We start from the raw sequence: 47,802 nt of genomic DNA on the forward strand, positions 1-47,802 counted from the left end.
TAGGCAAGCAACAATCGAAGATCGCGGTCATGGTGCCGACCATCAGCTACATGGCCTATGCCAACGAGCATGTGGCCTCTAACGCCGGTGGCGCGGAGCTGTTTGTCTACCGCGTGCCGATCATGCAGCACCAAAACATGTTTCTGGCCGAGCACCGCGAATACGGCGGTTCGATCTACGACACCCATACCGACGGCAGCGGTATTTGTATGTCCTCCCGGCTACGGCCGATCCTCAGCATCCGGCCCAAATATGACCACTTTCTCGCGCAGGCGCCGTGGCAGTACCCCGCCGACCTGCATTTGGTCTACTGGCTGGAAACCATGGGCTACGAGTACGACGTGTTCACCGACGAAGACGTCAGCTATGAAGGCCTGGCCCGGCTGGAGCATTACAACGTAGTGATTACCGGATCGCACCCGGAACACAACACCGGCACCCAACTCGACGCGCTGCACAATTACACCCAGCGGGGTGGCCGCTTGATGTACATGGGCGCCGATGCCTGGTATTGGGTGCATTCCTATCACCCAGGCTACGAAGAGCTGGGGCGCGGCGTGCTGACCGAAATGCGTCGATGCGAATCGGGCATTCGCACCTGGCGCGCCGATCCGGGTGAGTACTACCACCAGGGCACTGGCGAGCTGGGCGGCATGTGGCGCTTCCGTGGTCGTTATCTGCACTCGGTGGCAGGGACCGGGATGTCTTCCGAGGGCTTCGATATTTCTGCCTGGTATTCACGCACCCCAGACAGCAACGACCCGCGCGTCAGTTGGGCGTTTGAAGGGATCGACTACGACGAGAAGCTGGGCAACTTCGGCCTGGTCGGGGGTGGGGCTGCGGGGCTGGAACTGGACATCGTCGACACCATGCTCGGCTCGCCACCGCACACCCTGACAGTGGCGACCTCGGCCGGGCGGCACACCGAAGCGTACCTGTTGGTGATGGAGGATTTCGGTTTCAACCAGCAGGGCACCGATGGCACCTCCCATCCGCGTGTACGCTCGGACATCGCTTTCCATGAGACGCCTAACGGTGGTGCCTGCTTTGCGTTCAGCTCGATTGCATTCTGTGGATCGTTACCCTGGAACAACGGCGACAACAATATTTCCCGGCTGGTGAAAAACGTCCTCGACCGCTTCTCGATGGATGGTCCGCTGCCCGAACCGCCATCCGATGCCATCCACTACCGTGGCCGCGCTGACTACGATGCCCCGGAAGATCGGCATCGCCGCTAAATAAGGTGAACCTGTCCGGGGCACCACGCTGCCCCGGATCGACTGTGCCATTGGGGAGGGATTAATCATGTCTCGTCGACCGGAATTGGGTTATTACGACGATGGGCTGGACCTGCGCTCACCCGCCAGTTATGAGGGTTGCGTGGGCGAGCCGGGGGAGGCGGCGTTCTTACCGCTGGCCGCTTATCGTTCGCTGGATTTCGCATACCTTGAGGATGAACGCATATGGACCCGTGAATGGGTATGCATTGGCACTGCGCAGGACCTGCCACAGGTGGGCGATCTATTGCCCTACACGTTGGGCCATCACGGCATACATGTTCGGCGTCAGGCCGACGGCAGTCTGCTGGGCGCGTTCAATCAGGCGCAGCACGGCGGCTGCCGGGTTGTGCCTGACCAGTGCCAGGGCGGCACCAAGACGCGCTGCTCGTTTACTTCATGCGGTTACAGCCGCGACCGGACACCGCTCCAGGCAGACGAGCTGGGGGAGGGTTCGGCAGCGATGCACCAGTATTTGGGCTTGCGGCCCGAGCGCTTACTGCCGGTGCAAGTTGCCACTTGCGGCGCGTTGGTCTGGGTGAATCTGGACCCTGATGCGCAGCCGCTCAATAACGCAGCGCAGCACCCGTTGCAGGCCTGGCTGGCCGACAGTGAACACTGGGCGCGTATCGGTGTGAGCTGGCGCGAATACGACTGCAACTGGAAACTGCTCGCGCCGCATTTACTTGGGCTGGACAGCCACGATTACCTTACCGCGCACGGTCCGGCATTGCTTGAGGGGCAATCGAGCGACGTTGACGTGGCGTGGTGTTTCCCCGGTTTGTTGTTGCTGCGCAAGGCCGATGTCATGTGCGTGGTGATGCTACAACCCGTGGCGCTTGGCAAAACGCTGTGCCGCGTCCAGTTGTTGAGTGCTCGCCCGCTGCTCGACGCTCAAGACCAGACGCAGTTGCAAGTCTGGATCGACTGGCTCGACGCACGCGGGCGCAACGCCGTCGCCCAGCATCAGGCGTTGCTTCGTCAGTCTCACCCAGAGACTCATCAGACGCCGTTTACCCGCTATCCGCGCCAGAACGACCGGGCCGGATTGTGGGCGCAGCACTGCCTGATCCAGCGCCTGACCCTGCATACCCAGGCGCACAGTGAACTCCAGCTATTCAGCAACGTGAGGAATTACCTGATATGAATATGCCCTCGACTTCCAATCCGGTATTGGAGCCTTGCATCGATGCCGCCGTTGCGCATTACAACGCTGCTGATTACCCGGCAGCCCTGGACATTTTTCACCACTTGGCAGAGCGCGGCGATCCGGTCGCTCCCATGTGGATCGGGGCCTGTCATGCCGCAGGTTCTGGAGTGCCTTACTCAGTCGCCGAGGCGTTTGCCTGGTATCTGAAGGCCGCCGAACGCGGCAATGCCCAGGCGCAGACTAACGTCGGGGCGATGCTCATCATGGGTAACGGCGCCGAGGTCGATGTCCCGCGCGGTCTGTATTGGCTGCAAAGGGCGGCCGACGCCCAGGACTGCGGTGCCCAGTTCAACTTCGCCAGCCTTTACTCGGTCGGTGAGGTCGTCGAGCAGGATCACTCGCGTGCGTTTGAGTGGTATTTAAGCGCTGCAAAACAGGGTCATTACCCTTCCCAGGCACGTTTGGGTTACTGCTATCAGTTGGGCCAAGGGGTAAACAAAGACCTGGTTCAGGCGTTTGTCTGGCTGTCGCTGGCCGCCAGGCATGGGGTTGGCACTGCTCTGATTCAGCTTGAGCAATTGATGGGGCAAATGTCTGGGGATCAAAAACAGCAGGGCGCCGAACTGATCGACAGATGGAACGCTGGCAGTCAGGCAGCCCCTGAGCGCTGGCAGTGCGTGGCGGTGTAACGTGACGGCCTACAGCGTGCAACAGATCAAGTTTGAGTTCCTCAGTTACCTCAAGGAATTCGGCAGCGCGAAAGGCTGGCAGATCGGCGTTTGCGACGATCCGCAAGCGGTGTTGTTCGACAGCCTGGCGGTGGATTGCAGTGCCGACATCTGGCTCTGGAAACCGGCCCTCAATGCCAGCGCGGCAGGCAAGGTCGTGGAGTACTTCCAGCAACGCTTCGGTATTGCCGAGGCTGCGTGCAACCGGGCATCTGAGGCGGCCAATTGCGTGTTTCTCTATCGCAAGGGTGATTGGCGCGAGGCATGACCACAGGGTTTGCTGCCAGGCGCGAGTTCATCGTTTGGCAGCCACACCTAAACGTTCAGGCAACACGTGGCTAACCCCGGTAACCGAGGTCACGGCTGATGTTGGCACTGCATTCCAGCAGTAATGCCTGAAATTGCTCTCGAGCACCGACCGGGTCCATTACGGCGTCGGGTCCTGAAAGATTGATGGCGGCGCTGACCTTGCCCGTGTGGTCTTTCACCGAAGTGGCGATTGCTGTCGAGTAATCCGAGCGATGAAGCACCCAACCCTGTTCCCGATCACCCTCAATCAATGCCTGCAATTGCGGTAAGGTCCGTGGTGCCGGGGTTGGGTAGTCGTCCAGACGAATGTGCTGATACAGCGCGCCCAGTTCGGCATCGCTCAATGCGGTCAGCAACATGCGGCCCATGGCGGTGCAGTGACAAGCGATTCGCGTGCCGATTGGGATATTCACCGACAGCCGTTGCGCCGCGAAAGCCCGGTACAGGTACAAACTGTCGGTCTGTTCGCGAATGCTCAGATGGCAGGACAGTGAGGTGCGGTCGCGCAGTTCGTTGAGGTGCGGCATCGCGACCTCAACGATGTCGCGACTGGCCAGATAGCTGAAACCGGTGCTAATGACCTGAGCCCCCAACTCGTACTGGGTGTTGTGTTTGTTCAGGTAACCCATGTCGGTCAGGGTGAACAGGATGCGGTACACCGCCGAGGTACTGACCCCCAGCCGCTCGGCGATGTCCTGGATGCTCAGGCTGCGCGTCTGGGCGTCGAACATCCCCAACACGCTGAGCCCGCGCGCGAGGGCGGGGACGCTGTAGTCGATGTCTTTGTCAGGGGCTTCGAGCATGCTCATGGAGACTCCATTTGATGGGGACCTGTCGAGCTTGTTTGCCCGCGATACGCCATTAGCCAGTCAATACAACGCTTCAATCCCCAACGCCTGACCATCGAACTCGGCCATGGCATCGAGTACCGCGCCCTTGAAGTACACAAGCGATGCCCGGTCACAGAGCAACTGGAGCGCTGGCTGGGCTTGCAGGCCCAGATTGATCACGATCACGTTGATCCGCGCTGCCGAGGTCTGGGCCACGGCGCCGGGCGGGAATGCCTGGGGCCGCAGGTCCACGCCGCAAAGCTTGGCCATCACCTCGGCCACGTATACGCCACTCAACTGCAACCAGGCGTGGCTGTCTTCACGAGGCAGCAGGTAGTTGGCGCTGTGGTCCAGCTCCCAGCGGGCCTCTTCATCGGCGATGCGTTCGCCACGGTCATTCAAGCTACCGAGAATCAGGTACTCGGTCTGCGACAGGCGGGCGACGTGGCTGCCGTCGGCCTGGGTTACCGCGCGGTTTGGCGCGTCCGGCAGGGTGAAGCCCCGTGCCTGCAAATAGTCGGCGCTTTGCTGGCCGCGAAAGCCGACCCGTGGCAGCTCGGTCAGATCGATCAACGCGCAGTGTTGAAGCGGGCTGAGCCCGATGTGGTTTTCCGTATTGAGGCTGGACATGTCAGAGCTCCTGGCGCTGGTTTTCGGGGTCGAAGAAAGGCAGTTTCACCACTGTTGCCTGGACGATCACGCCGTCCTCGACGCGGATCGGAATCTGCTGGCCCGGTGTGCTTTGGTCAAACGCGGCGTAGGCCAGGCCGATGATCTTGTCCAGCGATTGCGAGTATTCGCAGGAGGTTACGCTGCCGCTGATGTCCGCACCGTTGAGCACCAGATGGCCTTCCAGCGGTTGCGGGCTGGCCTTGGGCAGCGAGAACCCCACCAGTTTGCGTTTTTGTGGCTGGGCTTCGAGGATATCCACCGAGCGGCGCCCGACGAAGAACGGCTTGCTGCGGCTGACAGCCCAGCCCATGTCGATCTCGGCTGGATGGGTCATGCCGTCGGTGTCCTGACTGATGATCACATGGCCTTTTTCCAGACGCAGCAGGCGCTGGCTTTCGACGCCGAAGGGGCGAATGTCAAACGCTTTGCCAGCGTCTATCAGCGCGTCCCATAAGGCCAGCGCATGCCGCGCCGGAACGTGAATCTCATAGCCCAGTTCGCCGACAAAACCGACCCGCAGCAAACGTGCCTTGATCCCGGCCACGGTGCCTTGACGCACGGCCAGATACGGAAAGCCTTCAGCAGACAAATCCACATCCTGGCAGACCTTTTCCAGCACCTTGCGTGCGTCGGGCCCTGCGACGTTGACCGCTGAAATCGCCGCTGTGACGTTGGCGATATCGACATCCAGACGCCACTGGGCATTCCACTTGAGCATCTGCTGATAAATACGATCCACGCCGCTGGTGGTAGCGGTGACGTAGAAGTGGTTTTCGGCGAAACGCGCACAGACGCCGTCATCGATCACCACGCCGTGCTCGTTGGTCATCAGCGCATAACGCGAACGGCCCACGGGCTGTTTGAGAAAGGCGAAGGTGTACATGCGATTGAGCAGTTCGGCGGCATCCGGGCCGCGCACGTCCAGACCGCCAAGGGTCGAAACGTCGATGATGCCGACCTTGTTGCGCACATGCAGTGCTTCGGCCTGCATGCATGCCTCGCGCTCGCTGGCCTTGCCGTAATACGCCGGACGCTGCCAGATGCCCGCAGGCATCATCTTCGCCCCGGCCTCCAGATGGCGACGGTGCATCGGTGTCTGCCGGTACGGGTCGAAAGCACGGCCAGCGACATGCGCGAGTTTTTCCGCTTCGAACGGTGGTCGGGCAGTAGTCACACCGGTTTCGCTGATGCTGCGCTGGGTCGAAGCGGCCACCAACCGTGCGGTTGGCAATGCCGAATGGCGCCCTTGGGACGGGCCCATGCCGACGGTGGAATAGCGTTTGACCAGTTGCACATCGCGGTAGCCGATTTTGGTGGCGTTGATGATGTCGCGCACTTGCAGGTCTTCATCGAAGTCGACGAAATCCTTGCCCTTTGGATGTGGAAAGATCGGCCACGGAAAATTGACCTGATCCTCGGTGCGCAGTGGTAACGGCTTGGCACTGAGCTCCAGATTCAAGGCTGTGACGATTTCAGCGGTGGCGTGGATGGCATCGGCCAACACATTGTCCAGCGCGTGATAACCGTGTGCGGAGCCTGCGACGCTGAGGTTTTTTGGCAGGCCACTGAGGGTGAATTCGGCCAGTTGATCGTCATAGGCCAACTTGCCACCGGCCTGGCACATGAGCTGATAGACCGGCATATACCCGCCAGACATACACAGCAGGTCGCACGCCAGGGACAGGCCGCTGCTGGCGACCTGGCCAAGGCCGGTGATCTTGCGGACATCGGCGCCGCTGACGTGGCGCAGACCTTTTTCGTGCAGCGCCTCATACACCGTGCTGCCCAGGTGGCAGGTGATACCGCGCTTTTCCAGCGCCAGCAGCAGCGCACGGTCGGCCGGGTTGGTGCGCATGTCGACCAATGCCGCGACCTCGACACCTTGATCATGCAGATCCAGCGCGGCGAGGTAGCCGTCATCGTTGCCGGTCAGGACCACTGCGCGTTGGCCTGGCTTTACCGCGTAAAGCTTCATCAAACGTTGCGCGGCACTGGTCAACATCACACCGGGCAGGTCGTTGTTGCGAAACACCACGGGTTGGTCGAACGAGCCGCTGCAAATCAGGCACTGGGTGGCGCGCACCTTGTACATGCGCTTGCCCTGAATCACTGGCAGGTAGTTGTCGGTGAACCAGGCGTTGCAGGTGGCTTTTTTCAGCACCTGAATGTTGGCGTGGCCTTCGACGGCATTGACCAGCTCGCGACGCAGGGTATGCGCCCGTGTGCCTTCGATGTCGAACCGTGCGTAGGTCAGCGAGCCGCCGAGGATCGGCTGTTGTTCGATCAGCAGCACCTTGGCGCCAGCGTTGGCGGCGGTGAGTGCGGCTTGTAGCCCGGCCGGGCCTGCGCCGATTACCGCTAGGTCAGTGAACAAATAAGCCTTGTCGTAATACTCCGGCTGGAACGTCAGGTCGAGCACACCCAGCCCCGCTTTTTTGCGGATGATCGGTTCCCAGACTTTCCACATGCCCTTGGGCTTGTAGAACGAGCGGTAATAGAAACCCACCGGCATGAATTTCGAGAACTTGCCCAGATAGGCGTCTTTGTCGTTGTCCAGCGAGCCATTGAAGTTTTGGCCGCTGACCTGCACGCCGTTTTCCAGGGCATAAGTGTCGGCGAGCACGTTGGGTTCGCTGGGCAACTGCACCAGGGTGTTGGCGTCTTGGCCAGCCATCGTCAGCGGACCGCGCGGGCGGTGGTATTTGAACGAGCGTGAGAGCAAAAAACGACCGTTGGCGAGCAGGGCACTGGCAATGCTGTCGCCCTCGAACCCTTGATACGGCTTGTCGTCGAAACTGAAACTGAGCGGCCGATTGCGGTCGATCAGCAGGCCCATGGGTGCGGGCAGGCGGTTTGGCGTGCTCATCGAGCAGTCTCCCTGGCGATGACGGCGGTGAAGTCGATCCGGCTGTTGAACACTTCTTTGGGGTCGAAGGTGCGCAGGATTTCGTCGCTGGCGGTATGACGCTCGACCAGAAACCAATAGCTGGACGGGTTGTGCATCCACCATTCGCGAACCACCCCCAGGGTGTCTTCGCAGTTAAATACATAGTCGGCCCATTGGGCGTCGGTGCAGGTTTGCGGATCAGGCATCTGCTTGAACTCGCCGCCGTAGGTGAATTCGCTGATGTTGCGCGGCCCGTTGAGCGGGCACGTCATGACTTTCATAGATCGCTCTCCGTCAGTGGCTGGCCGCTGTCGCGCCCATTTCGTTGACTTGCTCGAAGGTGGAAAACCGTTCGAGGCCGAATGGTTTTATCAACGCCGGCACCTGGCCGCCGCTGGCCACCAGCTCGGCCATGGTCTTGCCACAGATCGGCGTGGCCTTGAATCCCCAGGTGCCCCAGCCTGCGTCGAGGTAATAATTTTTGACCGGCGACAGGCCCATGATCGGGCTGTAATCGGGGGTCATGTCGGTGATCCCGGCCCACTGGCGCATCAACTTGGCGTTGGCCAAAAACGGGAACATTTCGATGGCGTGGGCCAGCAGGCTTTCTTTCAGATCCAGCGTGGAGCGGGTGTTGAACAGCGGGTACGGGTCCGAGCCGCCACCGAACACCACTTCGCCACGGCTGGTCTGTTGCACGTAGCAGTGCAGGGCTGAGGAGCTCACCAGCGGGTCGAGGAAGGGCTTGAACGGTTGGGTGACCATGGCTTGCAGCGGGAAGGTCTGGATCGGCGAACGAATCCCGGCTTTCTTCATCAGTTGCGAACTCATGCCCGCCACCGCCTGTACCGCGCATCCGCATTTGATGGTGCCGCGATTGGTTTTGACGGCGGTGATCGCGCCGTTCTCGATGATCAGCTCCTGAACTTCGGTCAGTTGATGGATCTCGACGCCACGCTTGGCTGCCTGCTTGGCGTAACCCCAGGCCACGGCGTCGTGGCGTGCCGTGGCGCCGTCGATGTGCCACAGACCCGCGAGCACCGGCAGATGACCGGGGTCCAGATTGAGGCTGGGTACCAATTCGCGAATCTGCTGGCGGTCGATCATCTCGGTTCGTCCGCCGAAGTGCTTGTTGACCTCGGCTCGCTGGCGGAATGAACGCACGGTGGCGTCGGTGTGGGCCAGGGTCAGTTGGCCGCGCTCCGAATACATGATGTTGAAGTCGAATTCGTTGGACAGGTTCTGGAACATTTTCACCGACTCGGCGTAGAACTTGACGCCTTCGCTGGTGAGGTAATTGGAGCGAATCACGGCGGTGTTGCGTGCTGTATTACCGCCGCCCAGATAGGATTTTTCCAGTACTGCGATATTGGTAATACCGTGGTATTTGGACAGGTAATACGCGGTTGCCAAGCCATGGCCGCCACCGCCGATGATAACCACGTCATAGGAAGGCTTGAGTTCTTTGGGCGCGGGTAGATCGACCTCGACCGGATACTCCGAACTCAGGCCGTACTTCAATAGGTTGAAAGGCATACGGCCTCCGATTGGCTGCGTTGCGCGTGGGCCTGCTGAACGGCAGCGGTCACCGTGTTTTTCATCAGAAAGGCAATGGTCATCGGGCCGACGCCGCCGGGCACCGGGGTGATCGCCGAGACCTGGGGCAGGGCGCTGTCGAAGTCGACGTCACCGACCAGACGGCTGCGGCCGTTTTCTTCGATGCGATTGATGCCGACGTCGATCACCACGGCGCCGGGTTTGAGCCAACTGGCATCGATCATTCGTGGACGCCCCACCGCCGCAACGACGATGTCTGCCAATTGGCACAAGGCTTTGGCGTCGGTGCTGCGTGAATGCACCACGGTAACCGAGCAATGTGCCTGCAACAGCAGGGCAGCCATGGGTTTGCCGACGATGTTGGAGCGGCCGATCACCACCGCATGTTTGCCGCTCAAGTCACCGCAGGCGTCTTCAAGCAACTGCATGCAGCCGCTGGGCGTACAGGGTGTAAGGACGTCACGGCCCTGGCTCAGGCCGCCGACGTTTTCACTGTGAAATCCGTCCACGTCCTTGCGCGGGTCAATGGCCTGCAAGGCGCGGGCCTCTTCGAAATGCGCCGGCAGCGGCAATTGCAACAGAATGCCGTTGACGCTGGCATCGGCATTTAGCGTGGCGATCAGCGCGAGCAATTCGGCTTGAGAGCTGTTGGCGACCAAGCGGTATTCCAGCGACCGAATGCCTGATTCTTCAGCGCGCAGGATCTTGTTGCGCACGTAGACTTCGCTGGCCGGGTCCTGGCCCACCAAAATCACCGCCAGAGCCGGTTCGATACCTTTACGTTTCAGGCGCTGGACATCGGCTTTTACCTGTTTCAGCACGCGGTTGGCGGCGGCCTTGCCGTCGATCAGTTTGGCGGTGTTCATCGAAAGATCACCGTTCTGTCCTTGTTGAGAAAGACCCGGTGTTCCAGGTGATATTTGACCGCCTTGGACAGCGCTACGGTTTCGGTATCGCGGCCCGTGGCGACCAGATCGTCAGGCAGGTACACGTGATCGACTCGCTGTACTTCCTGTTCGATGATCGGCCCTTCGTCCAGGTCGCTGGTGACGTAATGGGCCGTGGCGCCGATCAGTTTCACCCCACGCTCATAGGCCTGGTGATACGGCTTGGCACCCTTGAAACCGGGCAGGAACGAGTGATGGATGTTGATCGCACGGCCTGACAGTTGCTTGCACAGGTCGTCGGAGAGAATTTGCATGTAGCGGGCAAGTACCACCAGGTCGGTGTCGGTTTCATCGACCACCTTCATCAGCGCGGTCTCTTGCTGGGCTTTGGTGTCTTTGGTCACAGGCAAGTAGATAAAGCGAATGCCTTCACGCTCGGCCATCGGGCGCAGGTCCAGGTGGTTGGAGACGATGGCGGTGATGGTCATGTCCATCTCGCCCTTGTGGTAGCGGTAGAGGAGGTCGGTCAGGCAGTGGTCGAACTTGCTGACCATCAACAGCACGCGCATGGGTTTGCGGGTGTCGTGCAACTCCCATTGCATGGCGAAGGTGCTGGCTACCGCTTCAAAGCCCGCTTTGAGTCGGTCGATGTCTCCTTGGTGGCCATCATTGAAACGAAACACGGCCCGCATGAAAAATTTGCCGCTGAATTCATCGTCGAACTGCGCCATTTCACCGATGTAGCAGTGGTTGTCTGCCAGATAGGACGTGACAGCCGCGACGATGCCAGACGTGGCGGGACAACTGATCTTGAGAATGAAATGGTTCTTTTCGTGTTGCATGACAGGTCCTCGGGAAGGTGGCGGCAGCTCGACTCAGGGCAAAAATTGACAGGTAAATGTATTTTTCAGGGATGAATAAAAATTCCTGATAAGAATTTAATATTCACGATTGCAGTTTTATAGGTGAAACGATTCGACGCGTCCAGAGATATCTGGAAACTTTTTTAACTGTGGGGAATTATTTGAGCGGGGAGATAAAGCAGACGTGTGTGGGACCCAAGGCGGTAGGCCCCACTGTCAGGCGTGCGCGACCGTAGCGGTTACTCGTTCTGCGCACCGTAGTTCATGATCGACAGCAAGCGGATCGGCACCTTGACCAGTTGTTCCGGGCCGTGGGGTATTTCGCCGTCGAAGGTCAGGCTATCGCCCGCTTCCATCGGGTACAACTGATTGCCGTGGCGGTAGATCAACTCCCCCTCCAGCAAATGCACGAATTCGGTACCAGGGTGCGAGAACGTCGGAAACTCCTCGCTGGCATCGTCCATGGTCACCATGTAGGCCTCGAAATTCTTCTTCGGTCCGCGTGTGTGGTTGAGCAGGTGGTAGGTATGGCCTTTCTCTGTGCCACGCCGCACGACCTCAAGCCCTTCATCGGCCTTCACCAGTAAGGCACTGCTGCCTTGCTGATCGTATTGGCTGAACAGCTTGGACATCGGCATGCCCAGCACGTCGCAAAGGCGACTGAGGTTGTCCAGGCTGGTGGACACCTGTGCATTCTCGATTTTGCTCAGCATGCCCTGACTGATCCCGGCGATCCGTGCGACATCGGCCAGTTTCAACTCCTGGGCCTGGCGCTGGCGTTTGATCTGGATACCCAGATATTGCTCCAGCTTCAACTTGGGGGTTACGTCGTTAGGCATATTCATCAGCTCTGCACGGTTTACGGTCGTTAATTTTAATTTCGCACCAGGAATGTGCGTTTTGGTTGCCTGCTGTGGGGCGGCACTCGGGATTATTCCCGTAGGGAAAACGAGTTTCCCATATATAGAGCGGTAATTCCCCTTTTACGAAGCTTTCGATCGTTGGCATACCAAACTGGCAAGCAGCTTGCATTCCTGAAGAGAAATTAAGTTTCCTGAATGGAATACTTACCTCGTAATGGCATTGATACTAGTGTCCGTGCCTACAACGTTTGCTTTTTGCCAGGAGTGAATACTCATGTTGCCACCCGAAACACAGCGGCTGATCGAGGCGCACGGAATCAAATACGTGCTGGCTCAATTCGTGGACATTCATGGCTCGGCCAAGACCAAATCGGTGCCCGTGTCCGGCCTGCACATGGTCGCTGAAGACGGCGCCGGATTTGCCGGTTTCGCCATTTGTGGCATGGGCATGGAGCCTCATGGCCCGGACTTCATGGCCAAGGGCGATCTGTCGTCCCTGACGCCGGTGCCATGGCAACCCGGTTATGCCAGGGTCGTGTGCATCGGTCATGTCGATGGCAAACCGTGGCCTTATGACAGTCGCTATGTGCTGCAACAACAGGTCGAGCGTCTGAGCCAGCGTGGCTGGACCCTCAACACCGGGCTGGAGCCCGAGTTCAGCCTGTTCAAACGCAGTGCCGAGGGCAGTTTGCAATTGGTCGACGCCAGCGACAACCTGGACAAGCCTTGCTACGACTACAAAGGCCTGTCGCGGTCCCGCGAGTTTCTTGAGCGCCTGACCGAAGCCTTGCAGCCAGTGGGCTTTGACATCTATCAGATCGACCACGAAGACGCCAACGGCCAGTTCGAAATCAATTACACCTACAGCGATGCGATGGAGTCTGCGGACCGCTTCACCTTCTTTCGCATGGCCGCCGGTGAGATCGCCAACGACATGGGCATGATCTGCTCGTTCATGCCCAAGCCAGACCCCAAGCGTGCTGGCAATGGCATGCACTTCCACTTGTCGATCAGCAGCGCCAGCAACAAGAACATGTTTCACGATGCCAGCGATCCAAGCGGCATGGGCCTGTCGAAAATGGCCTACCACTTCGCCGCCGGTTTGCTGGCTCATGGCCCCGCGCTGTGTGCCTTCGCGGCACCGACTGTCAACTCGTACAAGCGTCTGGTGGTGGGTAACTCGCTGTCCGGTGCGACCTGGGCCCCGGCGTTTATCGCCTTCGGCGCCAATAACCGCTCGGCGATGGTTCGCGTGCCGTATGGCCGTCTGGAGTTCCGCCTGCCGGATGCCGGTTGTAACCCGTATCTGGTCAGTGCCGCGATTATCGCTGCGGGCCTGGACGGTATTGACCGCCAATTGGAAATCGAAAGCGTGTGCAACGAAAACCTCTACAGCCTGAGCCTGGAAGAGATCGCCGCACGCGGGATCAAGACCCTGCCGCAGTCGCTCAAGGAAGCCTGCGACGCACTGGAGGCCGACCCGCTGTTCGCTGAAGTACTAGGCAAGGAGATTGTCGGCGAATTCATCAAGCTCAAGCGCATGGAGTGGGTGGAATACAGCCGCCACGTCAGCGACTGGGAAATCCGGCGTTACACGGAATTCTTCTGATTTGAGCCACAGGCTACCCGCGCCAGGCAACGGCGGTGGGTGGTCAACACAACACGTTTATCAATACGGCCAGCTTGCAACGTGAAGCTCGCCGCTGTGAACAAGTGAGGGTCCTATGTGTGGAATTGTAGGTTTGTACCTGAAAAATCCGAGCCTTGAGTCTCAGCTCGGCAAGCTGTTCGAACCGATGCTGCAAGCGATGACCGACCGTGGGCCGGACAGCGCCGGTTTTGCCATTTATGGCGATGAGGTGGCTGACGGCTGGGTCAAGCTGACCTTGCAGGCAACTGTCGAACATTACGATTTCAAAGCACTGATTGCCGCCGTGGAAGGTCGTCTCGGTGCTCCGCTGGACTGGTTCCAGAACGCCAGTGCCGTGGTGTTGAAGATCAAGGCTGAAGAAGCCGCCGTGCGTGCGGCCCTGGCCGAGCTGGCGCCCAACGTGCGCATCATGAGCGCCGGGCAAAGCATCGAGATCCTCAAGGGCATGGGGTTGCCACGGGAAATTTCCGAGCGCTTTGGCCTGGCGTCAATGAAGGGCAGCCACATCATCGGTCACACCCGCATGGCGACCGAAAGCGCGGTGACCATGGAAGGCAGCCACCCGTTCTCTACCGGAGCGGACCTGTGCCTGGTCCACAACGGCTCGCTGTCCAACCACTTCCGTTTGCGTCAGGAGCTCAAGCGCGAAGGTATCGCCTTCGAAACCGACAACGACACCGAAGTGGCGGCCGGTTACCTGACCTGGCGTTTGCAGCAAGGCGACACGCTCAAGCAAGCGCTGGATCACTCGCTGGAAGACCTGGACGGTTTCTTCACCTTTGCCATCGGTACGCGTAACGGCTTCGCGGTGATTCGCGATCCGATCGCCTGCAAGCCTGCGATCCTTGCCGAAACTGACGATTACGTCGCCATGGCCTCGGAGTATCAGGCGCTGTCGAGCCTGCCGGGCATCGAGAACGCGAAGGTCTGGGAGCCGGCACCGGCAACCATGTACATCTGGGAACGCGAGTCGGCTTAAGGACCACACCACCATGAAAACCATTGATCTGTCTGTTTCTACCGTCCGCGACCTCAACCAGGCGCTGCACGACCAAGTCAACAATGTCGAAGACCGCGAGTGGGTCGTGACGCACTCCAACGGCAAGCACAACCTGGCCGTTGGTGTGAATGAAGCCGTCTCCATCGATATTCAGGGCCACGCCGGGTACTACTGCGCCGGCATGAACCAAAAAGCCTCGATTACCGTACACGGCAACGTGGGCGTGGGCTGCGCCGAGAACATGATGTCCGGCTCGGTGCGGGTCAAGGGCAGCGCGTCCCAGGCGGCGGGCGCCACTGCTCACGGCGGTCTGTTGGTGATCGAAGGCGATGCCGGTGCCCGCTGCGGGATTTCCATGAAAGGCATCGACATTGTGGTTGGTGGCAGCATTGGCCACATGAGTTGCTTCATGGGGCAGGCCGGACGCCTCGTTGTTTGCGGTGATGCGGGCGACGCGCTGGGCGATTCACTGTACGAAACCCACATTTATGTCCGGGGCAGCGTGCAGTCGCTGGGTTCTGACTGCATCGAAAAAGAGATGCGGGTCGAGCACCTCGAAGAGTTGCAGGAGCTCCTCAATCGTGCGGGTTTCAAACACAGCCCGGCCGAATTCAAGCGCTACGGTTCTGCCCGTGAGCTGTACAACTTCAAAGTCGATAACGCCTCCGCGTACTGATTCAGGAGCCACAAAATGAGTGAGAAAACCCCTCCGGTGCTGCGCGAGTCGGCCACCTTCGACCGCTTGGCCATCCAGGAAATTCAGCGTGCCGCCGAAACCGGCATCTACGACATTCGTGGCGGTGGCACCAAGCGCAAGCTGCCGCATTTCGATGACCTACTGCTGCTCGGCGCCAGTGTTTCCCGCTACCCGCTGGAAGGCTATCGCGAGAAGTGCGGCACCGACGTGATTCTCGGCAACCGCTTCGCCAAGAAGCCGCTGCACCTGAAGATTCCGGTGACCATCGCTGGCATGAGCTTCGGTGCGTTGTCGGCCAATGCCAAGGAAGCCCTCGGCCGTGGCGCCACCATCGCCGGCACCAGCACCACCACTGGCGACGGCGGCATGACCCCGGAAGAACGCGGCCAGTCGCAGCATCTGGTCTATCAATATCTGCCGTCACGCTATGGCATGAACCCTGACGACTTGCGCAAGGCCGACGCCATTGAGGTGGTTCTGGGGCAGGGCGCCAAACCCGGCGGTGGCGGCATGCTGCTAGGGATGAAAGTCACCGAGCGGGTGGCCGCCATGCGCACCTTGCCGGTGGGTGTCGACCAGCGCTCTGCGTGCCGCCACCCCGACTGGACCGGCCCGGACGATTTGGCGATCAAGATCGCCGAGATCCGTGAAATCACCGATTGGGAAAAACCGATCTACGTGAAGATCGGCGCCAGCCGTCCGTACTACGACGTCAAACTGGCGGTCAAGGCCGGTGCCGACGTGATCGTGCTCGACGGCATGCAGGGCGGTACCGCAGCGACTCAGGAAGTGTTCATCGAGCATGTCGGCATTCCGATTCTGTCCGCCATCCCCCAAGCCGTTCAGGCCCTGCAAGAGATGGGCATGCACCGCAAGGTTCAGTTGATCGTGTCTGGCGGCATTCGTAACGGAGCCGACGTGGCCAAAGCCATGGCATTGGGCGCGGACGCGGTGGCCATCGGAACGGCGGCGTTGATCGCACTGGGCGACAACCATCCACGTCTGGACGAGGAACTGAAGAAGATCGGTTCGGCTGCCGGTTTCTACGATGACTGGCAGAACGGTCGCGACCCTGCGGGCATCACCACTCAGGACCCGGAACTGTCCAAGCGTTTGGACCCGGTGGAAGGTGGTCGCCGTTTGGCCAACTATTTGCGTGTATTAGTGCTGGAAGCGCAAACCATGGCCCGTGCATGCGGCAAATCGCACCTGCACAACCTCGATCCCGAGGATCTGGTGGCGTTGACGGTTGAGTCTGCCGCGATGGCGCGAGTGCCGTTGGCCGGTACGTCGTGGATTCCGGGGCAACGGTACTAAACGCCGATTGCCTACGCGGCCTGCCTGTCACACCGCGTGCGCAGGTTTACGACGGGTTCCCCGCCGGTCGCGGAACAAGCCCGACTCCTACATGAAGGTGCAGGGTCAAAACGCAAGGAGCCAACTTGTTGGCGAGGCGGCCAACACTGTGTGCCTGAAACACCGCTTCGCGAACAAGTTCGCTCCTACAGAGTGAACTGCATTCTGTAGTAAACCCGGTGCGTGCGGTCTGTTTGTCACACCGCATGCGCAGGTTTTACGACGGGTTCCCCGCCGGTCGTGGGACAAGCCCAGCGCCTGCATGGGGTCAGTTCAGAAAGCTTTTGGGGAGAATGCGCTTCCAAGGGAACTGGAGTTCTGTTTCATCCATTCAAAGAGGCTGACAAGGCCCATTGCCGCACTTCATTTCGCTTTCTGCCAGACACTTTCCATTCAATTGCAGGAGCTTCGACAATGGTTAATCGTCTACCCGGCAAAGCCTTTTTGGCTTTATTGGCCCTCGGTGCCTTCATACCCCTGGCACACGCGGCAGATGCCCCCACCCTCAATACCGGCAGCACGGCCTGGATGATCACTGCGGCTGTGTTGGTACTGTTTATGTGCCTTCCTGGTCTGGCGCTGTTTTATGGCGGTCTGGTCAGGGCCAAGAACATGCTCTCGCTGTTTACCCAATGCTTTGGCATCGCCGGTCTGGTTGGCGTGTTATGGGTGATTTACGGCTATAGCATGGTGGTCGACACCACCAACATGGTTGAAGGACAAGTGAGTTTCAACAGCTTTGTCGGTGGCCTGAGCCGCGCGTTTCTGGTGGGCATGACCCCTGACAGTCTGGTGGGCGATATCCCGGAAGGGGTGTTTGTGACCTTCCAGATGACGTTCGCGATCATCACTCCGGCGCTGATCGCCGGTGCGTTCGCCGAACGCATGAAGTTTTCCGCCGCGCTGTTGTTCATGGCCGTTTGGTTCACCCTGGTCTATGCGCCGGTGGCCCATATGGTCTGGGGCGGAGCCGGTGCCTTGATGCATAACTGGGGTGTGTTGGATTTTGCCGGCGGCACCGCCGTACACATCAATGCGGGCGTCGCGGCGCTTGCGGCGTGCCTGATCCTGGGTAAACGCAAGGGCTACCAGAACGCCCCGATGCCAGCGCATAACCTGAGCCTGACCATGGTCGGCGCGGCAATGCTCTGGGTGGGTTGGTTTGGTTTCAACATCGGTTCGGGTGGCGGTCTGAATGGTCTGTCGGGGATGGTCATGCTGAACACTCAGCTCGGGGCTTGCGCCGGTATTTTGGGCTGGATGTTCACCGAGTGGTTCAAGGTCGGCAAACCGAGTGCGCTGGGCCTTGCCAGTGGTGCCTTGGCCGGGTTGGTGGGTATCACGCCTGCATGCGCCTACGTGGGTGTCGGTGGTGCGTTGGTTATCGGCCTGCTGTGTGGGGTGTTCTGCTACTTGAGCGTCACGGTGCTGAAAAAACGCTTCGGCTACGACGACAGCCTGGACGTCTTTGGCCTGCACGGCATCGGCGGGATGATCGGTGCAGTGCTGACTGGCGTGTTCTGCGTGCCTTCGCTGGGTGGTTTGGTGGACGGTGTGAGCATGGGCGCTCAGGTTGTCGCACAGATCAAAGGCGTGGTGTTCACCAGCGTTTATTGTTTCGTGGCCAGTTGGATCATTCTCAAGGTGATCAATGCCTTGATCGGATTGCGTGCCCACGAATCGGTGGAAGAAATGGGGCTGGATCTGGCCGAGCACAACGAGAGTGCTTACAACCATTGATTGCGGGTTTTTTTTAAGCGTATCCAGCACAGTGCCCACTCTTGAGTGGGCACTGTGGTTTCAGCCATTCACATGGTCATTCACTCAGGGCAAGTTGCTCGGTGGTTTCATGACTGTGTTGGGGTGTTGGCCGCGCCTGTTGCGCGCGCGTCGCGATTACAGTGTTCATCAACAGATAAGCGATGGTCATCGGGCCCACGCCGCCCGGCACCGGGGTGATGGCGCTGGCGACGGTGCGCGCGCTTGCGTAATCGACATCACCCACCAGACGTGTGCCTGACTCTGTTTCAATCCGGTTGATACCGACATCGATCACCACCGCGCCGGGTTTGAGCCAACTGGCGTCGATCATGTGTGGGCGGCCCACGGCGACCACGACAATGTCAGCCAACCGGCACAAGGCCTTGGCATCGACGCTGCGCGAATGCACCACGCTGACCGAGCAATGCGCCTGCAACAGCAACGCGGCCATGGGTTTGCCGACGATGTTCGAGCGCCCGATGACCACCGCATGCAAGCCGCTCAGGTTCGCACACGTCTCATGCAGCAGGCGCATGCAGCCACTGGGCGTGCAAGGTTTCAATACATCGGCGCCTTGTACCAGCGCACCGACGTTTTGCCGATGGAAGCCGTCGACGTCCTTGAGCGGGTCAATGGCATCGATGACGGCGCCTTCGTCGATATGCGCAGGCAACGGCAATTGCACCAGGATTGCGTTGACCAACGGGTCTGCATTGAGCTCTGCGATCAGTTTCAACACGTCGGTCTGTTGGGTGGTGGCTGGCAAGCGGTATTCGAGCGAGCGGATACCCGCTTCTTTGGCGCGCAATAGCTTGTTGCGTACGTAGACTTGGCTCGCCGGATCGTCACCGACCAGCACAACCGCCAGGGCCGGGACAATATGCTCCAACGACAGGGCCGCGACGTGTTCTCGGACTTCTTCAAGCACCTGGGCGGCGATGGCCTTGCCATCAATGTCGCGGGCGAGTTGAGTGGAACTGCTCATCAAAGAGTCACCGTTGTGTAGGGGGGTTAAAAGTCGAGACGATCATCGAGGCGCGGGGCCCCGATGATCGATCTGAGAGCAATGAGGTGGTCGTTCAGGACACCAGGCTGTGACAGAAATACACCACCAGCACACCGGCTGCGAGTGTCAGGTACGGCAGTATACCCGCACGCTTGAGACCGGAATCGGCTTGCAGATACAGGTCGGTCAGCATGGCTTCAGGGAAGCGTCCCTTGTCTTGCAGGTAATGGCGGAAAACAAATACCGGGATGATCAACAGCGCCAGCAGCAGGCCAGTGAGCAACGTGCCGGCGCCCCAGATATTGGCACCCAGACCCATGCAGGCCAGATTGACGAAACTCAGGACTGCACCGGCAGCCAGCAGCAGCGTGGGCGCCTTGTAGGGGCGCGTCCAGTCAGGACGATCCATCCGGTGAATCCAGCCAGCGTTGAGGTTGAGGAAGTTGAAGATGATGTAGCTGACGTTGGATGCCGCAAGGACGAACACGTAATCGGACATCAGCAACAGCAGCAGATTGAACGTCAGGTCGGTCCACATTGCAGCGGTCGGCGCACCGTGTTCATTGGTGTGGCCCAGGTATTTGGGCAGCCAGCCATCCACAGACGCTTGATACAAGGTGCGCGAGGAACCGGACATTGACGTCATGATCGCCAGCAGGGTGGCGAGAATCAGCATGATCAAGACAATGTTGGCGACCACTTTACCGCCACCGATGCTGTCGGCCATGACCTGGCCAACGCCCATGCCGCTGTAGATCGCGGGGGACAACAGGCCGCTGTAGACCGCTGGCGTGATCACTGTGCCGCTGGCATCCAGGACGGCGGGCGTCACCAGTTGACCGAGGCCCAGGCTGCCCTGAAACGCCAATGGCACCAGGGTGAACACCAGAATGCACAGCAAGCCTGCGTAGAAGATGGCCTTGAACGTGTCGCGCTTGGGGTCTTTGAATTCCCGGGTGTAGCACACCGCAGTTTCGAAGCCATAAGTCGACCAGGCCGCCATGAACAGGCCCCCAGCCATCAGCGTCCAGCCGGAGAGGTCCCATGGGCCGTCGATCACCTGACCTTCGGCACCGTGGGCCAGCGGGAATAGCGGCAGAAAGTTGGCCTGAGGCGTGTCCCCGGTCAGCAAGGGCACGACGCCCACCAACACCAGCGGGATCAGGGAGGTGACGCCGAGCACCAGTGTCAGCCGTGCCGAGCGCAGGATACCGCCGTGCTGCACGGCGAAGACGCCCAGCAGAATCAACAGGCCGATACCGAAGGTAGCGTTGATGCGCAGCGACAGCCCGCTCTTGATCCAGCCAAGGTCCAGCAGGGTCAACTGCCAGGTGTTGATCAGCGCGTCTGCCGGAAACAGCGCAGTGAGGATGTACCCGGCTGCCAGCCCGGAACCAATCGATAACACCGGTGACCAGGCCAGCCAGTTGCACCACACCGAAACCGGTGCGATCAACTTGCTGTAGCGCACCCAGGCGACTGCGCCATAGACCGAAGCGCCGCCGGATTTGTGTGGAAACAGACCGGCGATTTCCGCATACGTGAATGCCTGGATAAAGCCGAACAGGATCGACACGATCCACACGATCCAGGCCGGTTTGCCCACGGTGGCGGCAATCGCGCCAATGGAAAACAGCACCAGCGCGGGCACTCCGCTGGCAACCCAGAATGCCCCTCGCCAATCGATCTTGCGGTGCAGGCTGCCGACCGAGGTGGCGGCCTGCGGTACGGTCTCAAGCGTCGTCGCTTCCATCGTTGTAATCCCCATGTTTGAGTTGAGTGGTCGTTGGGCAGTCAAAGTCAGTTGGCGCACGTGCTGTGTGTGTTGATCAACTGCGTACCCGGAGCTTGTCCGGGTCATGGAAAATCGGTGCGGTGACCTTGGCGCTGATGCGCTTCTGCAGGCCATCGACCTTGCCAACTTCAAGCTCTGTGCCGATCTCGGAACAGGCCACGTCCACTCGGCACAGCGCGATGTTGCTGCCCAGCAAAGGCGAGCGACAGGCGCTGGTGATGACACCAACCTGCGCACGACCGCTGTACACGCCGTCGCCGTGGTGGGCGCCTTCATTACCGCTCAATTGCAGGCCCACCAGCTTGTGGCTGGGATGAGCGCTGCGTCGCAGCAGTGCTTCTCGTCCAATGAAGTCGTCGGTTTTGCTCTTGAGCGCCACGCTGAAACCGATACCGGCTTCGAACGGATCGGTTTGATCGTCGAACTCATAGCCGGCGAAGATCAGCCCGGCTTCGATGCGCAGCATGTCCAGCGCTTCCAGGCCCAGTGGGACGATGCCCAACGGTTGGCCCAACTGCCAGATGCGGTCCCAGACCCGTTCGGCATCCTGCGGCTGGCACCACACTTCGTAGCCCAGTTCGCCGGTGTAACCGGTGCGGGAAATCATCAACGGACAGCCGTCGTAGCCGTCCAGCCGCCCGACCAAAAAACGAAACCAGCCCAGTGTTTCCAGGGTGGGTTGGGTGGGCGGTGTCCAGACCATTTGCTTGAGCAGTTCACGGCTCAACGGGCCTTGCACCGATAGGTTGTGGATCTGATCGCTGGCAGACTTCACCCAGACTTTCATGCCCAACTTCTGTGCCTGTTCACGCAACCAGACCCCGGCGTAGTCCTCACCGCAGATCCAGCGGAAGTTGTCCTGGCCCAGGCGCAAAAGAGTGCCGTCATCGAGCATGCCACCGTGCTCGTGACACATCGCTGAGTACACCACTTGACCGATTGCCAGGCGCCGCACGTCGCGAGTCATGCAGTACTGCAGCAGTGCTTCGGCGTCCGGGCCGATGATTTCGAATTTGCGCAGCGCCGTCAGGTCCATGACCGCCACGCGTTCGCGGCAGCCCAGGTATTCATCGATTGCCCCGAAGCCGTCATAGCGCAAGGGCAGCCACCAATTGCGGTAATCGGTGAAGCTGCCGGTCAAGGCGCGGGTACGTGAATGAAAACCCGATTCGCGGGTTAGGACAGGGTCGGCATCTGCCGTGGTTCGAGTACTCATGGCGATGGAAAAACGCTCCGTCTCGCGATAGATGCGGATATGGATGTCGGTCGGGTCCCAGCCATTGGCCGGGTCGATATCGTCGGGGCACGAAGAGGTGCTGCACACCAGATCCGTCATTGCTCGCAGCAGTACGTAATCGCCGGGCCGCGACCAAGGCTCATCCAGCGTCATCTGCTGGTGGGCATCGACCCCGGTATTGAAGAAAAAATTGATCGCCGGCCAGCCCGCACGGGCCTGTACGCCATACGCCGACAAGCTTCGGCTCAGGTTATCGCTGCAGTTGTCGTGCCCGAAGTAGCCATGGCTTTCGTAATAGCGTGCCGCGCAGGCCAAGGCGAAGGAGTCATGTCGGCCTACGGTGTCACGTACCACCTCCAGCATCGGCTGCATCTGCCGGTCGAAAAACTTCGAAAACAGGCCCGGTGTCGGGTAGGCACTGCCGTTCAGTGTGCGGGTGACGGTCTGGTCAAGGTCCAGCTCCTGGCCGCGGTCCAGCGCACGCCGATTAAAGGCTACGAAGTCCGAGCATTGACGACCGGCGACATCCAGCACTTGCACGTACTGCCCTTTACCCACGGTGTAGCTGTGGGCAGTGCCGGGGTGAATGGTGAACTCGTCCAGCAGGTCACCCAACGGTTCGGGCAGTTCGGGTAGCAGAATCGGTGACGGATGGGCGCGCTCGACCAGCAGCCGTAATTCACTGGGACGATGTTGCAGATCGACCGCGGTGGGGCGGTCTGGCGCCGCGACGATCACCAACAGGGCATCACTGGCGACAAAGCTGCGGTTGTAGCCGGCAGGCGAGTCATCGCCCCACAGCATGGCTGCATGAGGCAGGCGATGCGCGTCCAGGCCGCGTTTGCTCAGGGCCTGACTAACCCGTCGTGCCTGCAAGGTGGGTTGTTTCAGGCGCTCGGCAATGAAGCTACCGACGACCCCGACAGCCAGTGCCCACTGCGCCAATACACTGCGACCGGCAGTATCAACGGCCAGCAACTCACAGGGTTGCAGGCCTTCGATGTCGATCACTTGCAGGGTATCGCCAGCGTCCAGAGCGATCAGAGTGAAACCCCCAGCCGCGACCCGATAGCGCTCGAAGGCACAAGAGCGGGCAAACAGTCCGGGCTCCCTTGGGTGGGAAATGCGCGGTGCATTCATGATGAGGCTCCGGTGTCAGCCAACGGACTTGATGGGCATCGGCGGTTCACCCAGATAGGCGGCCATCGAGTCGTCCAGCGCATGCAGCCAGGGCGTGTGGTGGGGCGGCGATTGCGTGCCGGTCATCAGTGAGCGAAAGGATTTGTCGCGGTAGCCCATGATGTTTTCGGCTTTGTCATGTTTCCAGTGCAGAAAGGTTTCGTTGACGGCTGCGATATCGAAGTTCGGGTAATCGGTCGCATCCACCAACTGCTGGATGTAGGCGCCCTGGAATTCGAACATCTGTTGGTTGGTTTCCAGCGTTTGCTCGCGTTTATGCCATTGCAAGCTGTCGGCGACCATGTCCGCGTGTGAGGGCAGTTTGATGCGGCCCAAAATGACATCGCGGACATACCAGGCCTGCGCATCGAACATGTTGAAGGAGTACCACTGGTCTTGCATGCCCAGGTAAATCATGCGCGGGTTGGGTTCCCAGAACACACCCTTGTACAGGTTCATCGGCCACAAACGGTTATCGGTCTTGAGGCACAGTTCGTCCGTAAGGAAAGGGAAGTGGTGTTGGTAGCCGGTACACAAAATCACCGCATCCACATGCTTGCTGCTGCCGTCCATGAACCAGGCACGGTTGTTTTCCAGGCGTTGGAGCAGCGGTTTTTCTTCCCAGTTATCAGGCCATACGTAGTCCATGGGGGCTGTGCGGTAGCAACTGGTGATGCTGCGTGCGCCGTATTTGTAGCACTGCGAGCCGATGTCTTCAGCCGAGTAGCTGCTGCCGATGATCAAGATGTCCTTGTCTTTGAATTCCAGCGCATCGCGAAAGTCATGGGCGTGCAGGATGCGTCCGCCGAACTGTTCGAAACCTTCGAAATACGGCACCTGCGGGGTCGAGAAGTGGCCGCTGGCGTTGATCACGTAGTCGAATTCTTCGCACGTCAGTGTGTCGCTGTTGTAATCGTAGGCAGACACGCTGAACCGCTGGGTAGACTCATCGAAGCTGACCTGACGCACCGCATTGTTGAAGCGGATGTAGTCGCGCACTCCCGCTTTTTCCACCCGTCCCTTGATGTAATCCCAGAGCACTTCGCGCGGCGGATAGGAGGCGATAGGACGCCCAAAGTGCTCCTCGAACGTGTAGTCGGCGAACTCCAGGCACTCTTTCGGTCCGTTGGACCACAGGTAGCGATACATGCTGCCATGCACCGGTTCTCCGTTTTCGTCCAGGCCGGTGCGCCAGGTGTAGTTCCACATACCGCCCCAATCGTTCTGTTTTTCGTAGCAGACCAGTTCCGGGATCTCGGCACCTTTGTCACGCGCCGACTGAAATGCTCGAAGTTGTGCCATGCCGCAAGGGCCGGCGCCGATGATTGCCACACGTAAGCTCATGATCATGCCTCGTAATAATGGAGTGACACTCAGCGAAAAATCACTGTCTTGTCCTGGTTGATGAAGACCCGGTGTTCCAGGTGATATTTCAGGGCTTTGGAAAGCGCCACGGTTTCGGTGTCGCGGCCAATGGCGACCAGCGAATCGGGCAAATGGGTGTGGTCCACCCGCTGAACTTCCTGCTCGATGATCGGACCTTCGTCCAGATCGCTGGTGACGTAGTGAGCGGTGGCGCCAATCAGTTTCACGCCGCGCTCATACGCCTGGTGATAAGGCTTGGCGCCCTTGAAACCCGGCAGAAAGGAGTGATGGATGTTGATGGCGCGACCGGACAATTGCTTGCACAGGTCGTCCGACAAAATCTGCATGTAGCGCGCGAGCACCACCAGATCGGTCTGGGTCTCGTCGACGATGCGCATCAGTTGCGCTTCTTGGCTTGCCTTGGTGTCTTTGGTGACGGGCAGGTAGATGAAGCGAATCCCTTCGCGTTCGGCCATGGCTCGCAGGTCCAGGTGGTTGGAGACCACGGCGGTAATGTGCATGTCCATCTCGCCCTTGCGATGGCGGTACAGCAAGTCGGTCAGGCAGTGATCGAACTTGCTGACCATCAGCAGTACCCGCGTCGGCCGGGTCGAGCAGAACAACTGCCATTGCATGTCAAAGCCGCCGGCCAGCACGTTCAGCCCTTCGCGCAGCGCATCGATGTCGCCTGCAATGTCCTTGTTGAAGCGGAACACTGCGCGCATGAAAAACTGCCCGGTGAACTCGTCGTCAAATTGCGCCAGCTCGCTGATGTAGCAGTGCTGGCCGGCAAGCCAGGACGTGATCGCCGCGACGATGCCTGAGGCGGCTGGGCAATTGATCTTGAGAACGTACTGTTCGTGTGAAGTGTCCATCGAGTTTCCTCTGAAGCAAGTGTGCTTACGCGATCAGCCTTTGGCCGTGCGTTTGGTTTTTTGTGGGTCGTCGAAAGGCAAGGCGTGGGTCACGGCAGCGGTTTGCCGACTGCCACGCACTTGCAGGGCGATGCCGGGCACCGAGCAACTGACGCTCAAGCGGGCGATGGCCATGGAGCGTTTGCTCAGGCGCGAATACATGCCACAAGTGATGACGCCCACCTGTTGGTCGCCTTGCCACAGGGTGTCGCCAGCTTCGGCAGCCTGTACGCCTTCAAGTAGCAATCCGGTGATCTTGAAACGCTCCAGGCCTCGCAGCCGAAAATGTTCTTCGGCGCCCCTGAAGTCGCGTTTTTCCGGGGAAACGGTGAAGTCCAGGCCCATTTCCCAGAGGGTGTCGCCCGCTTTTTCATGGGCGAAGGGGTACATCTGGGAGTTGTCGTAGGGGAAGAACATCAGCGAGCTTTCAACCCGCAGCCAGTCCAGCGCGGTGAAGGCGCATGGGATGATGCCCATGCCGGCACCCTGGCTAAGGATTTCGTCCCACAGGGCCGGGGCATCGGCCGCCTTGCAGAAAATTTCGTAACCGCGTTCGCCGGTATAGCAAGTGCGCGAAATCATCACCGGGCGGTCGAACAGCCGGGTTTGCAGATGATGGAAGTAGGGCAGTTGGCGGATACCCGGAACGTGCTCGGCGAGAAAGTCCACGGCCAGCGGGCCTTGCAATGACAGGTCATGCAGGTCGTCGTCGAACAGCACAGCCACCTGACGGCCCTGGGATGAGCGCACCAGCATTTCATGGCCGATCCCGGCGCCATGGACCACCATGAAGGCATTGGGGCCGGTGCGATAAACGATGCAGTCATCGACGAACTTGCCGTCGTCATCGAGCATCGAGGCATACACCGATTTACCCGGATAAAGCTTGCTGATGTCTCGGGTGGTCGCCCATTGCAGCAGGCTTTCAGCGTGGGGGCCGACGTAATGGACTTTCTTCAGCCCGGATACATCCATCAAACCAGCACGGGTGCGTATGGCCTCATGGTGATCGGCCAGGTCCGTCTCATAGGTCCAGGCAGTGCCCATGCCGTTCCAGTCTTCCAGGGTCGAGCCAAGCGTGCGGTGACGGTCGGCGAGTGCAGAAATGCGCCATGAGTGAGCCATGTGAAGGTCCTTGCAGTGAAAAGAGAGAAGGGAGGTCAGGCTTGCGGATCGAAGCGGCTCAGCCACTCGACCAAGGTCTGCCGATAACGGCTCATGCCCTTGTATTCGGCGATGGGATCGGGCAAGTCGCGCAACACACGGTGCAGGCGACAACCCCAACCGGGCTGACTGACCAACTCGTCCATGCTGATCAGATACGTTCGGATGCTGAACATCAGCCCGTTGCTGCGCGGCAGGCGCGCCATGAATTGCAGTTCGACCCGCAGATGAACCAACCGGCCTGCGTTCTCTGCTGTCACCCGACCCCGGTCGGCGCCCCATTCGTGAAAGGTTTCAGGGGAGGAATCCAGGCGTGGATTGATCGTCAGCGTCCAGTTCAGGCGGCGTACCGGCTGGCCCACCTGCATTGCGAGCAAATACTTCAGCGCCCGGTCGAAAATCCCCATCTGGTTAGCCATGGGCACTGGCGTATGCCACTGCTTGAAGCTCATGCCGGCATCGAACGCCAGCGACCAGTCAGCGGGGCTTGTGACCATGCCAGCGTCCATGAACAGATCACCGTCACGCTGATCGAGCAGTGCGAAATCGCCCTGAACCTGACGAGTGATGAACTCCAGCGGCTCACACGGCAGGGTCGAGGCATCACCAAAGATGAACGACTGCTCGATGCCCAGCGCCCGGTTGTGCCAGTGCCAATGGTTGGCCTCGCGGTCCAGCTGAAACCATTGCGGGTAATCGGCGGCCAGGTGTTCCATCAGCATCTGTAGCGCATCCCAGACGGCTTCTTGCATGTGCGGCATGACCAGGCACCGCTGAGGGTCCTTCTCCAGCACCAGAGCGCGTTCAGCCATTTCCGAGGGGTAATGCTCGTCTATATCGAACCAGTGTTCGTAGACTGAGCCTGGGTCTTTGGCGTTGGCCGGTTCGATGTTCACCGAATAGAGGTAGCTGTCCTCCGGGAACGGAAAGGGAAAGCGTTTGATCGCCTTGGGGCTGTTGCGAAAGCTGAACGCTTCCCGGTAGGTCTGTGTGGGGCTGAATTGAAGGGACATGGTCAACTCCTGGGGCAACAGACCCTATAGGTCCAGTAAAACGGATGAGCCACACCCGCGAGACACGCAGGGCATGAGGTACTCGGCCTGCTCGGCAGGGCTCAGAAAGTTGTCGCGGTGTTCGATGTCGCCTTGCAAGTGGCGCGTGGCGCATTGGCCGCAGACCCCGCCACGGCACAGGTTGGGCACTTGCAGGCCAGCGGACTCCAACGCTTCGAGCAGGCTTTGCTCGGCGCTGACCTGGATTCGCTGGCCGCTGCGTGCCAGCGTCAGCTCGAAGGGCTGGCCGGGTTGCGCGGCGCTGAAGGTTTCCCAATGCACGCGGCTCGATGGCCAACCCAGGCGTGTGGCGTGTTGGCATACGTCATCAAGCAGACGCTGCGGGCCGCAGGTGTAGACGTGACTGCCCAGAGGCCGGTCGCTCAGGATCGTCGTCAGGTCAACGTGCGAACCGGCTGGATAACCGTGAAACCGTGCCCCAAGGCGTTGCTGCAATTGCGTGACGTAGGCGTCGGTCAGGCCGGGTCGATAGAGGTAATGCAGCTCTACGTTTGCTTGAGACTTCTCCAGCGCGCTGATATAGGCCATGAACGGCGTGATGCCGATGCCCGCGGCAATGAGGATGTGCAGGCGGGCAGTCGAGTGCGGGGCAAACAGGTTGGCGGGGGGCGAGATGGACAGAATGTCACCGATCGCGACCTGTTGATGCAGATAGCGCGAACCGCCGCGAGAGGCGTCCTGCAAGCGCACGGCGATTCGGTACTGGCTTGTGTCGGCCGGGTCGCCGGTGAGCGAATAGGCATTGCGCAGACTGCGTTCGCCCAGCGGTAGATGGACCTGAACATGGCTGCCCGAAGAAAAGCCCGGCAGTGCGCCGTTTTCAGCCGTCAGTGTGAACTCGCGAACCACTGGCGTGAGCATCCGGGCGTCGCTGACGCGTACCTGCAAAAGGGCGCTCATGGACGTGCCCCAGCGTAGGGCTGATCGGCATTTTGGCAGACGCCCAGATAGGCCCCGAGGCGTTTTGAAAAGTGCTCGCGCACGTCCAGCCGAATGCCGCACCCGGCGCATTGCAGCTCAGCCGCCGGACCGCCAATTTGTGTAAGGCCACAATGAACGCAGTAGACCCTGCGTGCTCCGGCCGCAGAGAGCGTCATGTCGATCTCGTCGTCCAGAAGCCCGGCTTTTTTGGCCTTGGCGTGCATCTCCCAGATGAACGCTTCGTCGCCCATCAGGTACACATGGCTACCAACAGTGGCGGTATCGAGTGCGGTGTCCAGGCGTTGGACGAAGTCGGCGTTGTCGGCATTCAACACCACAGGCTGCCCGAGGTTGCCGACAAAGGGCGCGCAGGCCAAGGCCGATTGCATGATCACAATGTGTTGGCGTGCAGCTTCCCGTGGCGCCGGTTGACCATAGACCGGCAGGCTCTGGGGGCTGGCGGGGGCGGCGGTTGCTCTGTCCGTCATGATTGCTTCCTGGGTGACCTTGTGGCTGGCGTTTTGACTGTCCATTGGGTGGCAGTCGGTTGATGTGTTCGTGTCGCTCGGAGTCTGGGAGGCTTCTTCGTGGGAAAGATAATTTCCCATAAGGAATTCTTGCTCAATCTGGAAAAAGAGGTATCTCTTTGGGGGTAGGCCGCGAGAAACGGGCCTGCGGGGCATGGAAGTTGCTCGTTGTTCTGCCACGACTTGCCTGTGCAACGGGGTGTTAACGACAGTGTTGGGACAAACGCAGTGGTGGGCACGCTGGTCTGGGCGCGTCACCCCCATGCAAATTCGCGAGGTGCGCAAGCTACTGGCTCAATTGCCGTTATGCCTGGTGCGCGCTGACGGTGCTTTGCCGCGATTTCTGGACCGTTTCGAGGCACTGCTGCCAACCTGCAGATTGAATCTGATACTGGGCGACGAAGACTTCGGGCCGGCGCGCAGGGGCGTGGTCAACGCATGCCAAAGCGAAGCGAACTGCCCATGGCGCAGCGCTGCACTGACGGATTTGCCGCAGCAATGCAAAGCCTGCCGACAGCGCGGCGTCTACCGGCTGCTCAAAACCTTGCCGGATGAGGAGGCCACGGGCAGGGGCGTACTGTTGCTCGACACTGCAAAACCGGTTGGCACGGCGTTGCGAGACCTGTTGGAGGAAGTTGCCCTGGCCGTGGGGGTGACCGTGCAATTGCTGCGACATAAACGTGAGCAGCAACGCAAACAAGCGACGTCTCAACATCGGGCACTGGCCCAGGAGCTTCACGACTCAGTGGCACAGCAGTTGGGTTACCTGTCATTCCAAGCGCGGTTGATGCAATCCAGAGTCGAGGACCCGGAGCACGTTAGCGTTTCGTTGTCACAGTTGTGCGGCGGCTTGAGCCAGTTGCAACGTCAGGTGCGTGAGTTGATCACCAGCGCCCGGCTGACCATGGACGGGCGTTCGTTACGCCAGGCGTTGGCCGATTCGGTCGCGGAGTTTTCCCGGCGCTGCATCATCGTGTTCGAGCTGGACAATCGTCTGGCCGACGATGCACTGAACCCGGAGACCGAATTACAGATTCTGCAGATCATTCGTGAGGCGCTGACCAATGCCGTGCGCCATTCCCATGCCCGGCATGTACGCATCGAGCTCAGACAGACTCAGGAAGGTGAAGTGTCGGTGTCCGTGGAAGACGATGGCATTGGCTTAAGGCCGGCTTCAGGGGAAGAAAATCACTTCGGACTGGCGATCATTCGCGAGCGCGCCTCAAGCATTGGCGCCCGGTTATCTATCGAGCCGATCCGACCTCACGGTGTTCGCGTGCATCTGGGGCTTTGTAACACTGACGATTCGCAAGGGAGCTTCGATGGACAGCACGACCTTGTTATTGATCGATGATCATCCACTGTTCCGTAAGGGCCTGGCGCAGTTGTTTGCCGCCAGTGACGACTTCGAGGTGGTGGGCCAGGCGGCAAGCGGCAGGGAAGGTATTAACCTGGCGATGAGCCTTGCACCGCAACAGGTTTTGTTGGATTTGCACATGCCCGGCTTGAGCGGTTTGCAGGTGCTCGATGAGCTGAGGCAACTGGGGCTGGGCTGTCAGATAGTGGTCTTGACCGCCTCAATGGACCGCAGTGAATTGCTGACCGCGTTGCGTCTGGGTGCCAACGGCTATGTGCTCAAGGAGACCGAACCCGATGCGCTGTTGGCCTATATGCGCAACTGCAATCGAGGGGCGATCGTGCTGGATGACATGTTGGTCTCGTTACTTGCGGGGCAGGTTGAACCTGAGCGTGTACTGGAGAAAAAATTCGACACCGACGGCAGCCTGACCGAACGCGAGGGGCAGACGCTGGCGCTGATTGCCGCAGGCATGAGTAATAAGCAGATTGGTCGCGAGTTGGGTATCAGTGATGGCACCGTGAAAATCTATGTCAAAAGTCTGTTGCAGAAGCTGAACCTGCACTCGCGCCTTGAGCTGGCGGCATGGGTGCATAATTTCGCCTCGGCCAACAAGCAGGAGCGGCATTAAATGATGGAGAAAGGCAGGCTGCTCTCAGTGCCGAGCCCGAACATGCAACCACCCGGTCTGCTGGACCGATTTCCTGTTGCACTGCTTGAACTCAAGGACAGCGGCCAGATTGCCAGCTTCAACAGGGCCTGGGTTGAGCTGATGGACACACCGGCTGCGCCGCGCATGCTCGTCGACTACGTTCATCAAGAGGACCGACCGCTGTGGCGTCAGGCGCTCGATGAATTGCGTCAACGGCCGCAGACTTCCTTCAACCAGCGTCTGCGATTCGTACACCCATCGGGAGGGCTGCGCTGGTTTGAAATCAATCTCAAACGGGTTGAGGCGCGCTTCTATCTGGCCGTCGGCGATATCACATCGCACAAGCGTCGGGAAATCGCCCTGCAAGCCAGCCAACGTAGCGCCATGAGCCTGCTCGACAGCGTGCCGGGGTTGATCTATCGCGGGCGTAACAACCGCGACTGGACTATGGAGTTTGTCAGCGCCGGTTGCTTGCAGTTGACCGGTTTTGCACCAGAGCGGTTGGTGGATAACCATGACTTCACTTACAACAACCTGATCCACCCGGACGACGCCGATTACGTGTGGCGCGAGGTGCAATATGCCTTGTCGCGGCAGGTGCCGTTCGAGCTCAATTATCGGATTCGCTGCGCCGACAACTCGATCAAACACGTCTGGGAAAAAGGCATCGGTATCTATTCCGATACGCGTGAAGTGCTGGGTATCGAAGGTGCGATTTTCGAGCGCACGCCGGGTCGTGACACATTGCGTTGAAGCTGAACAGCGCTGCCGGACTTTTCGATCCAGCAACGCGGTTAACAACCAAACAGGAACAGCCCCAAGGATTATTGAAAACTCGGTATTACCTGACTGATGAACAACTCCAGCGATTTCTTTTTCTCGGCGTGGGGCAGGCTGTTGTCGGCCCAGAAGCTGAATTCGTCGACACCCAGTTCCTGGTAATAGCGGATGCGCGCAATGATTTCTTCCGGGGTGCCGATCAGGGTGTTTTTGCGGATGTTGTCCAGCTCGAATTCGGGGCGATCCTTGAATTTCTCTTCAGGGCTGGGTGCCAGGAAGCCATTGACCGGTGTTTGCTTGTTGCCGAACCAGGCATCGAAGGTGCGATAGAACTTCGAAATCGCCTTAGCGCCGACTTCCCAGCCTTGCGGGTCATCCACGGCATGCACATGGGTATGGCGCAGGACCATCAATTGCGGACGCTCGATGCCAGGGTTATTGGCCAGCGCGGTCTCGAATTTGTTTTTGAGGTCGACCACTTCTTCGTCGCCCTTCATCAACGGGGTGACCATGACGTTGCAGCCATTTTTGATGGCGAAGTCATGCGAGTCGGGGTCGCGGGCGGCAATCCACATGGGTGGGCCCGGTTGCTGGACTGGCTTGGGCACACTGGTTGAGGTCGGAAAGTTCCAGATGTTGCCTTGGTGGGCGTAGTCGCCTTCCCACAATTTGCGCACCACCGGCACCATTTCACGTAAATGGGTGCCGCCTGTGGTGGCAGGTATGCCGCCTGCCATGCGATCGAATTCCATTTGATAAGCACCCCGGGCCAGGCCGACTTCCATGCGTCCGTTGCTGATTACGTCGAGCAAGGCACATTCCCCCGCTACCCGGAGCGGGTGCCAGAACGGCGCAATAATGGTCCCGGCGCCCAACCGGATGGTCGACGTTCGCGCGGCCAGGTAAGCCAGCAACGGCATGGGGCTTGGCGAGATGGTGTATTCCATCGAGTGATGTTCGCCGATCCAGACCGTGCGGAAACCACCGGCTTCTGCCAGCAGTGTCAATTCGGTCAGTTGTTCGAATAGTTGGCGGTGGCTGGTTGTTTCATCCCAGCGTTCCATATGAATAAATAGAGAAAACTTCATGACCTTCCTCGGTATTTAAGGTGCTCTGGCTTGAACTCTCCCGTCGCGCGGGAAGGGGCCAGCAAGTGTGTGTCAGTGTGTGCCTGGCGCTTTGTTCAGGTCGCTTTCAGCCCACTGGGTATAGACGCAGGCATTGGCCGCGGCCCAGCGCACCCGAACCGGATCAGCCGCCTTGAGGGGCATGCCGGCGGTGGATAACGCTTTCACCGATAAGTTGACGCCGCTGGCGGTCACCACGCTGCAGGTTTGGCTGTCGCCCAGGAACAGGACTTCTGTCACGGTGGCTGATATTTCATTCCAGCCAGCGGGCAGGGGTTCACGCCGGGCTTGCTCGGTACTCAACGCCAGGGCTTTTTCCGGGCGTACCATCAACAACAGGTCCTGATCCGCTTGCAGTGCGCCGGTTTCGCGAATGGCCAGAGGCTGGCCTTCAAAACTTGCGCCCGTGCTGTTTAGCGTCTTGAGTTTGAGAAAGTTGGAGTTGCCCAGAAAGGAGGCGACGAAGGCGTTGGGCGGGTTCTGGTAAAGCTCATAACTGCTGCCCAGCGCGACAATCTTGCCGTGGCTGAAAATAGCGATGCGCTGAGACAGACGCATGGCTTCTTCCTGATCATGGGTGACGTACACAATGGTCAAGCCCAGGCGTCGATGCAGGTGACGCAGTTCATCCTGCAATTCTTCGCGAAGTTTTTTATCCAGTGCGCCGAGCGGTTCATCCATCAACAGGATGCGCGGTTCATAGACCAGCGCTCGGGCGATAGCCACGCGTTGTTGTTGGCCGCCGGAGAGTTGGGCCGGGCGGCGATGGGCGAATGATTCCAGTTGGACCAGTTTGAGCATGGCCGTGACGCGACGCTCGCGTTCGGCTGAGGCGGTTTTGCGTATGTCCAGCGGAAAGCCGATGTTGTCGCGCACTGAGAGGTGCGGAAACAATGAATAGCGTTGGAAAACCATACCGATACCGCGCTTGTGCGGCGGTACGTCGATCAACGATTGCTCCTTGTAGCGGATTTCGCCGGAGCTTGGGGTTTCGAAGCCTGCCAGCATCGCCAATGTGGTGCTCTTGCCCGAGCCACTGGAGCCCAGGAAGGTGAGGAACTCACCCTCCTGGATATTCAGATTAATGTTGGCAACGGCGGTGAAATCACCGTAGTGCTTGTTCAGGTTGCGCAGGCTGACCAAGGCCTGTCGATTGTGCTGTTCGGGCTCTTTGATAACGGCGCTCATGAGGTTTTCCTCGCTGTTGCCTGGGTGAAGGGGAGGGGTTCCAGCGCCGTCGACCGAATCAGGTTGAGAAAGGCACTATGAAATCACTTTGGACCCGGTTTATTTCACCAGCCATTCATTCCAGCGTGTAGCAATTGCCGGACCGTTCTTGGCCCAGTAGGCAAAATCAAGTGTGATCTGGTCGCTGACGTGGGCAGTGGGCAGGTTAGGCGCCAGCACCGAATCCAGGCGTTGCACGCTGTCGGTGTTGACCGGGGCGTAGGCACTCAGATTGGAGAAATCAGCCTGGCCTTTGGCGCTGGCGGCATTGGCGAGAAACTTCATGGCGGCGTCTTTGTTTTTCGAACCTTTGGGGATGACCAGGAAATCCGCCATGACCAGGTTCTGCTTCCAGCTCACGCCGACATCGGCACCGTCTTGTTGCAAGGCATAGAGCCGACCGTTCCAGAATTGGCCGAGGCTGGCTTCACCCGATGCCAGCAATTGTTGCGACTGGGCGCCGCCGCCCCACCAGACAATGTCTTTTTTGATGGTGTCGAGCTTCTTGAAGGCGCGGTCCAGGTCCAGCGGGTACAGTTTGTCGGCAGGAACGCCGTCGGCCAGCAGGGCCAGTTCGAGTACGCCAGGGCTTGGCCATTTATACAGGGCGCGCTTGCCGGGGTAGGTCTTGGTGTCGAACAGGGCCGTCCAGTCTTGCGGTGTGCCACTGCCTAGCTTGTCTTTGTTGTAACCGAGCACAAAGGAGAAGAAAAACGAGCCTACTCCTTGGTCGGAGACAAAGCGTGGGTCCAGCTTTGTGCGATCAATGACAGTGAAATCCAGCGGTTCCAGCAAACCTTCGCTGGCTGCGCGCAGTGCGAAGTCTGCTTCCACATCGACCACGTCCCACTGCACGTTGCCGCTTTCGACCATTGCCTTGAGCTTGCCATAGTCGGTGGGGCCATCCTGAACCACGGTGATGCCGGTGGTTTTATTAAACGGCACTGCCCAGGCTTGTTTCTGAGCGTCTTGAGTGCTGCCTCCCCAGCTGACGAAGTTCACACTCTGCGCCGCCATTGCCGCGTTGGCGGAGCAGGTTAGAACGCCCGCAGCCAATGCCATCACCACACGTCTGTTCAACACCATTTCAATGCCCTCGTTCACTCATGTGCTTGAGCGGGTGAATGGCACCCGCAACTGTGGGAGCAGAGGTCCAATGGACCTTAAAGAGTGACCGTATCAGAGGCTGTTGTGCAGATCGTTTTTAGAGGCATCTGAGGGTGATCGATCACTGGAATGTCATATTATGGTATTCCAAGATTTGTGCAAGAATTCTCTCGGGTTTTATAGCGTTTTGGGGCGAATAAATGGGTCGTACAAGCAACCGTGGCCGTTAAATCATCTCTCTGGATAGAGAGCATTTTATGGCATACCATAATATTGATTTAGCTCAGGTAAAAGGATAAAAAATGAAGGCTTACTGGATTGCTCATGTCGAGGTGCTGAACCCGGATCAGTACGTGGGTTATACGCAGCGCGCACCGGCCGCTTTCGCACTGTATGGCGGTAGGTTGCTGGCACGCGGCGGGCGTAGCGAGGCAATGGAAGGCAGGGAAACGCCGCAACGCAGCGTGGTGATAGAGTTTGATTCCTTCGATCAGGCCGTGGCCTGTTACCACTCAAAGGAATATCAGCAGGCGTGCCAGTTTCGCCAGGGTGCTGCCGCGGTTGAAATCGTCATTGTCGAGGGATGCGTGCCCTGAATGCGGGTTCAGCGCATGAAGTGCAGGGTGCCGGTGGCGTCGTTGCCCATGTAAATGCCATAGATGCCGGCCTCACGTTCTTGAATATAACGTTCGAGGATTTGCCGGATCGCTGGGTAGTAGATGCTTTCCCAGGGAATGTCTGCGGGCGCGAAAAACCGGCAGGCCAAGGTTTCGGGGCCGAAGTCGCGGGTGACTTCCAGCGCCTGGGCTCGAAAGATGATGTAGACCTCGCTGATCTGCGGGACGCTGAAGATGGAGTAGGGCGAAACGATTTTTGCCCTTACGCCACTTTCTTCCCAGGTTTCGCGCAGCGCGGCTTGCTCGGTGGTTTCACCGCTTTCCATGAACCCGGCAGGCAAGGTCCAGGTTCCGGGGCGTGGGGCAATCGCCCGCTGGCACAGGAGATATTGACCGGCTTGTTCGATGATGCAGCCGGCGATGATCTTCGGATTGCTGTAATGGATGTAACCGCAACGTTCGCACAGCAGACGCTCATGGGTTTCGCCCACGGGAAGTCGTAGCTGCAACCCGGCACCGCCGCATTGTGGGCAAAAGCGCGGGGCAGGCATTTTTCAGCGGCCTATGCGCGGTTCTTTGACGACGATGGGCGTGGCAATCTCACGCAACTTGGCGCTTTGGCCTTGCTTGAGCTTGAGATAGTCCAAGGCAACCTTGGCGGCGGAGCGGACATGGTCCAGGGACGCTTGATGCGCGGCCAGTGGGTCGCCGGTTTTTATCGCCTCCACGATCCTTTCCATCTCTTCGTTACTGTTGCTGCGACGGTTTTCCTGGGACACCGAAGTGGCTCGCAGGTAGCTGATTCTGGCCTGCAACTGGCGCAGTTGAGCCGCTGCGACGCGGTTGCCGGAGCCTTCTAGCAAAACGTCGTAAAAGCCTTGTACCGAATCGAGCACCTGTTGCAACTCGCCGTCCTTGAGGGTCTTGCGATTCACTTCCAGGGCTTTTTCCAGGGCGCGAATATCTTTGGCCTTGGCGTTGAGGGTGAATAACTGAACGACCAGGCCTTCGAGTACGCAGCGTAGTTCGTAGATGTCACGGGCATCTTCAAGGGTGATGATCGCCACGCGCGGTCCTTTGGAATCGGCAAACTCCACCAAGCCTTCGGATTCAAGATGGCGTAGCGCTTCGCGCACCGATGTACGGCTGACGCCCAGGCGTTCGCAAAGATCTCGTTCTACCAGACGGTCTCCGGGCATGAGCTGAAAGTTCATGATGGCGCTGCGCAACTTATCCAGCACTATTTCGCGCAGGGTAACGGGGTTGCGATTGATCTTGAAGCTGTCGTCGAGTGGCGGACGTTTCATGAATTACGCTCTGGTAATGACTGGCTATAGGGTGGTGTCAAGAGCCCGGTATCGCGGACCCTGCGCGTTGTCGCTTCGGGACAGCCCGCTCGACTGCGAAGCTGGCTGATAGCAGTCCAGGCAAGCAGATACGGCATCGGCCGGCAGCGGCGGAGTTTATCATGTGAAATTCCTTGGGCGAAAATCCTTGCAGACCTTGTAATACACCGATATCCCAGGCGCCAACCCTCCTTGGCCAGCCCTTTGACTCAGGCAGGCAGGGCGCCGAGCTTGCCGCGATGGTAGAGCATTGGCGTAATGGCTTTTTCAGGCAGGATCAGGTTTTTCACCGCGCCAACGATGATTGCATGATCACCCCCTTCATATTCGCGCCACAGCTCGCACTCGATGATTGCCGTGGCGTTTTTTAGCAGCGGGTTACCGAGTTCGCTCAGGTGCCATTCAATTGCCTTGGCTTTGTCCTTGCCTTTGCTGGCAAACGCATAGGCCTCCATCTGCTGGTCGGCAGACAGCAGGTGAATTGCGAAACGCTTGCGCTCGCGCAGTACCGGATAGGTATCTGATTCGTAGTTGGGGCAGAACAACACCAGTGCCGGGTCGATCGACAAGGCGCTGAACGCACTGGCGGTGATGCCCACGATGTCGCCTGCCGCGTCGAGGGTCGTGACGACCGTGACGCCAGAAGGAAACGAGGCCATGACCTCTTTGTAAATACCGGGTTCGATCATTTCGGGCAGCCTCTCAACGCATGATAAAGGGATCGGCCATCGGTTCTTGCGAGAGGTTGATCCACACCGTTTTCAGTTCGGTGTAGTCCAGCACCGAGTCGATGCCACTCTCGCGACCATAGCCGCTATTTTTGAAACCACCAATCGGTGCCATGGCTGATACCGCGCGGTAAATGTTGACCCAGACAATACCGCAGCGGATGTCTCTGACCAGGCGATGGGCGCGGCCCAGGTCACGGGTCCAGATACCGGCGGCAAGGCCGAAGCTTGAATCATTGGCGATGGCCAGGGCATGGGCTTCGTCTTTGAAGCGCATGACCGAGGCCACCGGCCCAAAAACTTCTTCCTGCATGATGTTCATCGAACTGCTGTCGCACTCGAACAAGGTCGGTTCGTAATACCAGCCGCCACCGTCGATTTGCGGCCGTTTGCCACCGAGCCTCAGACGCGCACCTTCGGCCAGTGCATCGGCCACCAGGCTTTCTACAATCGCCAGTTGCTGAGCCGTGGCCATCGGCCCCATTTCGGTTTCGTCCGCTTGCGGGTCGCCGATCCGGATGCGTTTGGCGCGCTCGATCAGGCGCTCGACAAACTCGTCGAAAATTTCATCCTGTACCAGCAACCGTGAGCCAGCCACGCAGCTCTGGCCGCTGGCGGCATAAATGCCGGCAATCGCGCCGTTGACTGCGCTGTCCAGGTCGGCGTCGGCAAAGATGATGTTGGCGGACTTGCCGCCCAGCTCCAGCGACAGTTTGGCGAAGTTCTCGGCGCTGCTGCGCACCACATGACGTGCCGTGGCGGCGCCGCCGGTAAAGGCGATTTTGCGCACCAGAGGGTGACGAGTCAGGGCTGCGCCGGTGCTTGGCCCGTAACCGGTGACGATATTGATCACCCCCGGTGGAATGCCTGCTTCAAGGGCCAGGCGCGCCAGTTCCAGCACGGTTGCCGAGGCATGTTCGGAGGGCTTGAGGACGACGGTATTGCCTGCCGCCAGAGCCGGTGCCAGTTTGATCGCGGTCAGGTACAGCGGGCTGTTCCAGGGGATGATCCCGGCCACGACGCCCATCGGTTCGCGCACCGTGTAGGCGAACATGTCGGGCTTGTCCAAGGGCAGGGTGCTGCCTTCGAGCTTGTCGGCAAGCCCTGCGGTGTAGTGGAAAAACTCGGGCAGGTAACTCACCTGGCCGCGGGTTTCGCGAATCAGTTTGCCGTTGTCGCGGCTCTCCAGTTGCGCCAGTCGCTCTTTGTTCTCGCCGATCAGATCGCCCAGCCGGCGTAATAATTTGCCGCGTGCGGTGGCGGTCAAGCCTTTCCAGGCCTGACTCTCAAAAGCGCGTTGCGCCGCTTGCACAGCTCGATCCACATCCGCTTCGTCAGCATCGGGGAGTTCTGCCCAGGGTTGTGCCAGCGCCGGATTGAGGCTTTGGAATACATTGCCGGACAGCGCGTCCACCCATTGCCCATCGATACACATCTGCAAGCGTACAAGCGTCATGCACGAATCTCCTTTTGGTTGTGGAGTGTTTGCGCGCTGGCGAGAAACTCCAGGAGCATCTGGTTGACCATCCGCGGCGATTCGACCGCCATCATATGCCTCTGTTCGGCCAGCACAGCCACCTGCGCGCCGTCGATCAGCTCGGCCATCTGCCTGGCCATCAGCGGCGTGGAGCCTTGATCGAGCTCACCCGTGGCGATCAAGGTCGGTACGCGGATGGTGCTCAGGTCTTCGGCGCGGTACATGTCCTGGGTGGCGAACAATTCATAGGTCGTCAGGTAGCCTTGGGGGTCATTGTTGGCCAGGGTCTGGCGAACCGCCTCGATCTGCGCCGGGTTGGCGGCCTGATATTCCGGGCTGAACCAGCGCGCCAGGGCTGCGTCTGCGTTTGCATCCGGGCCGCGTTCGGCGGCCTGGCTGGTGCGGGCGGCCACCCCGGCACGTTGCTCGATGGAGCGATTGAAGACGCTGTTGAGCACCACCATCGCCGACAGTCTTTGTGGGTAGTGCAAGGCAAATGCACGTGCCACCAAGCCGCCCATGGAGAAACCGATGACGGTTGCCTTGGGTATTTGCAGGTGATCGAGCAGCTCGGCCAACTGATCGGCATAACCGGCCAGGCCGGTTTGAGGATCAGGCCGAGGGCTTTGACCATGCCCGAGCATGTCGTAGGCGATCACGCGATAGTGCGGGGCAAGGCCGACAAACTGGCCTCCCCACATGTCTTTATTCAAGCCCACGCCGTGGATCAGGACCACGGGCTGGCCATGACCTGCTACCCGATAATGGGTGCCGGCCGGGGTGCGTTCAGCGATGAGCCGAATCATGTATCGCTCCTGCAACGCCATTGTTCACTGAGTCTTTTCTGCAGCCATTTCTTGCAGGTCGATGTATCGGTTCCCTATGCGCGGATGCACACGGCCACCGTTGGAACAGCCCAGCACCACGACGATTTCATCGGCACGCGGCGCATCTTCGATCCGCATTTCCAGGGTGATGTAGTGCGAGCGCAGACCTTCGTCATCCTTGTGCATCATCGGGATCTGAATCGAGGTGCCCGGGCCGCCGCGCTTATTGGTGAAGCTCAGGTAGCTCTTGGCCTGGACGGCCTCACGGTAGTGGTTGCCAAAGCGCAATGTATGAATGATCGCTGAAGCGTGTTCGATCTCGCCGTCGCTGCCAACCACAGCCGCTTTGCCATAGGCCTCGATGGTCGCGGCACCGCCAACGAGCGTCGTAAGACGTTCGACCATCAGTGCGCCCAGGTCTGAGCAATTGGCCTTGATCACCGGCGACAAGTCTTCGACGAATCCCTGGTTCAGCCATGGATTCTTGAGAACCACTGCCAGGCCGGTCATGGTCACGGGGCGGATGGCAGCTTTGCCGCCTTCGATGAGCGTTTCCTCTTGGTAACTGACAATTTTACGAATCTCGAAAGCCATGATTTGAGTCCTGGATGGTTGGGTATCTTGTATGACGGTATACCATAGTCTGATCCATAAAAATTCCCTTTTCAAGACTCTTCGCGTAAATCCGTTGAAACGCGTTCGCGGCTCTGCTTGATGCGTTTAATAAATCGCTATCTGTTTGTTTTAGTTGCGATAAATATAGGATGTTCGACGGTAGAGGCTGCCATCACAGCAGATCAGATCGGCAGGATATAAGAGGTAAAAAGCACAATTATCTGAAAATATTGCTCCTGAATGGCGTGAAAAATTAGGCAGAAAGCTGCGCATAATCTGCCATCGGTTGTGGATTTTTTTGGCATGCCATAATATCGTGTTCCAGACGATTTTTATAAAGCCGACCACAGAGCGGTGGCGCGACGTTCTCTCTTTTTGGCCTTTTTTGGTCGACACTGCTTCACACACATTCCACAGAAGCGTTTTGTAGGTGATGACATGACAACCGAGAAACCGATCATAGAAATGGAACAGAAATTGCTGCTCGGTGGAATGAAGGGTGAGTGACGTGAGCGTGGAGCGCCAGAGCGAAATGAAAGCAGGCACAGGTATCACCCGCAGTGACATCAGCACGGTTGCGTCGGTGGCTGATGATCAGGCTTCGTGGATCGTCAGGCGATGGCGTGGCCTGCGGCAGGGATCGCTGCTGCTTCCTGCGTTTTTGTTTCTCATCCTGTTCTTCGTGATGCCACTGATTGGCCTGTTGCTGCGTGGCGTGCTGGAACCGACGCCAGGCCTGGGCAACTACGCGTTGTTGTTCAATGACTCGGCCTATACGCGAGTACTGTCCAATACCTTCATGGTCGCTGCGATTGTCACGCTGATCAGTGTTTTGCTGGGCTTCCCACTGGCCTGGGCGATCACCCTGGCGCCACGCGGCTGGGGCCGTTGGTTGCTGTCGATCATCCTGCTCTCGATGTGGACCAGTTTATTGGCGCGCTCCTATTCCTGGCTGGTCTTGTTGCAGACGACGGGGGTGGTCAATAAGTTTTTGTTGGGGCTGGGCGTCATTGATCAGCCGTTGGAGATGGTGAATAACCTGACGGGCGTGGTCATCGGAATGAGCTACATCATGGTGCCCTTCATCGTGCTGCCGTTGCAGGCGACGATGGCGGCGATTGATCCGACGGTGTTGCAGGCAAGTGCTATCTGTGGCGCGAGCCCATGGACCAACTTTACGCGTGTGTTTTTCCCGCTGTGTCGTTCAGGGTTGGGCTCGGGTGCCTTGATGGTGTTTGTCATGTCGCTGGGTTACTACGTCACCCCTTCGCTGCTGGGTGGGGCGCAAAACATGATGCTGCCCGAATTCATCATTCAGCAGGTGCAGTCGTTCCTGAACTGGGGATTGGCCAGTGCCGGTGCCGCGTTGCTGGTGCTGATTACCCTGGCATTGTTCTGCCTGTACTTGAAACTGCAACCCGAGTCGCCGGTGGATTCCCATAACGCGAGGTAGCTTTGATGTTGTTAACACCTAATGCAATGGGGCGAAAAGTGCGCTGGGGACTGTCCCTGACCACCGCCTTGATTGCCCTGTTCATGCTGCTGCCCATCGTATTCATTGTTTTGTTGTCGTTTGGCTCCTCGCAGTGGCTGGTATTTCCACCGCCGAGCTGGACCCTGAAATGGTATGGGCAGTTCTTTGCCAACCCGGAGTGGATCGAGTCGGTCTGGGTCAGCTTCAAGGTCGCGTTACTGACGACTGTCTTTGCAATCGCGCTGGGTTTGCCGGTTGCGGTGGCCTTGGTCAGGGGGCGGTTTCCTGGGCGCAATGCGCTCTATGCGTTTTTTACGCTGCCCATGATCGTACCTGTGGTGATTATCGCGGTGGCGCTCTATGCCTTGTTCCTGAAACTCGGCTTCACCGGCACGCTGTTCGCGTTTGTGGTCAGTCACGTCTTGATCGCGTTGCCCTTCACGATCATTACCGTCATCAATTCACTCAAGCTGTTCGATCAGTCCATCGAGGACGCTGCGGTTATTTGCGGGGCGTCTCGCTTGCAGGCGTTTTTCAAAGTCACGCTGCCAGGCATCACCAACGGGATCGTCGCCGGGGCCTTGTTCGCCTTCCTGTCGTCCTGGGATGAAGTGGTGCTCAGCGTGATGATGGCCAGCCCGACCTTGCAAACGCTGCCGGTCAAGATGTGGACGACATTGCGTCAGGATCTGACGCCGGTCATCGCGGTGGTCTCAACGCTACTGATCATGGTTTCGCTGTTGGTCATGGTCGTCATGGGCTTGCTGCGTCGACGTAGCGAGAGTCGCTAAGACAGTCAAAAGCCTGGATCGATAAAAGGGTGCGCACTGCGCACCCTTTTTATTCATGGCTACGTCACCGTTCAAGCAGTGGATAGCGCGTTAGGTTCTCTACGAAATGTCTCTGCGCTCGGTGATGCTGCGTTGAAAACAGGCTCGTGCGCGAGTCCGATCGGAACGCTCATTTACAACCCGTAAACTCCGCTTCCTCGCCTGTTTTCGCCTTGCCTGACCTTCGCTCAAAAACATTTCGTACGGAACCAAGAACATCAGCGCCGGGCGGACCGATAATTTGCTTAGATATCGAGTATCAACCGGCTGGAAGCACTGCTTGAACAACAGATCATCATGCTGCCTCGGCGTGCGTGTTCTTCGGCGCTTCGCACGCTGTCGCAATGCACTGGCTGTCCGTCGATGACGTTGACCTCGCAAGCACCGCAAATACCCTGCTCGCACGAATAGAGGACGTCCGCACCTGCGTCCAGCAATGCCTGGAGTATGTTTTGGCCTGGGTTAACCTGCACCTCACCGCCGGACCTGGCCAGCACTACGGTAAACGCCTGCTCTGCTGTCGCTGCTGGCGCCGTGGCCTGAAAGCGCTCTAGATGCACGCGTTGATGGCCCAATGTGGCGGCGAGGCTTTCCAGTTCATCGAGCATGCCTTGAGGTCCGCAGCAGTAGAGCTCGGTATCGGCAGCGAGCCCGTCGAGTACTTCGGACATCGACGCGCGCGGTGTGCTTGCTGAGCCAGGGTAATGCAAGGTCACATCTACCTGGTCTTTGAGGGCACTGCCAAACAGCACATGTTCGGCAGAGCGACACCAGTAGTGCAAATGAACGGTCCGCCCTTGGGCGCGAAGCGTCTGCAGCATCGAGTAGATGGGCGTTATGCCGATCCCTCCCGCCAACAGCAGCACTGGAGCATCACTTGCCACCAGTGCAAAGTGATTGCGCGGTGAGCTGACCTCTAAAATCTGGCCCACTCGGGCACTGTCATGTAGCCACTTCGAGCCGCCACGTCCTGTTTCTTCACGTTTGACACCGACCACATAGTGCCGCGCATCGCACAGCGGCGTCAGCAAGGAGTACTGGCGTACCAGCCCGCCGGGCATGAACACGTCCAGGTGAGCGCCGGCATCGACAGGCGCCAAATCGGCTTGATCCATTGCTTCGAACTCGTACAGCACGATATCCGGCGCACCGTAGCGCATGCTGACCAACCGTACCCGATGGGAGATCGGCTCAGACGGTTCCATAGTTGATGCCCATGCCGCGTAACCAAGCGCGATATTTCATGCCGAGCAAGTCGGTACGGTGGTGCAACTCTTTGCGCAGATCGGTCGGAATTCGCTCTGGGCGTTGGGTGTCGACAATGGCGGCATCCTGGGCATACACCAGGTCCTGACGGCGGCGCACATCGGCATCACTGGGTTGCGGATCGAAATTCATCGCGCAGCAGATACGCACGATGCTTTCGGTTTCACTGACCTGCTGCATGGTGAAAAACGTGCAGAAGCGGTCTGCTTCGTTGCCTTCATGGGCGCGCTCCGGGTCGGAGATCACCAGGCGCTTTTTGAAGTAAGCAACACCTGGGCGCAGTAGGGTGTAAGCGTAGTAGGCGATTACCGGCACTTCGCGAGGGTCGCCATAGGGCTGAGTGACTTTGACCTCGGACGTTGCCAAACCACCGTTTTCTTCCCACACCTCATAAGGTCCGATGGGATCGGGGTTATCCATCAGGCCGTTGACGCCAGCATGCACAAAGGGGAAGTGCGTCGGATCGATGAAGTTCTCCAGAGCGCGATAGCCGGATTTGAAGGTATAAGGTCCACAGACGACCTTTTTGTAACTGGCATCGTCCCACTCGGGAAAGCTTGGAATCTCATGTTCCGGCTCGCCAATACAGGTCCACAACAGTCCATAGGCCTCCTTGACGTGATGGGCAATTGCCTTGGCTTTCTTCATCGGTGTTTCATTGGGGGATGCCGGTATCAAAGTGCATTGGGCCGTGCCGTCATAGTTCCAGCCATGATAGGGACACACCACTTTGTCGCTGACAATGAAGCCCTTGGACAGGCGCGCGCCACGGTGGATGCAAAGATCCTCCCAAACATAGGCTTGCCCCTTGGAGTCGCGCCAGATCACCAGGTCGCGACCAAAGAGCGTTGCCGGGTACAAAGTGCCTGCAACCACATCTTCGCTGCTGGCAACTACGTGCCAGTCGTTGAGCAAAGCCGGCTCTAGCGGGGCATCCAGTTGGTTCAAGTGTTCTTTGCAGTTCATCAGTCTCACCCTTCCAAGCATCCGAATAAACCGGGCACGGTCCCGGCCAGGTCCAGAAACGGAATCGTTATCGACCAGATCACACCGCGATCGGCGGCTTGCGGCTCACGTTATGAATACCTGAGCTCGTCACGCATAGACAAAAGCAAGTGGCATGCCACATTTATTGCACTGTCGCCCCGAAGTGACGGGACATGCGCCGCAGCCCCCGTGCTGTGGGCGCTGTATTCGATCAGCCAACCTGGAAGGGGTGGGCACCCAGCCTCGTGGTCGAAGGACTGCCATCACTGTCATGTGACATCAGGGCGCACACAGTATGTGGTATGCCTCTTACTTGGGCGTGACAGAACTCGCTCGCCTGAGGTAGCAGCCAATAAATACGGGACGATGAGCTCAGGTGAAGTTTATGCCCTGCTGATAAAAGTATCGTCCACATCATGAGCAGGCTTACTCCCAGTGTCGTGCTTGGCTGTGCCTCAGGGGTTTACCCGTGATTGAGAACGCCTATGTGCATGGGTCCTTTTGTACGCTGGCCCATCGCCAAAGTAGGGAGCTCATCCAATTGGGTATGTCGTGAGGTGATAGTGGTCTGGAAAACAAATAACCTTGCAGCACCGTACAGTGCAGTTCTGTCAGCAACTGGCGCTGGGGTTCGTTTTCAACACCCTCGGCCACAATCGTCAAGTCCAGACCATGACCAATACCGATCACGGCAGTCACCAGCGCCTGGGCCCGTTTTTCCAGCGCGCACTTGTCGATGAAGCTGCGGTCGATTTTGACTTCGGTGACAGGCAGGTTGGCCAGGCTCGATAAGCTGGAGAAGCCCGTACCGAAGTCGTCCACCGACAGGCCAACCCCAAGCGCTCGAATTTCATGCAGGATATTCAGGGTTTCCGGGGTCAGGTCCATCATCAAGCCTTCAGTGATCTCGACCGTCAGGCATTCACCTGGCAATGAGTATTCATTCAGAAGATCGGCAATGAGCTCTGGCAGCCTGCGATTTCGAAAATTGAACGGTGACAAATTGACCGACACAATGGGCACCGGTATGCCACGACGTTTCCATTCCGCCATCTGACGACAAGCTTCCCGAAGCGCCCAATGAGTGATCACTTCGATCTCGCCGATTTCCTCGGCAAGGCTGATGAATTTATCGGGGGATATTGCGCCCAGCTCGGGGTCGGTCCAGCGCATTAGCGCTTCCATGCCGTACAGTTGGCCCCCGTCGGACTGCAATTGTGGCTGATATTGCAAATGCAGACGGTCACTGGCAATGGCGCGCTTCAATGCCGCGCCCAGAAGCAGGCGATCGCGCGCAATCACATTCATTTCCGGGCTGAAAAACAGGTAATCGTTACCCCCCGCTGCCTTGATCCGATACATGGCGCTTTTGGCGTTCTGAAGCAGCATCTCTCTATCTTCACCACTTTCGGGGTAATGACTGATACCGATGCTTAAAGACAAGATCAGCGAGAAGCCGGACACTTCGATCAGCTTGCTGGCGACCTCCTGAATATGGCTGGCAATCAACGAGGCACGCCGGACGTCGCAACCGACGGCGACGATCACAAAGGCGCCCCCTTCGGTACGACCCAGAAACTCTTCTGATCCGAGTTGAGCACTGAGTCGATTGGTCATTTCGATCAGCACCTGATCGCCTGCCGAATGTCCCAATGTATCGTTGATGTCTTTGAAGCGATCCAAATCCAACCAAAAAAGCGCGATCCCCTCATGCGG

Annotated in this window: 45 protein-coding genes; 15 read left to right on the forward strand and 30 right to left on the reverse strand. The window is 58.9% G+C overall.

Going from position 1 to position 47,802, the window contains the following annotated elements; translation table 11 throughout:
- The 4 genes from VGC62_RS00005 to VGC62_RS00020 all read left to right on the forward strand — a co-directional run.
- The coding region (locus VGC62_RS00005) for a N,N-dimethylformamidase beta subunit family domain-containing protein (RefSeq protein ID WP_331185048.1) at window positions 1-1,238 on the forward strand (1,238 nt) is incomplete at its 5' end.
- Between the two features lie 67 nt (window positions 1,239-1,305).
- The gene (locus VGC62_RS00010; RefSeq protein WP_331185049.1) at window positions 1,306-2,424 is read left to right on the forward strand and encodes a hypothetical protein; all 1,119 of its coding nucleotides are present in this window, start codon (window positions 1,306-1,308) and stop codon (window positions 2,422-2,424) included.
- Complete coding sequence (locus VGC62_RS00015) at window positions 2,421-3,116, forward strand: tetratricopeptide repeat protein (RefSeq protein ID WP_331185050.1); 696 nt, start codon at window positions 2,421-2,423, stop codon at window positions 3,114-3,116. Before VGC62_RS00010 ends, VGC62_RS00015 begins: the two co-directional genes overlap by 4 nt.
- A 1-nt stretch (window position 3,117) precedes the next feature.
- Window positions 3,118-3,423: a hypothetical protein gene (locus tag VGC62_RS00020; RefSeq protein WP_331185051.1), complete on the forward strand. Its 306-nt coding sequence runs from the start codon at window positions 3,118-3,120 to the stop codon at window positions 3,421-3,423.
- Between the two features lie 70 nt (window positions 3,424-3,493).
- On the opposite strand, the gene VGC62_RS00025 is transcribed toward VGC62_RS00020, so the two are convergent.
- From VGC62_RS00025 to VGC62_RS00060, 8 genes are all read right to left on the reverse strand, one after another.
- A complete protein-coding gene (locus VGC62_RS00025; RefSeq protein WP_331185092.1) occupies window positions 3,494-4,267 on the reverse strand; it encodes an IclR family transcriptional regulator in 774 nt (257 codons plus the stop codon).
- 66 nt (window positions 4,268-4,333) lie between these two features.
- A complete protein-coding gene (locus VGC62_RS00030; protein WP_331185052.1) occupies window positions 4,334-4,924 on the reverse strand; it encodes a sarcosine oxidase in 591 nt (196 codons plus the stop codon).
- Between the two features lies 1 nt (window position 4,925).
- Complete coding sequence (locus tag VGC62_RS00035) at window positions 4,926-7,832, reverse strand: 2Fe-2S iron-sulfur cluster-binding protein (RefSeq protein WP_331185053.1); 2,907 nt, start codon at window positions 7,830-7,832, stop codon at window positions 4,926-4,928.
- Window positions 7,829-8,134: a sarcosine oxidase subunit delta gene (locus VGC62_RS00040; RefSeq protein ID WP_331185054.1), complete on the reverse strand. Its 306-nt coding sequence runs from the start codon at window positions 8,132-8,134 to the stop codon at window positions 7,829-7,831. Before VGC62_RS00040 ends, VGC62_RS00035 begins: the two co-directional genes overlap by 4 nt.
- A gap of 13 nt (window positions 8,135-8,147) precedes the next feature.
- Window positions 8,148-9,389 (reverse strand): FAD-dependent oxidoreductase, encoded by a 1,242-nt coding sequence (locus VGC62_RS00045; protein WP_331185055.1) that lies wholly within the window; start codon window positions 9,387-9,389, stop codon window positions 8,148-8,150.
- Complete coding sequence (gene folD / locus VGC62_RS00050) at window positions 9,371-10,276, reverse strand: bifunctional methylenetetrahydrofolate dehydrogenase/methenyltetrahydrofolate cyclohydrolase FolD (RefSeq protein ID WP_331185056.1); 906 nt, start codon at window positions 10,274-10,276, stop codon at window positions 9,371-9,373. The genes VGC62_RS00045 and folD overlap by 19 nt, the downstream gene beginning before the upstream one ends.
- Complete coding sequence (gene purU / locus VGC62_RS00055; RefSeq protein ID WP_331185057.1) at window positions 10,273-11,139, reverse strand: formyltetrahydrofolate deformylase; 867 nt, start codon at window positions 11,137-11,139, stop codon at window positions 10,273-10,275. The genes folD and purU (VGC62_RS00055) overlap by 4 nt, the downstream gene beginning before the upstream one ends.
- 260 nt (window positions 11,140-11,399) lie before the next feature.
- Window positions 11,400-12,005, reverse strand: a complete 606-nt coding sequence (locus tag VGC62_RS00060; RefSeq protein WP_331185058.1) for a helix-turn-helix domain-containing protein — start codon at window positions 12,003-12,005, stop codon at window positions 11,400-11,402.
- A gap of 292 nt (window positions 12,006-12,297) precedes the next feature.
- Here VGC62_RS00060 and glnT point away from each other — a divergent pair, with 292 nt between their 5' ends.
- The 5 genes from glnT (at window position 12,298) to VGC62_RS00085 (ending at window position 18,467) form a co-directional block, all read left to right on the forward strand.
- Window positions 12,298-13,632 carry a type III glutamate--ammonia ligase gene (gene glnT / locus VGC62_RS00065; RefSeq protein WP_331185059.1) on the forward strand — a complete coding sequence of 445 codons (1,335 nt, stop codon included), beginning with the start codon at window positions 12,298-12,300 and terminating at the stop codon, window positions 13,630-13,632.
- 115 nt (window positions 13,633-13,747) lie between these two features.
- Window positions 13,748-14,653 carry a glutamine amidotransferase family protein gene (locus VGC62_RS00070; protein ID WP_331185060.1) on the forward strand — a complete coding sequence of 302 codons (906 nt, stop codon included), beginning with the start codon at window positions 13,748-13,750 and terminating at the stop codon, window positions 14,651-14,653.
- 13 nt (window positions 14,654-14,666) lie between these two features.
- A complete protein-coding gene (locus tag VGC62_RS00075; RefSeq protein WP_331185061.1) occupies window positions 14,667-15,350 on the forward strand; it encodes a protein glxC in 684 nt (227 codons plus the stop codon).
- Window positions 15,351-15,365: 15 nt separating this feature from the next.
- Window positions 15,366-16,688, forward strand: coding sequence for an FMN-binding glutamate synthase family protein (locus VGC62_RS00080; protein ID WP_331185062.1), 1,323 nt, complete (start codon window positions 15,366-15,368; stop codon window positions 16,686-16,688).
- 453 nt (window positions 16,689-17,141) lie between these two features.
- Entirely contained in the window at window positions 17,142-18,467 is a 1,326-nt protein-coding gene (locus VGC62_RS00085) for an ammonium transporter (RefSeq protein WP_331185063.1), read from the forward strand.
- 76 nt (window positions 18,468-18,543) lie between these two features.
- Here the strand turns inward: VGC62_RS00085 and VGC62_RS00090 are convergent, their stop codons facing one another.
- The 9 genes from VGC62_RS00090 to VGC62_RS00130 all read right to left on the reverse strand — a co-directional run bounded on the left by VGC62_RS00090 (window position 18,544) and on the right by VGC62_RS00130 (window position 29,630).
- The gene (locus VGC62_RS00090) at window positions 18,544-19,473 is read right to left on the reverse strand and encodes a bifunctional methylenetetrahydrofolate dehydrogenase/methenyltetrahydrofolate cyclohydrolase FolD (RefSeq protein ID WP_331185064.1); all 930 of its coding nucleotides are present in this window, start codon (window positions 19,471-19,473) and stop codon (window positions 18,544-18,546) included.
- Window positions 19,474-19,567: 94 nt separating this feature from the next.
- The gene (locus tag VGC62_RS00095; protein ID WP_331185065.1) at window positions 19,568-21,247 is read right to left on the reverse strand and encodes an APC family permease; all 1,680 of its coding nucleotides are present in this window, start codon (window positions 21,245-21,247) and stop codon (window positions 19,568-19,570) included.
- Window positions 21,248-21,323: 76 nt separating this feature from the next.
- Window positions 21,324-23,666, reverse strand: a complete 2,343-nt coding sequence (locus VGC62_RS00100; RefSeq protein WP_331185066.1) for a DUF1989 domain-containing protein — start codon at window positions 23,664-23,666, stop codon at window positions 21,324-21,326.
- Between the two features lie 15 nt (window positions 23,667-23,681).
- Complete coding sequence (locus VGC62_RS00105) at window positions 23,682-25,049, reverse strand: NAD(P)/FAD-dependent oxidoreductase (protein WP_331185067.1); 1,368 nt, start codon at window positions 25,047-25,049, stop codon at window positions 23,682-23,684.
- Between the two features lie 29 nt (window positions 25,050-25,078).
- A complete protein-coding gene (gene purU, locus VGC62_RS00110) occupies window positions 25,079-25,945 on the reverse strand; it encodes a formyltetrahydrofolate deformylase (protein WP_331185068.1) in 867 nt (288 codons plus the stop codon).
- 33 nt (window positions 25,946-25,978) lie between these two features.
- Window positions 25,979-27,109, reverse strand: a complete 1,131-nt coding sequence (locus tag VGC62_RS00115) for an aminomethyltransferase family protein (protein ID WP_331185069.1) — start codon at window positions 27,107-27,109, stop codon at window positions 25,979-25,981.
- Between the two features lie 35 nt (window positions 27,110-27,144).
- Window positions 27,145-28,161 carry a DUF3445 domain-containing protein gene (locus VGC62_RS00120; RefSeq protein ID WP_331185070.1) on the reverse strand — a complete coding sequence of 339 codons (1,017 nt, stop codon included), beginning with the start codon at window positions 28,159-28,161 and terminating at the stop codon, window positions 27,145-27,147.
- Window positions 28,162-28,185: 24 nt separating this feature from the next.
- Window positions 28,186-29,121, reverse strand: coding sequence for a PDR/VanB family oxidoreductase (locus tag VGC62_RS00125; protein ID WP_331185071.1), 936 nt, complete (start codon window positions 29,119-29,121; stop codon window positions 28,186-28,188).
- Window positions 29,118-29,630: a dimethylamine monooxygenase subunit DmmA family protein gene (locus VGC62_RS00130; protein ID WP_331185072.1), complete on the reverse strand. Its 513-nt coding sequence runs from the start codon at window positions 29,628-29,630 to the stop codon at window positions 29,118-29,120. The genes VGC62_RS00125 and VGC62_RS00130 overlap by 4 nt, the downstream gene beginning before the upstream one ends.
- 301 nt (window positions 29,631-29,931) lie before the next feature.
- Between VGC62_RS00130 and VGC62_RS00135 the strand changes: the two genes are divergently transcribed.
- Genes VGC62_RS00135 through VGC62_RS00145 form a run of 3 tightly spaced genes read left to right on the forward strand, consistent with a single transcriptional unit; the run spans window position 29,932 to window position 32,431 of the window.
- Entirely contained in the window at window positions 29,932-31,023 is a 1,092-nt protein-coding gene (locus VGC62_RS00135) for a sensor histidine kinase (RefSeq protein WP_331185073.1), read from the forward strand.
- Window positions 30,992-31,657 (forward strand): response regulator, encoded by a 666-nt coding sequence (locus VGC62_RS00140; RefSeq protein ID WP_331185074.1) that lies wholly within the window; start codon window positions 30,992-30,994, stop codon window positions 31,655-31,657. The genes VGC62_RS00135 and VGC62_RS00140 overlap by 32 nt, the downstream gene beginning before the upstream one ends.
- A 3-nt stretch (window positions 31,658-31,660) precedes the next feature.
- Entirely contained in the window at window positions 31,661-32,431 is a 771-nt protein-coding gene (locus VGC62_RS00145) for a PAS domain-containing protein (RefSeq protein WP_414705715.1), read from the forward strand.
- A gap of 71 nt (window positions 32,432-32,502) precedes the next feature.
- Here the strand turns inward: VGC62_RS00145 and VGC62_RS00150 are convergent, their stop codons facing one another.
- The 3 genes from VGC62_RS00150 to VGC62_RS00160 all read right to left on the reverse strand — a co-directional run bounded on the left by VGC62_RS00150 (window position 32,503) and on the right by VGC62_RS00160 (window position 35,898).
- The gene (locus tag VGC62_RS00150; RefSeq protein WP_331185076.1) at window positions 32,503-33,546 is read right to left on the reverse strand and encodes an LLM class flavin-dependent oxidoreductase; all 1,044 of its coding nucleotides are present in this window, start codon (window positions 33,544-33,546) and stop codon (window positions 32,503-32,505) included.
- A gap of 72 nt (window positions 33,547-33,618) precedes the next feature.
- Window positions 33,619-34,773, reverse strand: a complete 1,155-nt coding sequence (locus tag VGC62_RS00155; protein ID WP_331185077.1) for an ABC transporter ATP-binding protein — start codon at window positions 34,771-34,773, stop codon at window positions 33,619-33,621.
- Between the two features lie 99 nt (window positions 34,774-34,872).
- On the reverse strand, window positions 34,873-35,898 hold the full coding sequence (locus tag VGC62_RS00160; RefSeq protein WP_331185078.1) for an ABC transporter substrate-binding protein: 1,026 nt from the start codon (window positions 35,896-35,898) through the stop codon (window positions 34,873-34,875).
- 323 nt (window positions 35,899-36,221) lie between these two features.
- Here VGC62_RS00160 and VGC62_RS00165 point away from each other — a divergent pair, with 323 nt between their 5' ends.
- Window positions 36,222-36,515: a DUF1330 domain-containing protein gene (locus VGC62_RS00165; protein WP_331185079.1), complete on the forward strand. Its 294-nt coding sequence runs from the start codon at window positions 36,222-36,224 to the stop codon at window positions 36,513-36,515.
- Window positions 36,516-36,523: 8 nt separating this feature from the next.
- Here the strand turns inward: VGC62_RS00165 and VGC62_RS00170 are convergent, their stop codons facing one another.
- From VGC62_RS00170 to VGC62_RS00200, 7 genes are all read right to left on the reverse strand, one after another.
- Window positions 36,524-37,087 (reverse strand): NUDIX hydrolase, encoded by a 564-nt coding sequence (locus VGC62_RS00170; RefSeq protein ID WP_331185080.1) that lies wholly within the window; start codon window positions 37,085-37,087, stop codon window positions 36,524-36,526.
- A gap of 3 nt (window positions 37,088-37,090) precedes the next feature.
- Window positions 37,091-37,843 (reverse strand): GntR family transcriptional regulator, encoded by a 753-nt coding sequence (locus tag VGC62_RS00175; RefSeq protein WP_331185081.1) that lies wholly within the window; start codon window positions 37,841-37,843, stop codon window positions 37,091-37,093.
- A gap of 248 nt (window positions 37,844-38,091) precedes the next feature.
- Window positions 38,092-38,571: a flavin reductase family protein gene (locus tag VGC62_RS00180; protein WP_331185082.1), complete on the reverse strand. Its 480-nt coding sequence runs from the start codon at window positions 38,569-38,571 to the stop codon at window positions 38,092-38,094.
- Between the two features lie 13 nt (window positions 38,572-38,584).
- The gene (locus VGC62_RS00185; protein ID WP_331185083.1) at window positions 38,585-40,066 is read right to left on the reverse strand and encodes an aldehyde dehydrogenase; all 1,482 of its coding nucleotides are present in this window, start codon (window positions 40,064-40,066) and stop codon (window positions 38,585-38,587) included.
- Complete coding sequence (locus VGC62_RS00190) at window positions 40,063-40,893, reverse strand: alpha/beta fold hydrolase (RefSeq protein WP_331185084.1); 831 nt, start codon at window positions 40,891-40,893, stop codon at window positions 40,063-40,065. Before VGC62_RS00190 ends, VGC62_RS00185 begins: the two co-directional genes overlap by 4 nt.
- Window positions 40,894-40,917: 24 nt before the next feature.
- Window positions 40,918-41,508 carry an amino acid synthesis family protein gene (locus VGC62_RS00195; RefSeq protein ID WP_331185085.1) on the reverse strand — a complete coding sequence of 197 codons (591 nt, stop codon included), beginning with the start codon at window positions 41,506-41,508 and terminating at the stop codon, window positions 40,918-40,920.
- 150 nt (window positions 41,509-41,658) lie between these two features.
- Window positions 41,659-42,075 carry a hypothetical protein gene (locus VGC62_RS00200; RefSeq protein WP_331185086.1) on the reverse strand — a complete coding sequence of 139 codons (417 nt, stop codon included), beginning with the start codon at window positions 42,073-42,075 and terminating at the stop codon, window positions 41,659-41,661.
- On the opposite strand from VGC62_RS00200, the gene VGC62_RS00205 reads away from it, so the two are divergent.
- Together VGC62_RS00205 and VGC62_RS00210 are read left to right on the forward strand one after the other, a co-directional pair.
- Entirely contained in the window at window positions 42,062-42,982 is a 921-nt protein-coding gene (locus tag VGC62_RS00205) for an ABC transporter permease (RefSeq protein ID WP_331185087.1), read from the forward strand. The two genes, VGC62_RS00200 and VGC62_RS00205, sit on opposite strands and share 14 nt — an antisense overlap.
- A gap of 5 nt (window positions 42,983-42,987) precedes the next feature.
- The gene (locus tag VGC62_RS00210) at window positions 42,988-43,794 is read left to right on the forward strand and encodes an ABC transporter permease (RefSeq protein ID WP_331185088.1); all 807 of its coding nucleotides are present in this window, start codon (window positions 42,988-42,990) and stop codon (window positions 43,792-43,794) included.
- 284 nt (window positions 43,795-44,078) lie between these two features.
- Here VGC62_RS00210 and VGC62_RS00215 read toward each other — a convergent pair whose 3' ends face one another.
- The 3 genes from VGC62_RS00215 to VGC62_RS00225 all read right to left on the reverse strand — a co-directional run.
- Entirely contained in the window at window positions 44,079-45,038 is a 960-nt protein-coding gene (locus VGC62_RS00215) for a PDR/VanB family oxidoreductase (RefSeq protein ID WP_331185089.1), read from the reverse strand.
- Window positions 45,025-46,065, reverse strand: a complete 1,041-nt coding sequence (locus VGC62_RS00220) for an aromatic ring-hydroxylating dioxygenase subunit alpha (protein WP_331185090.1) — start codon at window positions 46,063-46,065, stop codon at window positions 45,025-45,027. Before VGC62_RS00220 ends, VGC62_RS00215 begins: the two co-directional genes overlap by 14 nt.
- A gap of 504 nt (window positions 46,066-46,569) precedes the next feature.
- Window positions 46,570-47,802: EAL domain-containing protein (locus VGC62_RS00225; protein ID WP_331185091.1), on the reverse strand; the 1,233-nt coding region annotated here is incomplete at its 5' end.

Source organism: Pseudomonas sp. (assembly GCF_036404235.1).
GTDB lineage: Bacteria > Pseudomonadota > Gammaproteobacteria > Pseudomonadales > Pseudomonadaceae > Aquipseudomonas.

Excerpts from the sequence above, each read along its gene's own strand:
- VGC62_RS00205 (WP_331185087.1), top strand. The coding sequence starts at position 42,062 with ATGAAAGCAGGCACAGGTATCACCCGCAGTGACATCAGCACGGTTGCG.
- folD (WP_331185056.1), bottom strand. The coding sequence starts at position 10,276 with ATGAACACCGCCAAACTGATCGACGGCAAGGCCGCCGCCAACCGCGTG.
- VGC62_RS00195 (WP_331185085.1), bottom strand. The coding sequence starts at position 41,508 with ATGGCTTTCGAGATTCGTAAAATTGTCAGTTACCAAGAGGAAACGCTC.
- VGC62_RS00165 (WP_331185079.1), top strand. The coding sequence starts at position 36,222 with ATGAAGGCTTACTGGATTGCTCATGTCGAGGTGCTGAACCCGGATCAG.
- VGC62_RS00070 (WP_331185060.1), top strand. The coding sequence starts at position 13,748 with ATGTGTGGAATTGTAGGTTTGTACCTGAAAAATCCGAGCCTTGAGTCT.
- VGC62_RS00105 (WP_331185067.1), bottom strand. The coding sequence starts at position 25,049 with ATGAGCTTACGTGTGGCAATCATCGGCGCCGGCCCTTGCGGCATGGCA.
- VGC62_RS00125 (WP_331185071.1), bottom strand. The coding sequence starts at position 29,121 with ATGAGCGCCCTTTTGCAGGTACGCGTCAGCGACGCCCGGATGCTCACG.
- VGC62_RS00010 (WP_331185049.1), top strand. The coding sequence starts at position 1,306 with ATGTCTCGTCGACCGGAATTGGGTTATTACGACGATGGGCTGGACCTG.
- VGC62_RS00210 (WP_331185088.1), top strand. The coding sequence starts at position 42,988 with ATGTTGTTAACACCTAATGCAATGGGGCGAAAAGTGCGCTGGGGACTG.
- VGC62_RS00025 (WP_331185092.1), bottom strand. The coding sequence starts at position 4,267 with ATGCTCGAAGCCCCTGACAAAGACATCGACTACAGCGTCCCCGCCCTC.
- VGC62_RS00045 (WP_331185055.1), bottom strand. The coding sequence starts at position 9,389 with ATGCCTTTCAACCTATTGAAGTACGGCCTGAGTTCGGAGTATCCGGTC.
- VGC62_RS00150 (WP_331185076.1), bottom strand. The coding sequence starts at position 33,546 with ATGAAGTTTTCTCTATTTATTCATATGGAACGCTGGGATGAAACAACC.
- VGC62_RS00095 (WP_331185065.1), bottom strand. The coding sequence starts at position 21,247 with ATGGAAGCGACGACGCTTGAGACCGTACCGCAGGCCGCCACCTCGGTC.
- VGC62_RS00135 (WP_331185073.1), top strand. The coding sequence starts at position 29,932 with ATGCAAATTCGCGAGGTGCGCAAGCTACTGGCTCAATTGCCGTTATGC.
- VGC62_RS00015 (WP_331185050.1), top strand. The coding sequence starts at position 2,421 with ATGAATATGCCCTCGACTTCCAATCCGGTATTGGAGCCTTGCATCGAT.
- VGC62_RS00080 (WP_331185062.1), top strand. The coding sequence starts at position 15,366 with ATGAGTGAGAAAACCCCTCCGGTGCTGCGCGAGTCGGCCACCTTCGAC.
- VGC62_RS00100 (WP_331185066.1), bottom strand. The coding sequence starts at position 23,666 with ATGAATGCACCGCGCATTTCCCACCCAAGGGAGCCCGGACTGTTTGCC.
- VGC62_RS00220 (WP_331185090.1), bottom strand. The coding sequence starts at position 46,065 with ATGAACTGCAAAGAACACTTGAACCAACTGGATGCCCCGCTAGAGCCG.
- VGC62_RS00145 (WP_414705715.1), top strand. The coding sequence starts at position 31,661 with ATGGAGAAAGGCAGGCTGCTCTCAGTGCCGAGCCCGAACATGCAACCA.
- VGC62_RS00130 (WP_331185072.1), bottom strand. The coding sequence starts at position 29,630 with ATGACGGACAGAGCAACCGCCGCCCCCGCCAGCCCCCAGAGCCTGCCG.
- VGC62_RS00215 (WP_331185089.1), bottom strand. The coding sequence starts at position 45,038 with ATGGAACCGTCTGAGCCGATCTCCCATCGGGTACGGTTGGTCAGCATG.
- purU (WP_331185068.1), bottom strand. The coding sequence starts at position 25,945 with ATGGACACTTCACACGAACAGTACGTTCTCAAGATCAATTGCCCAGCC.
- VGC62_RS00115 (WP_331185069.1), bottom strand. The coding sequence starts at position 27,109 with ATGGCTCACTCATGGCGCATTTCTGCACTCGCCGACCGTCACCGCACG.
- VGC62_RS00090 (WP_331185064.1), bottom strand. The coding sequence starts at position 19,473 with ATGAGCAGTTCCACTCAACTCGCCCGCGACATTGATGGCAAGGCCATC.
- purU (WP_331185057.1), bottom strand. The coding sequence starts at position 11,139 with ATGCAACACGAAAAGAACCATTTCATTCTCAAGATCAGTTGTCCCGCC.
- VGC62_RS00120 (WP_331185070.1), bottom strand. The coding sequence starts at position 28,161 with ATGTCCCTTCAATTCAGCCCCACACAGACCTACCGGGAAGCGTTCAGC.
- glnT (WP_331185059.1), top strand. The coding sequence starts at position 12,298 with ATGTTGCCACCCGAAACACAGCGGCTGATCGAGGCGCACGGAATCAAA.
- VGC62_RS00185 (WP_331185083.1), bottom strand. The coding sequence starts at position 40,066 with ATGACGCTTGTACGCTTGCAGATGTGTATCGATGGGCAATGGGTGGAC.
- VGC62_RS00160 (WP_331185078.1), bottom strand. The coding sequence starts at position 35,898 with ATGGTGTTGAACAGACGTGTGGTGATGGCATTGGCTGCGGGCGTTCTA.
- VGC62_RS00155 (WP_331185077.1), bottom strand. The coding sequence starts at position 34,773 with ATGAGCGCCGTTATCAAAGAGCCCGAACAGCACAATCGACAGGCCTTG.
- VGC62_RS00190 (WP_331185084.1), bottom strand. The coding sequence starts at position 40,893 with ATGATTCGGCTCATCGCTGAACGCACCCCGGCCGGCACCCATTATCGG.
- VGC62_RS00170 (WP_331185080.1), bottom strand. The coding sequence starts at position 37,087 with ATGCCTGCCCCGCGCTTTTGCCCACAATGCGGCGGTGCCGGGTTGCAG.
- VGC62_RS00180 (WP_331185082.1), bottom strand. The coding sequence starts at position 38,571 with ATGATCGAACCCGGTATTTACAAAGAGGTCATGGCCTCGTTTCCTTCT.
- VGC62_RS00175 (WP_331185081.1), bottom strand. The coding sequence starts at position 37,843 with ATGAAACGTCCGCCACTCGACGACAGCTTCAAGATCAATCGCAACCCC.
- VGC62_RS00030 (WP_331185052.1), bottom strand. The coding sequence starts at position 4,924 with ATGTCCAGCCTCAATACGGAAAACCACATCGGGCTCAGCCCGCTTCAA.
- VGC62_RS00035 (WP_331185053.1), bottom strand. The coding sequence starts at position 7,832 with ATGAGCACGCCAAACCGCCTGCCCGCACCCATGGGCCTGCTGATCGAC.
- VGC62_RS00060 (WP_331185058.1), bottom strand. The coding sequence starts at position 12,005 with ATGAATATGCCTAACGACGTAACCCCCAAGTTGAAGCTGGAGCAATAT.
- VGC62_RS00075 (WP_331185061.1), top strand. The coding sequence starts at position 14,667 with ATGAAAACCATTGATCTGTCTGTTTCTACCGTCCGCGACCTCAACCAG.
- VGC62_RS00085 (WP_331185063.1), top strand. The coding sequence starts at position 17,142 with ATGGTTAATCGTCTACCCGGCAAAGCCTTTTTGGCTTTATTGGCCCTC.
- VGC62_RS00040 (WP_331185054.1), bottom strand. The coding sequence starts at position 8,134 with ATGAAAGTCATGACGTGCCCGCTCAACGGGCCGCGCAACATCAGCGAA.
- VGC62_RS00140 (WP_331185074.1), top strand. The coding sequence starts at position 30,992 with ATGGACAGCACGACCTTGTTATTGATCGATGATCATCCACTGTTCCGT.